This window comes from Arthrobacter sp. Soil_N43, assembly GCF_057655195.1.
Genome location: NZ_JBDGML010000079.1, coordinates 1 through 56,585, shown reverse-complemented (window position 1 = coordinate 56,585; position 56,585 = coordinate 1). Strand labels below are relative to the sequence as shown.

The following is a 56,585-nucleotide window of genomic DNA, read 5'->3' as shown; positions in this document are numbered from 1 at the left end:
CAGCCGCACGGCAGGATCAGTCGCCATGAGCTCGCTGATCTGCTCGCCCAGGTAGGCGGTCACGACGCCGGAGGCCGGCTGCTTCTTCGCCGCAACCTTCCCGACAGGCTGCTGTCCCCCGGTCCCGGCGGTGCCCGCCGGAGCCTCCTCCCCCCGCGCCCTGGCCAGTTTGGATGCATGCGCCGCCGGCCTCGCGCCGGTCTCGGCGAGCGCGGCGGCGGCGGCGGCGAACAGGTCCGGTTCCCCGTGGACGAGCTCGAGTTCCCACTCGCGCCATTCCTGCTTCCGGCTCGCACCGCCCAGGGTTTCGGCCTCCACCCTGTCGTCGGCAAAGTCGGCCAGGTGCACGCCGTCCTGCCCGTACAGGGCGTGGGTGGTGCGCCTGGTCTTCAGCCTGGCGGCCGGCACCGGCTCGGCGCCGCGGAGGTAGACATGCAGGTACGCCAGCAGCTCCCCCGGGACGACGGCGGCCTGTCCGAGCGGTGCATGGATCTCCCGCCGCTGCCGGGGTGCCTGCTCTGCACCGGAGTCTGTACCGGACTCCGCAGCGGATTCTGTGTCAGATTCCGCCGGCAGTTTCAGGTGCCAGCCGGCGTCGACTCCGCCTGTGCGGCGCCGGAGGGTGATCCGGCGGGCGGCCAGGATGAAGTCGTCCGTATCGAAATAGACCGCCTCCAGGTCGGCATCGGACGGCTCCCCCACCCGTTCCACGCCGGGTATCTCATGCAGTGCCGGGAGCGCGGTGTCGGTGTCGACGTCGTACTTCTTCTCGGTTTCAAGGCCCTCGGAAGTCATGGCCGTACGGCATCCTTTCGCATCGGCGGCCCGCTGTCGGCCCCCTGTGTCCGTGTGCCCGAGTCTATTCGTCCTGAGGCGGGCCCGCGAGAGATCTGCCACAAAACCCTAGACATCAAACGTCTAACGTCTAATGTTAAGGAATGACCTCCGTTTCTTCAGCCCCCGCGGCGACCGCTGCCCGCCCGCCCAAGGCGCGCGCCGCCGTCGTCGTCAGCGTTATTGCGCTGGTGCTGATCGGATTGAACCTCCGGGCGGGCATCACCGGCGCGTCGGCGCTGTTCCACGACCTTCAGCTGGTGCTGGGCTACGGCCCCCTGGTGGCGTCGGTCATTCCGTCCATTCCCACGCTGTGTTTCGCGCTGGCGGGGGCGGCGACGTCGTGGCTCACGGGCCGGCTCGGCGTCGAGAAGTCCATCCTGCTGTGCCTCGCGATGCTGGCTGCCGGGCTGCTGGTCCGCGGCATCACTTCCACCGGCATGCTGCTGGCCGGGACGGTGCTGGGGATGTCCGGCCTGGCGGTGTGCAACGTGGCCATGCCGTCATTCATCCGCGAGCATTTCGCCCACCGCACCTCCCTCATGACCGGCCTCTACACCGTGACCATGACCACCGGGGCCACCGTCACGGCCGTGGCCGTCGTGCCCCTGGCCCAGCTGCTCGGCTCGCCATCCGCGGGCCTGGGCGCGATCGGCATTCTCGCCATGACCGCTTTCCTGGGCTTCCTGCCCGTGGCGCTGCACGCACACCGCAACAGTGTCCGAGGGACGTCGGGCCACGTGTCGCCGTGGCCGCTGCTGCGGACCCGCAAGGGGGCGCTGCTCACGGCCATCTTCACGCTGCAGGCGCTGCTGGCGTACGCGCTGCTGAGCTGGTTCCCGTACATGCTCACCACCATGGGCCTCAGCGCCGCGGACAGCGGCCTGATGTTCGGGCTCATGCAGCTGGTTTCGGTGCCGGCCGGCATGGTGCTGATCGCCATCGGCTCCCGGCCCCGCATGCTGCGCCCGGCCTTTTACCTGGTCAGCGTCACCATGGTGGCCGGGGTGGCCGCGCTCCTCTTCCTGCCGGTATCCCTCGCGGCCGTCCCGGCCGTGCTGCTCGGCTTCGGGCTCGGCATCTTTCCGCTGGTCATGGTGATCATCAGCCGCAGCGGCCGGGACACTGCCGAAACCACCGCACTCTCCACCCTGGCCCAGTCCACCGGCTACCTCCTGGCCACCGTGGGTCCGTTCGGCATGGGCCTGCTGCACAGTTCGACCGGAGGCTGGACACTGCCGCTGGCGTTGCTGCTGGCGATTGCCCTGGCGCAGATCGTGGTGGCCCACCACCTCACTGCCAAGACGAAAGGCTAGGACGCCATGACGCTCAGCACCTCGCACCGCCAGCCGCTGGCCGACGAAGTCACCGCCAAGCTCCGCGAAATGGTCCATTCGGGTGAGTGGCCGCTGCAGCAGCGGATCCCCTCCGAGACAGAGCTGATGGCCGGTCTGGGCGTGTCACGCGGAACGCTCCGCGAGGCGATCAAGGCCCTCGCCCACAGCGGCATGCTCGAGGTCCGGCGCGGTGACGGCACGTACGTCCGCGCCACCAGCGAGATTTCCGGCGCCGCCCGCCGCATGTACCAGGACCACACCGAGGAGCACATCCTCGAGGTGCGGGTGGGACTGGACACCCAGGCGGCACGCCTCGCCGCCCGCAACGCAACGGCCGACGACGTCGCCGCCCTGCGCGCGCTGCTCGCCGACCGCGAAGCTGCCTGGAACGCGGCCGACTACGCCGCCTGGGCACGGGCCGACTGGGGCTTCCACGAGCGCGTGGCGCAGGCCTCCGGCAACCCGCTGCTGTACGAGCTCTACGCCAGCTTCGGCGAGGTCTTCCACAACGACCTGCTGAAGCAGCACGGGCGCCCCGGATTCCAGGGCCTGCCGCGCGAGGGTCACGAACGGCTCGTGGACGCCATCGAAGCGCACGATCCAGACGAGGCCGTGGCCAGTGTGAACCGCAACCTCAATTCCTGCGCCGAATGGCTGCGGGAGTAAACCCTATGGTCCTCCCCCGGTTAGGGGGCCCATTTGTGGGGGTGAGAGCCCGTTTCGCAGGGTTTTTCCAAGGTTTTTCCAAGGTCCCGGTTCGATTCTCAATTTAGCGGTTTACCTCGCGGCAGCATCCGCCACCCATATGCAACGGTCCTTTCAGGCAGTTGGAGGTAGGCCATGACGTACAGTGCAGCCGCGGGCCGCAGGTTCCCGCGCAAGGACCATAAATCATCCCGCCGGCTGGTCGGGATCCTCTGCGTCGCCGCCGCGGCGGCCTGGGTGCTCGCCGTCGCCCTGGGGCTGTCCGTCACAGTCGAGGGACCACCCCGGGTCCTGAGCCTGTCCGTCCACATCCTGGCGATGGTGCTGGCGTTCGGCGCCATCCTGCTGGTGGACTGGCATGGTTTCCTGTGGCTGATCGGCAGGCGTGAACTTGCCGAAACGATCCGCCTGGACGGCGCCGCCGGCCCCTTGATCTGGTCGGGCACCGCGGTCCTGCTGTTCAGTGGCGCCCTCCTGAGCCCGGACCTCAGCAACCCCCTGACCGTGGTGAAACTGGCGGCCGTGCTGGTGCTGATGCTGAACGGCATCATGCTGATTCCACTCATGCGGCGGCTCGTGGTCATGCCGCCCACGACGACCTTCGCGGCTCTGCCCATCGGCCAGCGGATCCACATGCTGTTGTGCCTGGGCATCTCGCAGTTGTGCTGGTGGGCGGCCATCGTGATCGGCTTCGTCAACGCGGAGTTCTGAGGCGCCAGGGGCCCGCCGGGCGCGGGTTTCCCCGCCACCCTTTACGTCAGTAGGCTTACTATCTGATTGGGGAGCTAGACGCTGTCCACTGCCCGCAGATTACTAGGAGTTCCCATGGCCCGCGCAGCACAACTGTCCGAGCAAGAATTGCCTCGAGACCACGATCACGCCGGCAAGGACGCAGCCCGGCCGGCCAGCACACCCCCGGCCGAAACGAAAACGTCCCGCGAACTCTGGACCGATAGCCTGGGCCGGGTGGGCACCCGGTCCGCCCAAATACTGCTGATCCTCACCGTCGCCAGCGTGTCAGTGTACGCCCTGCTGCAGATCAGGCTGCTGGTCATCCCGACCATGATTGCCCTGATCCTGGCGGCCGCAATCGGCCCGTTCGTGAACATGCTCCGCCGCAGGGGACTGCCCGGCGCCGCGGCCACGGGCATAGCGTTCGTGGCACTGCTGGCGCTGCTGGCCGGCGTCACCACAGTGATTGTCATGTCGGTCCGCAGCCAGTGGAACGAGCTGGTGCAGCAGGCCGCTTCCGGCCTCGACGAACTTGAAAAGTTCCTCCTCACCGGGCCGTTCCCGCTGGACCGTGAGCAGCTGAACCAGGCCAGGGAAGGCATCATCCAGTTCGCCACCAGCAGCCAGGTCCGGTCCGGCGCGATTTCCGGCCTGTCCGTGGTCACCGAATTCATCGCCGGCGCCACCCTCATGGCGGTGATCCTCTTCTTCTTCCTGAAGGACGGCGCGAAGATCTGGAACTTTTTCCTCCGGCCCTTCAGCGGCCAGCGGGAGGCGAAACTCCGCCGGGCAGGACGCCGCACACTGGAAGTGCTCGGCGGCTATGTCCGCGGAACGGCCATCGTGGCACTGGTGGATACGGTGGCAATCGGCGCCGCACTGCTGATCCTGCAGGTCCCGCTGGCCATCCCGCTGGCCATCATCATCTTCATGGGCGCCTTCATCCCGCTGGTCGGGGCCACGGTGGCCGGCATCCTGGCAGCGCTCGTGGCGCTCGTCGCCAACGGGCCGGTGGTGGCCCTGATCGTCGTTGCCGTGGTCATCGCCGTGAACCAGCTCGAGGGCGACCTGCTGCAGCCGGTGGTCATGGGCAAATCCCTCCAGCTCCACGCCCTCGTCATCCTCATGGCGCTCACCGCCGGCACCATCCTCGCCGGCATCATCGGCGCTGTCCTGTCAGTGCCGATCGCGGCGGTCGTCTGGGCCGTGATCCAGGTGTGGACGGCTGAGGATCCCAACCTGGAACCGATGAACCCCGACCTGCCGCCGGCGAACAGCCAGCCGGTGTAGCGGCCTGCCACCCCGCTCACACGACGCACACGACGACGGCGGCCGGCTCCCCTCGCGGGGGACCCGGCCTCCGTCGTCGTTCGCTTCCTCAGCCAGCCACCGTTGTGGGGCTGATCGCCGGCGTCAGCGGTCGCGGAGACCCTTGAGAACATTCTTGGGCCGCTGCATCTCGCCGTGCTTGGCACCGAGCACGATGACCGAGGCCGCGAATGCGGGGATGGTCCACTGCAGCACCTTGAGCTGCTGCTGCGCGGCCCGCAGTTTGTCCGACGCTCCAGGCCGCGGCTCGGTGGCGCCTTCCGCACCCTCGTCCGCCAGCTTCTCAACCTTCTTTCCCAGGATCCCTGCATACAGCGTGACGGCGGCGCCCGCCAGCGTTGCTGCCGTCTTGTAGAGGGTGTCAGCACCCACGCTGTCCTGCTTGGCGATCCGTTCCCTGTTCTCCCAGGCGATGGCCAGGTCCGCCACGAGGTGGGTGGCGAAGGCCGCCGTCTGAATGGGCGCCCACTTCATCCAGCCCACGCTCGAGAGCCGGGTGCGCTCCGCGGGGTCCTTGGCTTCCGCGGCGGCTCCGTTCAGGCCAATGGCGCCCATCAGCGAACCACCGAACCAGGCCGCCGCCGTCAGGTCGTGAACGGAGCGTGCCAGTAGATTTCCTGCCATGATGTGCTTCCTTACGTAGAGGTCGGATCGGGAATGATGGCTTCCACGCCGCCATCGGGGATTACCCGTGGACGGCAGCCACACCAAAGTCATGGTGTGCACATGGTAAGCACACTTACTAATGTTACGGAAGCCCGTAACAGCACGGCCCCTGCGCGTAAAATCAACGCCATGGAAGCAACGGGAACACTGTTCGGCTGGGCCTTTGGCGACTCCGCCCGCGAGGACGACGAGAAGTACGTGGAGGAGCTCCGGCAGGAAGCGCTGGAAAATGCCCGGCAGGCCGCCGCGTCGAGGGGCTTTGGCGTCGAGCCCGGGTCGGAGGGCTATGCGGTGCTCAGGGCCGGTGACACGCTCGTGGAGCTCGACACCGCGCCGGACACGCTCGTGGTCCGTTGCACCGTGAAGCTGACCGGCGAAGGAGCCGAAAGGGTCCATGCCGAAGGACCCATGAACGGCTAGCGACGCCATGACGGACAAGGCGGGCCCGATAGACGAAGCGGCCGACGCCGCGGAGGCGGCGTCGAACACCAAGGCGCTGGACGTCGTCGCGCGTTCCGGGTTTGCCGTTATGGCGCTGCTCCACATCGTGGTCGGCGCCATCGCCATCGCGCTGGCACTGGGCGCGCCAGGCCAGGCCGAGGCCACCGGGGCAATCGAGCAGCTGGCCGCCAACCCGTGGGGACCCGCCGTCATGTGGGCGGGAATGATCGCATGCTGTGGCCTCGCCCTCTGGCAGTTGAGCGAGGCGACGCTCCGGGCCCGCCATTTGCCGACGAAGGAGAGAATCGGCAAACACATTTCCTCGGGCTTTTTGGCCATCGCCTATGGCAGCGTCGGGTTGAGCTTCGGGGGTTTTGCGGTGGGCCTGCGCGGCGACTCGGGCGAGTCAACCAAGGACATCAGCGCGGCACTCCTGGCCACACCGTTCGGCACGGTGGTACTGAGCGCGCTCGGCCTCACCGTCGTGGGCGTGGGGGTCTACTTCATCGTGAAAGGCGTCCGGCGGGGGTTCAAGGAGGAACTTTTCCATTTTGAGGGCACCCGGAGGGGACGGCTGGTTGACTCCCTGGGCGTGACGGGCCACGTTGCAAAAGGCATCGCGCTGATCCTTGCCGGTTTGCTCTTCGTCGTCGCCGCCGCCAAGCACAGCCCGGAAGAATCCACCGGCCTGGACGGCAGCCTCAAGGCCCTGCGGGACCACCCGTATGGCCCCTATCTGCTGCTGGCGATCGGTGCGGGCTTTATTTGCTACGGCATTTTCGCCTTGGTCAGGTCAAAGTTTGGCCGGATGTGAGCGGCCGTGGAAGCGGCCCAGCACGAGCCGCCGGGTGGAAGTCCAGCCCCGGACGTGAAGCAACGAGGAAGGGCTGATATGACGCACGAAGCACGCGAAGGGGCCGGGCAGGCCGGCCGGGGAAGCCAGCTGGCCGGCCAGGGAAGCGAGCTCGCCGGCCGGGGGTTCGCCGCCGTCTTCAAAGCCATCAAGGCCCTCCGTCCGGACCGGCCGATTCATCCGCGGGGCATCAGCCTCGTCGGAGAGCTGACCAGGCACGGCCTGCAGGACGGCCCGGCCAGTGGGGTGTCCGACGGCAGTCCGGCCGGCGGGGCGCCCGGCGGCATGCCCCACGTACGCAGCGGCATCAGCTGGCTCGACGTTCCGGGCACCGACCAGGTGCGGGCCCGGTTCTCCCGCTCTGTAGGGCTTCCGGATGCCCTCCCCGACATCCTGGGCCTCGCCCTCCGCATTGGCACGGGTCCGGGCACGGCGGACGTCCTGTTCGCGACCACAGGCTGGGGTTTTCCGGCGCGGTTCCTGTTGCTTCCCAGGCTGGACGTCGGCGCCGCCCGGTTCACCACGCTCATGCCGTACAGGGGAGCCGACGGGCCGGTGCTGCTGGGCCTGCGGACGCTTTCGCTGCCGCGCCCGGCCACCGGCCGCGCCGAAACCGGCGGCGACTTCAGGGATGCCCTCACCGAGGGACGGTGGACCCTCGCGCTGTCCTTCGCCACGCCCGCGGGCCGCTGGGTCCACGCCGGCACCCTGACGCTCAGGGCGGACCCGGATCAGGACGACACCCCCGCCCGCTTCGACCCGCTCCAGCACCCGTTGCCGGGTGCCGGCACCTACGCGTGGGCGCGGCGCCTCCGGGAGGATTCGTACCGCACGGCCCGGGTACCCGGCGTCCTCAGACCCAAGGTTCTGACGCCCCGGCTTCTGGCACCGCGCCACTCCGGCCGGCGGCGGGCTGACCAGAACTCCACGCAACATCCCGCCCCGCAACAGCACGAGAGGACACCAATGGCCACTGTCACCCAGGTCTACAACTCCCCCGCAGCAGACGTCTGGAAGGTGATCGCCGATGGCTGGCTCTACTCCGGCTGGGTGGTCGGAGCCTCGAGGATCCGCGCCGTCGACGCGCACTGGCCGGAGGTCGGCTCGCGGCTCCACCATTCCGTGGGCGCGTGGCCGCTGGTGATCGATGACAGCACCAGGGTCACGGCCGTTGAGCCGGGCAAGTCGCTGGAAATGATCGCCCGCGGCTGGCCCATGGGCGAGGCCAAGGTGCTGATCATGCTGGAGGACCTGGGCACCCAGTGCCGGGTCACGATGGCCGAAGACGCGGTCCGCGGCCCCGGCCTGGCGGTTCCCAAAGTGCTGAGGGACCCGCTCATCTCGGTGCGCAACCGCGAAACCCTGAAGCGGCTCGAACTCATGGCCGCCGGGGGCGCAGGCCGCTAACGTCGAAGCGCGAACAGGCAGCTATTGACGTCAAACACGGGGTTTGCGGTCAATAGCTGCCTGTTCGCGCTAGTGGAGGAACTAGACGCTGGCGGCCACTCCGTCGCGGGAGATAGCAACCATGTCTTCGCGCGGCACCACCTTGATGCGCTCGCGCTTGACCTCGACGCCGTGCGATCCGCCGGCCGCGGTTGCTTCGGCGCCCAGGGCGAGTTCGTGCGCGTCCAGGGCGAGCCAGCCTTCCCAGCTGGTGTACTCCACGCCGCGGCTTTCCAGGAGGTCGACGACGGCGCTGGCGGCAGGTGCCTCGGCAACCGGCAGGTTCTCGCGGTCTTCCAGCAGGTAGGTCACGGTCTCGAGGGCGTCACCCTTGGTGTGGCCGATCAGGCCGACAGGGCCGCGCTTGATCCAGCCGGTGGCGTAGATGCCCGGCACGTGCTCGCCGGACGCGTCCAGGACGCGGCCGCCGGCGTTCGGGACGACGCCCTTCTTGTGGTCGAACTCGATCTCCGGCAGGGCGGAACCGAAGTAGCCGATCGCGCGGTAGACGGCCTGCACCGGGTAGTCGATGTATTCGCCGGTGCCGCGGGCGTTGCCCGTGCCGTCCAGTTCGGTGCGTTCAAACTTGATGCCGCTGACGCGCCCGGGGTTCTCGGCGTCGTCGTAAATTTCCACCGGGCTGTGCAGGAAGTGCAGGTGCAGGCGGCGGGAGGCCTTGAGCTCGGAGAGGTCCTCGGGCTGCTCGGCGATCCAGTTGGTGAGCGTGCCGACCATGGTTTTGGTCTGATTGTTGCTCTGGATCTGGCGGTCGGATTCCTCGTCGAACTCGAAGTCCTCCGGGTACAGGATGATGTCCACGTCCTTGGAGTGGGACAGCTCGCGCAGCTCCAGCGGGGTGAACTTGACCTGGGCCGGACCTCGGCGGCCGAAGACGTGGACGTCCGTGACGGGCGATGCCTTCAGGCCGGCGTAGACGTTGTCCGGGATCTCGGAGACCAGGAGGTCGTCGGCGTGCTTGGAGAGGACGCGGGCCACGTCGAGGGCGACGTTGCCATTGCCGATCACGGCGATTTCCTTGGCGTCCAGCGGCCATTCGCGGGACACGTCCGGGTGGCCGTCGTACCAGGAGACGAAGTCGGCGCCGCCGTAGGAGCCCTCGAGTTCGATGCCGGGAATGTTCAGGTCCGCGTCCTTGATGGCGCCCGTGGCGAAGATGATGGCGTCGTAGTGGGTGCGGAGGTCCTCGATGGAGAGGTCCGTGCCGTAGTCAACGTTGCCGAAGAACCGGATGTCGCCGCGGTCCAGGACCTTGTGCAGGGCGTTGACGATGCCCTTGATGCGCGGGTGGTCCGGGGCAACGCCGTAGCGGATCAGGCCGTAGGGCGCCGGGTAGCGGTCAAAGAGGTCGATGCTCACGGTCAGCTCGCCGCTCTTGACGGCCTCGCTCTTGGTGAGGATGTCCGCGGCGTAGACGCCGGCCGGGCCGGAGCCGATGACGGCCACACGCAACGGGCGGGCAGCGGATCCTACGGTGGTGCTGGTTGACACGGCTGTGTTCCTTTTCGTCTGCATCGGTTGCTCCGTAACGGTCCTTGTGAGGCTTCATAAAGGCCGTTACGGAACAGTCGATGGGTTTCAGGGGGTGAGAACGCGGGTGGTGCGGGGCTTGTTCGGGCTGGTGGTGCTGTAGTCAGCGGTCTTGAAGTGCGACGGCGCGAAGGGGCTTACGCGGACAACGTCACCAATGACGATCACGGCAGGATTCGCGACGCCGGTGGCCTCGGCCTGGTCGGCGATGGTTGCGAGGGTGCCAATCGTCACGCGCTGGTTCGGCAGGTAGCCGTTCTCCACAATACCAACCGGGGTGTCCCCGGGCAGGCCGGCTTTGCCGAGGGCGGACGCCGACTCGCGCAGCTGGCCTACCCCCATCAGGAGCACGACGGTGTGGTCGGGGCGGGCCGGCACCTCGGAAAGTTCCTCGTGTCCGGTAACAACGCTGAAGCCCTTGGCGAGGCCGCGGTGCGTCACGGGGATGCCGGCGGCGGCGGGCACGGAGATGGCAGAGGTCACGCCGGAGACCACTTCAACCTCGACGCCGTGCCGGCGGCAGAATTCGGCTTCCTCGCCGCCGCGGCCCAGGACATAAGGGTCGCCGCCCTTGAGGCGCACCACGCGGTGGCCGGCCAGGGCTTCCTCGACGAGGATCCGGTTGATCTCGGCCTGCGGCACCGGGTGGTTCCCGGGGGTCTTGCCCACCTCGATGACGCGGACGTCGGGGGCCAGTTCCTTGAGCAGATCGCGCGGGCCGAGGCGGTCCGCGACCACGACATCGGCCTGGCCGAGGAGCCGGCGGCCGCGCACGGTGATGAGGCCGGTGTCGCCGGGTCCGCCGCCTACGAGGGCCACGGAGCCCCGGTGGGCCCGGCGGCGGCGCAGCGGCAGGTCGCCGGATTCGAGGGCGGTAGCGACGGCGTCACGCAGGGCCATGGCACGGCGCGGGTCTCCCCCGGCGTTGACGGCGATCTTGACGTCGTCAACCACGGCCACGGCAGGGGTCCAGGCGGCGGAGGCTTCGTGGTCGGAGGCGTTCACGCACCAGATGCGCTGCGCTTCGGCGTCGGCCGAAACCTGGGCGTCCACGGCAGAGTCGCCGGTGGCCGTCTGGACGAACCAGACGCCGTCGACGTCGGACGAAGAGTAGGCGCGCGGCTCCCAGGCGAGCAGGCCGGCGTCGGCGAGCTCACGGAGCGCGGCGGAGGCAACGGGGGCGACCACGGTGACGCGGGCACCGGCGTCGAGCAGGCCCTTCGCGCGGCGTGCAGCCACGGGCCCGCCGCCCACCACGAGCACGGGTCGGCCGAGGAGGCGCAGTGCCGTCGGGTAGATGTCCTGAATTGCCATGAATCAACGGTAGGGCCGCGTCACATTCACCAACAACGGCGGCGGAAACACCAGTTCACGCAAGGTAACGCTGCGTCACATTGGGAGCCCGCCGGGGGCCGCAGTTATCGGCCCCGGACAGCAGAAAGCCCGACGGCGATCATCGCCGTCGGGCTTTCTGGTTTGGGTCAAATGGAGGTGCTTAGCGGGTGCTGCCGGCAAGGAGGCCGCGGCGCTGGAGCAGGCGCTTCTCCACCGGCCCGAAGACGAGCAGCTCGATGAGGATGCCCACGGCGAGGATGAGCAGGATCGCGGACATCACGATGGTCATGTCGGCGAGGTCGCGGCCCTGGTTCAGCATGGAGCCGAGTCCGAAGCCGATGGTGCCGCCCACGGCGATGATTTCCGCGGCCATGAGCGACCGCCAGGAGAATGCCCAGCCTTGCTTGAGGCCTCCGAGGTAGCCGGGAAGGGCCGCGGGAAGGATGATCTGGATGGCCATCTCCAGCCGGGAGGCACCCAGCACGGTGCCCACCCTGCGGTACTGCGGCGGGATCTGGTCCACGCCTGAGATCAAACCGTTGATGATGGACGGGATGGCCCCCATGAAGACCACGAAATAGACCGTGGCGTCGGTGAGGCCGAACCAGATGATGGCCGCGGGGACCCAGGCCACGGAGGGCAGGACCTGCAGCCCGGAGATCAGCGGACCGAACGCCCGGCGCAGCGGAGCCACCTGGGCCAGCAGCAGGCCGATCGGCGTCGCGATGACAACACTGATCAGGAAGCCCAAGAGTCCGCGCTGCAGCGATGTCCACACAGCCTCTTGCAGCGAACCGTCAGCCCACAGCGTGCCGAATTGCCCCAGCACGTCCAGCGGTCCCGGCACCTGGTCGCGGCGCTTGAAGCCGAGCGAAACGTAGAACTGCCAGATGAGGACGAGCACTACGACTGCCGCCACCGGAAGCAGGACCCGGCTCCAGTCGATCCTGGCCTTGCGGACGGCGTCCGACTGCAGGGAGTCCAGCCCGGATTCGAGCTCGCGCAGGTCGGCGGAGCCGGTAGAGGAACGCGTCAGGGCGGCGTGGATTTTGGTGGATCCGCCGGTGGGGCTTGTCGAAACCTTGGCCACGCCGGGTTCGGCCGACGGCGGCTCGATGAGCTCGGCTTCCGGGGCGGGGGCGGCATCCGGCGCGGAGTCAGACAGGAACCTACTTGGCATGGCGGCGGATCTCCTCTCGCAGCCGGGCGGTGATGACCCCGGTCAGCTGTCCGGCAAGACCGGCGTCGGTACGGTGTTCTTCGGTGACGTTCCATTCTTCGACCACGCGGCCGGGCCTTGAGGACAGCAGCAGCACGCGCTGGCCGAGACGGACGGCTTCGCGGACGTTGTGCGTCACGAACACGATGGTGCGTCCCGTTTCCTTCCAGATGCGCTCGAGTTCGTCATGGAGCAGGTCACGGGTGATCGCATCGAGGGCCGCGAACGGCTCGTCCATCAGCAGCAGCTGCCGGTCCTGTGCGAGCGAACGGGCCAGGGCCACGCGCTGTCGCATGCCGCCGGAGAGCTCGTGCGGGCGCTTGTCCGCCGCCTCAGCCAAGTGAACGAGGTCGAGCAGCTCGCCGGCCTTGGCACGGCGTTCGGCCTTGCCCACACCGCGCAGCTTCAGCGCAAGCTCGACGTTCTCCCTGGCCGTCAGCCACGGGAAGAGGGCGGAGTCCTGGAACATGAAGGCAGCGCCGTCGCTGGGCACCTCAAGAGCGCCCGACGTTGGGACCTCCAGTCCCGCCATGATGTTCAGCAGGGTTGACTTGCCGCAGCCGGACGCACCGAGGAGGGCGACGAACTCGCCCTTGCCGATGGTGGCGTTGACGTCGTCCAGCACCGGGGCGCCGTCGCCGAAGCGCTTGCCCAGGTTTTCCAGTACGACTGGCATGGTCCCGTCCTTTGTTCGTGGTGCGTGGTGTGCTGCCGCAGCGGAGGCTAGTCCTGGCCAAGCCCTGCTGCGGAAGTCTTTGTCTTGGTCACCGTGTTGAGGGCACGGAGGTCGAAAATGCCGTTGAGGTCGGCCTGCTTGGTGGTTCCGGCGTCTACGCCGTCCTGCAGCAGCTTCTTGTAGGTGCCGGCCAGCGGGTCCACGGTGAAGGTGATGTTCTGCAGCGAGCGGTCGATGACGTTCTGCTGCAGTGCCTTGCCGGAGTCCTTCTTGAGGGCGGCGTTGACCTTGCTGGCCTTCTCGGCCGCCGGGGTGTCGTTGAGCCACTGCACGGACTCCGCGTGGCCCTTGAGCAGGGCCTCCACGGTCTGCGGGTGTTCGGCGGCGAACTTCTTGTTGACGATCAGGATGGTGGTGGGGAATTCGCCGGGCTTGCCCGTCTGGGAGCCGTCCCACAGGTCCTTCTCGTCCACCAGGACCTTCGCGCCGGCCTGGAGCACCAGGCGGGACGCCCACGGCTCGGGTACCCACGCGCCGTCGAGCTTTCCGTCCTGGAACAGCTTCAGCGTCTGCGCGTTCTCTGTCGGGTTGATGGCGACGTCGCCGCCGCCGTCGGGGGTGGTTTTGTAGCCCTGCTCGCCGAGCCAGGCGCGCAGCGCCACATCCTGGGTGCCGCCGAGCTGCGGCGACGCGAGGGTCTTGCCCTTCAGGTCCGCGGCGGTCTTGATTTCCGGCTTGACCACGAGCTGCGCCCCGCCCGAGGCCGCGCCGGCGATGATGCTGATGGACTCGCCCTTGCTCTTGACGAACGAGTTGATGGCCGGGTTGGGACCGATGTACGTGGCGTCGATGGCCCCGGCGTTCAGTGCCTCGACGGCGGCGGGCCCGGCGTTAAAGACCTGCGTGGACAGCTTGGTGCCGTCCAGGTTCTTTTCTATGAAGCCCTGGTTGACGCCCACCAGGGCGGGGGCATGCGTGATGTTCCCGAAGTAGCCCAGCTTCAACTCATCGGCAGGGCCAAGGGAGGCAGGAGACGCTGCCGACGCGTTGGTATCCCGCGACACGGCGGAGGCCACAACAGCCCCCACGCTGATCAGCAGGACCAAGCCAAGGGCCAGGGCAATCTCCAGGGCACGCCTCCGCTTGGGCATCTGGCTGTCGCCGGCCTCAATGCGGGTCATGCCCGGCCTGGAACTAGTCATGAATTCACCATAGGGAGTGTCATTAACCCGGTTCAATGACTCGGAAACCCGGGGTCACGCGCGTTCATCTAACGTCACATTCGGACGCGCTCCAGCCTGCGTTATCTGACCGCCCGCCGCCCAGGCCCTTTAGCAGACCGGACCTATGCGAGGTATGTGTCGGCTGCTGCCAGTGCGTCGTCCAGGATGGCCAGGCCCGTGGCGGCGTCGGAGTCGGTCACATTTAGGGGAGGAGCGACATTGACCCGGTTGCCCATGGTCAGCGGCAGCAAACCCCGGTCCAGGCATGCCTTGGCGAAGGAGGCCATCGGCGCGTTCGCCGGCCCGGTGGCTCCTGCCGGCACGAGCGGCTCTTTGGTCCGCCGGTCGCGGACGAGTTCGACGGTCCAGAGGCCGCCGATGCCGCGGACGTCCCCGACGGACTCGTGCTTCGCGGCAAGCTGCCGGAGTCCTGGCCCGAGGACGTCCGTGCCGAGGCGGGCAGCTGCCGCGACGGTGCCCTCCTCGTGCATGGCGCTGATGGCGCCGACGGCGGCGGCGCAGGCGAGTGGGTGGCCGCTGTACGTCAGGCCCGCGGGGTAGGGGCGTTTGGTGAACATCTCGTAGATCGCGTCGCCGACGAGCACCCCGCCCAGCGGCACGTACCCGGAGTTCACTCCCTTCGCGAACGCCAGCAGGTCGGGTGACACGCCGTCGTGGTCGACGCCCAACCAGGCTCCGGTGCGGCCGAAGCCGACCATCACCTCGTCGGCGATATAGACGATGCCGTGGCGGTCGCACAGGTCGCGCACCCCGCGCAGGTAGCCGGCAGGTGGGACGATGACGCCCGAACTGCCGATCACTGATTCCAGGACCAGGCCGGCGATCGTCGACGGGCCTTCCAGGAGGATCACCTGCTCGAGATGGGCCAGCGCCCGCTCGGACTCTTCCTCCGGGTTCCTTGACCCGAACGCCGACCTGTACAGGAAAGGACCGAAGAAATGGACGGCTCCGGCCGCGCCGGTGTCCGAGGCCCAGCGGCGCGGGTCGCCGGTGAGGTGGATCGATGCTGCCGTGGAGCCATGGTACGAGCGGTACGCGGCGAGCACTTTCGGTCGACCGGTATGAAGGCGTGCCATTCGGACCGCATGCTCGATGGCCTCCGTTCCGCTGGTGGTGAAGAGCACGTGCCCGAGGCCCTGCGGCGCGACCTCCACAATCATCCGTGCCGCTTCGCCCCGGACGTCGGACGCGTGGCTGGGTGCGAGCGTGCACAGACGGTCGGCTTGCTCCTTGATCGCAGCGACGATGCGCGGATGCTGGTGGCCGAGGTTGGTGAACACCAGTTGCGAGCTGAAATCCAGGTAGCGTCGTCCGTCGGCGTCGATGAGGTAACTCCCGGACCCACTGACAAAGGTAGGCACGTCGCGCGGCCCCTGCACCGCCCAGGGGTGGAAGACCAGTTCATCGAGATCCACGGCATCCTCCATTGGTTCAGTCCCCCTTGACGTTGATGATCTGCCGCAGCCGGTGGCGCACTGAGACGAGGTCTGCGGCATCATGCATGACCTGGTCTATCGGCTTGTAGGCCGCAGGAATCTCGTCAATGAAGGCCTCCGTGGCGCGGAACTCGATGCCGTGCATGGCCTGCTTCAGCTCGGCAAGGGAGAACGTCCTGCGCGCCGCATTCCTGGAATATTCCCGGCCCGCACCGTGCGGCGACGAGTTCAGTGACACGGGGTTGCCAAGACCCTCCACAACGTAGGAGGCTGTGCCCATGGACCCGGGAATCAGCCCCGGATCCCCCGCTTCGGCTTTGATGGCCCCCTTCCGCGACACCCAGACGGACTTTCCATAGTGGGTTTCCTGCTGGGTGAAGTTGTGGTGGCAGTTGATCCGCTCCTTCTCGCGGACCGGGCCGCCCACCCAACGGCCGAACTGGGTAATGACGCGGTCCATCATTTCCTCACGGTTCAGCAGGGCAAAGCGCTGGGCCCAGCGGAGCTCCTTGATGTAATGCGTGAATTCCGCCGTGCCCTCGTCCAGGGAGGCCAGGTCCGGGTCCGGCAGGACAGTGCCTTTGGCTGCCGCCAGCCGGCGGGCGACGTTGATGTGGTGCTGCGCGATCTTGTTGCCGATCCCCCGGGACCCTGAGTGCAGGAACAGCCAGACCGCATCCGTCTCATCCACGCATACCTCGATGAAGTGGTTTCCGGATCCGAGCGAGCCCAGTTGCAGGTCCCACTTCGCCACATAATGGCCCGGATCAAACCCGGCCTTGGCGGCCAGTTTCCGCAGTTCGGCGATGCGCGGTTGGGCCGTGGCGAGGACTGTGCGGTTGTTGTGGCCCGCGGACAGCGGAATGACGCGCTCGATGTCCTCGCGCAACCGTTTCCGGTCCTGGGGCAGGTCTTTCAGCGCGTACTGCGTCCTGACGGCAATCATGCCGCAGCCGATGTCCACGCCCACTGCGGCGGGAATGATGGCGCCGAGCGTCGGGATGACGGAGCCGACAGTGGCGCCCTTGCCCAGGTGCGCGTCCGGCATCAGCGCCAGATGCGGGTAGATGAAGGGAAGCCGGGCCGTTGCCAGCGCCTGCTCGCGCGTCTTGTCATCCAGGATGGACGCCCAGTTGATGAGCTTGCTGTTGATGGTCTCCACGTTTCGCCTCCCACACCTGATGATGGTGGGCCGGGCGGAGGGCGGCAAGGGCCCGTAAACAGCGAAGTCGCCGGAAGCGTGCGAAGTCGCCGCAAATTTGCGGCGATCTCGCACGATTCCGGCGACCTCAGTGTTAGATCGAGTAGCGCTCGTCCTCGTGGTCGCCCGGGTGGTCCTTGACCAGGCCCGCGGCGAGGGTGTTGCCGTCCAGCGGGTCGATCACCAGGAACGCGCCCGTGCGGCGGTGGTGCAGGTAGTTCTCGAGCGGCAGCGGGGCAGCGAGCCGGAGCTGCGCGTGGCCGATGTCGTTGAGCTCCAGGCTGGAGGCGCCTTCGAGGTTGAAGGTGGCCAGGTCCAGCTTGCCGCTGACACTGCGGACCAGCGCCTGCACGGTGCGGGTGCCGTGCTTGACCAGGACCTTGGCGCCCTCGCGGAGCGGTTTCGGGGACAGCCAGCAGAGCGCTGCGTACAGGTCGGCCGAGCTTTCGCGGACAGTCCCGGCAGCGGCGATGGTGTCACCGCGGGCGACGTCGAACTCGTCGGCCAGGCGGATGGCCACGGACTGCGGGGCTGCGGCTTCCAGCAGTTCGGCTCCGGCGAAGTCGATGCCCGTCACCGTGGTGGTGCGGGGGTCCTGGCCGGGGGTCAGCACGCTGACCTTGTCCCCCACCTTGACCGAGCCCTCGGTGATCTGCCCGGCGTAGGCGCGGTAATCCCGGTACGCCTCGGTGTCGAGTCCGCCGGCCACGGCGTCGGGGGCGAGGGCTCCCTGCGGCCGGATGACCAGCTGCACCGGGAAGCGGAAGCTTTCCAGGTGGCTTTCGAGTTCGTCGGCGGCGGGCAGTGTCTCGAGCACCTCGAGCAGCGCCGGCCCGGTGTACCAGGGGGTGCGCGCCGAACGCTCCACCACGTTGTCGCCGTCGAGCGCGGAAACCGGAACGACCAGCAGGTCGGTGATCCCATCGGATCCGAGGCCGAGTTCGCGGCCCACCTTCTGCACGTCGGCTTCGATCTCGCGGAACACCGATTCGCTGAAGTCCACGAGGTCGATCTTGTTCACGGCCACGATCACGTGCGCCACGCGGAGGAGCTGCAGCACGGACAGGTGGCGGCGGGTCTGCTCCAGGACTCCCTTGCGGGCGTCGATGAGCACGACGACGGCGTCCGCCGTGGACGCGCCGGTCACCGTGTTCTTGGTGTACTGCACGTGCCCGGGGCAGTCCGCGAGGATGAAGCTGCGGCGGTCCGTGGCGAAGTAGCGGTAGGCGACGTCGATCGTGATGCCCTGCTCGCGCTCGGCACGAAGGCCGTCCGTCAGCAGCGCCAAGTCGATGCCGCCGGCCGAGCCGCCGAACCCGCGGTCCGCGGAGGTGCGGGCAACGGCGTCGAGCTGGTCGGCGAGGATGGCCTTGGAGTCGTGCAGGAGGCGGCCCACCAGGGTGGACTTGCCGTCGTCGACCGATCCGGCGGTGGCGAAACGGAAGAGGGTGGCGTTGGTCAGGGGTGCTTCGTCAAGAAGTGCGGCCGCGCGGGCGGTGTCAATCTCGGTGCTCATTAGAAATAGCCATCCTTCTTGCGGTCTTCCATGGCGGCCTCGGAGATGCGGTCATCCGCACGGGTGGCGCCACGTTCGGTGATGGTGGAGGCGGCAACTTCGATCACGACGTCGCGCACGGTGGCGGCAGCCGATTCAACGGCGCCGGTGCAGGACATGTCGCCGACGGTCCGGTAGCGGACGGTCTTGGTGATGACTTCCTCGTGCGGCAGCGGCTGGGAGACCTCGCCCACCGCGCGCCACATGCCGTCGCGGGCAAAGACCTCTCGGTCGTGGGCGTAGTACAGGCCGGGCAGCTCGATGTTTTCACGCTCGATGTAGCGCCACACGTCCAGCTCGGTCCAGTTGCTGATGGGGAATGCGCGGACGTGCTGGCCCACGGTGTGGCGGCCGTTGTACAGGTTCCACAGCTCGGGCCGCTGGTTGCGCGGGTCCCACTGGCCGAACTCGTCGCGGAGGCTCAGGATGCGCTCCTTGGCGCGGGCCTTGTCCTCGTCGCGGCGGCCGCCGCCGAAGACGGCGTCGAACTTGTTGGACTGGATGGCGTCCAGCAGCGGGACGGTCTGCAGCGGGTTGCGGGTGCCGTCGGCACGCTCGGCCAGCTCGCCGCGGTCGATGAACTCCTGGACGGAGCCGACAACCAGCTTCAGGCCGAGGCGCTCAACCGTGCGGTCGCGGAAGTCGATGACCTCGGGGAAGTTGTGGCCGGTGTCCACGTGCAGTACGGGGAAGGGGACCTTGCCGGGCCAGAACGCCTTCGTGGCGAGGTGCAGCATGACCACGGAGTCCTTGCCGCCGGAGAACAGCAGCGCAGGCTTCTCGAACTCGGCAACGACCTCGCGGATGATGTGGATCGCTTCGGACTCCAGGGTGTCCAGGCTGGAGAGGCGCGTGGAGGCTGCGACGTCGGTCACCTGGGTGGGCTCCTCGGTTAGGAAAGTGCTCATACGTGTAGTCCGCATTCTGTCTTGTTGGTTCCTGCCCAGCGTCCGGCGCGGGGATCATCGCCGGGTGCCACCTTGCGGGTGCAGGGCTGGCATCCGATCGACGGGTAGCCCTGGGAGAGGAGCGGGTTGACGGGAAGGAGGTTGTCATCGGAGTACTGGACCAGCTGGTCGAACGTCCAGGCCGCCACCGGGTTGACCTTGACCAGGCCGTTGGCTTCGTCCCAGGTCACCAGCGGGGTGTTGGTGCGCGTGGGGGCTTCGTCGCGGCGCACGCCGGTGAACCAGAGCTCGTAGCCGGCCAGGGTGCGGCGCAGCGGTGCCACCTTGCGGAGGGCGCAGCACTGGGCGGCGTCGCGGGCAAAGAGGTCCTTGCCCAGCAGCCGGTCCTGCTGCTCCACCGTGTTCTCCGGGAGCACGTCCACCACATTGACGCGGAGGTTCGCGGCCACTTCGTCGCGCGTGGCGTAGGTTTCCGGGAAGTGGTAGCCGGTCTCCAGGAAGAGGACGTCGACGCCGGGAAGCTGGTCAGCGACCAGCGCCGGCAGGACGGCGTCGGCCATGGAGCAGGCGACGGCGACGGCGGGCATCTCGAAGTTGCGCTCCACCCAGGCAATCACGTCACGGGCGGGGGCATCCCAGCCGAGCTCGGCGGCGCCGGCCTCGGCCAGGGCCTTGAGTTCCTCGTGGGAACGGAGCGCGTTGGTCGAGCTTGTCGAGACCGCGGTTTCGACAGGCTCAACCACCGGGGAAGGCTCAACCACCGGGTCGATTCCAAGTGCGTGCTTGCTCACTGCAGTGCCTCCTCATCTGCGGCGTGGGCCCACTCGGCGAAGGTCTGGCCCTCGGCGCGGTCAGCCACGAACCGGCGGACGACCCGCTCCACGTAGTCCGGCAGGTCGGCCACGTAGACCTTCAAGCCGCGGACGGTACGTCCGAGGCCGGCCTCTTCGCGGTCCGAGGAAGCCAGCCCGCCGCCCAGGTGGACCTGGAAACCCGGGGTGGGGTCGCCGTCGGGCGTGGGGAGCATCATGCCCTTGAGCCCGATGTCCGCGGTCTGGATGCGGGCGCAGGAGTTGGGGCAGCCGTTGATGTGCAGGGACAGGGCCTGCGGGAGCTGGCCGCTGTCGGCCAGGTCCGCGAGGCGGCGCTCCAGCTCGGCGACGGCGGTGGCTGCGGTGACCTTCGTTTCCACGATGGCCAGCTTGCAGTACTCGATGCCGGTGCAGGCGATGGTGCCGCGGCGGAACACGGACGGGCGGGCGGAGAGGCCCAGGGCGTCCAGCTCGGCGACCAGCGGTTCGACCTCGTCCTTGGCAACATCCAGCACAACCAGCTTCTGGTGCGGCGTGGTGCGCAGGCGGTAGGAGCCGCGGGCCTCGAGGGTGTCGGCGAGCTTCACCAGCTGAGTGCCGGAAAGGCGGCCGGCCACCGGGGTGGCGCCGATGAAGAACTTGCCGTCCTTCTGCTCGTGCACGCCCACGTGGTCGCCCGGGGTGGACGGCTTGGGGGCGGCAGGGCCGTCGGCCAGCTTGTAGCCGAGGTATTCGTCCTCGAGGATCTGGCGGAACTTCTCCGGGCCCCAGTCAGCCATCAGGAACTTCAGGCGGGCCTTGGTGCGCATGCGGCGGTAACCGTAGTCGCGGAAGATGCTGGTGACGCCGAGCCACACGTCGGCTGCCTGCTCCGGCGTGACGAAGGCGCCGAGGCGCTTGCCCAGCATGGGGTTGGTGGACAGTGCGCCGCCGGCCCAGAGGTCATAGCCGACGCCGAGTTCAGGGTGCTTGACGCCGACGAGCGCGAAGTCGTTGATCTCGTGCACCACGTCCTGGCTGGGGTGGCCGGTGATCGCGGTCTTGTACTTGCGCGGCAGGTTGGACAGCAGCGGGTTGCCGATGAAGCGCTCCCCCAGCTCGGCGATGAGCGGGGTGGGGTCGATGATTTCGTCTTTGGCGATGCCGGCCACCGGGGATCCCAGGATGACGCGCGGGACGTCGCCGCAGGCTTCGGTGGTGGACAGGCCCACACCCTCAAGCCGGGTCCAGATCTCGGGGATGTCCTCCACGCGGATCCAGTGCAGCTGGATGTTCTGGCGGTCCGTGAGGTCGGCGGAATCGCGGGCGAAGTCGACCGAGATGTTGCCGATGACGCGCAGCTGCTCGGTGGTGAGCGCACCGCCGTCGATCCGCACGCGGAGCATGAAGTACTTGTCTTCGAGCTCGTGCGGCTCAAGTGTGGCGGTCTTGCCGCCGTCGATCCCGGGCTTGCGCTGCGTGTAGAGACCCCACCAGCGGAACCTGCCGTGCAGGTCCTGTCCGGGGATGGCGTCGAAGCCTTCCTTGGAATAGATGGACTCGATACGCTCGCGGACGTTGAGTCCGTCGTCTTCCTGCTTCCAGGTTTCGTTGGCGTTCAGCGGCGTGGTTCCGTCCACCTTCCACTGGCCGTGAGGCTTGGCGGCGGGGCGGGAGGCACGGGCTGGGCGCGCGGGCTTGTCCGTGGCCGCTCCGGCTAGAGCTGTATCAGTCATGCATCGACTGTAGGGCCGCCCGGAAACCCGCCACAAAGGCCCCGGAAACGCTAAGTCACCTAGGGAAATATTTCGTCATGAATCGCCGAAGGGCCTTGAACGGACCCGCCGGCTGTGCTTCCGGCGCCGCCTTCGCCGGAACCGGTGCGGCAGGTTCGGCGGCAACGGCAGCCGCACGCGCTGCCACCGCAGCGTCGAAGCGTTCGAGGGCGATCTCGGCGAGCACCGGCGACGGCAGCAGCGGTGCGGTGACCAGGTCCGCTCCGGCCTTGGCGAGCTGGTCGTGGAAGTAGCCGGGTGCGAGGAGGTACGAGGCGATGACGACGCGCCCGCCCATGTCCACCGCCCCCGCGGACTCCCCTGCCCCGGCTCCGCCAGCCGCTTCCTCGCGCAGCATGGCGACGGCTTCGGGAACGGACGGCTTGGCCGACGCGCCGTAGGCAGGCTCGATCCGGTTGGGGCGCAGGGCCCGGAGCTGCTCCGTCAGTTTCTCCACGCTGATCGCCGCGTTTGGGTTGGACGAGCCTGCGGCGGCCAGGACCACGAAGTCATTGTCGGTGACGCCGGCTTCCCGGAGGCGCTGGTCCAGCAGGGCCGCCAGGCGGGGGTCCGGGCCAAGCGGTGCCGCGGCGACGCTCCCGGGGCGGCTCTTGACCGCCCGCGCAATGTCCACCTTCACGTGATAGCCCACGCTGAGCAGCAGCGGGACCACGACCGCTGAGGCGGCAGCCGATCCGCCGTCGGGGTCCCGGGGAAGGCCTGCCATGACGTCCACAAGGTCGGGCTGCTGGACGTCCACATACGCCTCGCGGACATCGAGCCCGGGCCGGAGCTCCGCGATGGCGTCGCGGAGGGCATTGACCTCGGCCGCCCCCTGCGCGTTGGACGTCCCGTGGGCACAAGCGATCATGATCGGGCTATTCATACGGGCTAGCGTAACGTTGGAGCTGCACTGTCCGCCCCCTGAAATTAGCCGGGACGCTTCATGACATTCCCTTTTGACATCGCCCTGGTATGGCTGGACCTGGCCGGCATCTTCTTCTTCGCGGTCTCCGGATCGCTGCTCGCGGCGCGGAAACAGTTCGACTTGATCGGTTCCCTCCTCCTTGCGTCCCTCGTTTCGCTCGGCGGCGGAGTGATCCGCGACATCATCCTCAACAGCGGGCCGCCGGCGGCCTTCACGAATCCGGCTTACCTTGCGCCTCCCCTGCTCGCCACAGTGCTCGTGTACTTCCTGTTCTCCAGCGTCCAGCGCTTCACCTCCCTGCTCCTCCTGTTCGACGCCGCCGGCCTGGCGCTGTTCTGCATCACCGGCACGCTGAAGGCGCTGGCGTTCGGAATGAACCCGGTGGCGGCGGTCGTGCTGGGCGTGACGACGGCGGTGGGCGGAGGCCTGCTGCGCGACATCACCGCCAACGAGGTGCCCCAGCTGTTCGATGCCAGCGACCTCTATGCCCTTCCGGCCTTCACCGGGGCGGTGCTCACCACCGCCCTTTGGGGATCGGGAGCCTTCAACGCCGTGTCTGCGTGCGCTGTCGCCACCGTCGTCTTCGTGTTCCGGGTGGTGGCCTGGCGGCGTTCGTGGCGCATTCCGCTGGCCGTCCGGGGATGGCAGCGGCTGGGGCTGGACACCGGCAATTCGAGGGGCCGGGATTAGCTAGGATAAGAGCCATGACTGACATGTTCCTCGAGAAGTTCCGCGCGCTTGTTCCGAAGTATCTCGAAGACGAATGGCAGGAAGAGGACGGGCTGCCCGAGGAGGACCTCGACAAGGCCCTCGCCGAGCACCAGTTCACCGTTCCCCTGGTGCTGCGCGAGTTCTACCTGGCCCTCGGCGGCTGCGAGGACCTCATGGAGGCCTACCACTACTTCTGGGACCCCGAGGAACTCGAAGTGGACGACGAAGGCTTCCTGATGTTCCTGGAGGACGAGGAAGAAAACTTCACCTGGGGCTTCCGCGTGGGCGATCTCAGTATCCCGGACCCCATCGTGTACCGCCGCAACAACGCCCGCGGCCAGTGGAAGAGCGAAGAGGGGACCTTCTCCGAGTTCGTCTTCGACATGTTCGAGTGGGCTTTTAACGACGAGGACTGAGCTTCTGGCCCTTCCGGCGCCGTCCTGACCCTCTTTGGCCACAGACGGGCCGCGGCTCGCCGATGGGCCCGCGGGTCTTGGTGCCCACGGCTGCAAAGAGGGTCACGACGGCGGCACCTGAGAGTCATTCGGGTGCGAGCCTTCCCAGCGCCCGCAGGCGGAGCACGGCCTGGACCTGCTCCACCATGGCGGCGGGACGGTGCACCACGTCGTCGTAGTAATAGCGCAGTGTGAGATGGCCCCCGAGCATGCCGGCGTTGTTCCTCCGCTGATCCTTCTTGACCTGCCGGGGTTCAAAGTGCGTGGAGCCGTCCAGTTCCACCACGAGGCATTCCTCAACCAGGCAATCTACCTCGCCCACCCCCGGCAACTGGACGTGCATGCGGACCTTCAGGCCAGCACGGACAAAGTACGTATGGGCCAGTATCTCCAGCACGGAATCTGCCCGCGGAATCAGCAGATCCAGCACGGCACGGGCGCGGCCGTTCCTGTTTCCGACGAGTTTGCTCCGCAGGAAGTCGGCGGAAATCTGGCCTCGGCCGGTGGCTGACTGCACCAGGGCCAGCGCTTCTAGCTCCGGCAGGCACCGCAGGGCATGAAGCAGGACATCGGCGAGGCCTGCCACCGGCAAGGCCGGATCGGGGGCATGCGTGCACGGGGCATGGTCAACCACCCCGCTCTTCGGAACACCGTTGCCGCAGCTCAGGTGCACTTCGTGCGGCGGGTGCAGGTCCCACAGGCTGTAGAACCGCGCTGCCGACACGCAGGTGAGCCGGCCGTTGTACCTAAAGGCGGCCAGGACGCCGTCGTCCGCGTTGCGCAGTGCATAGACGCCCCGGATGGGCCGGCGCAGGTGGCCGGCGTCGACCGCAGCCTCAAGCGTGGGCCGGAGGAATCCGGCGCGCAGGAGGTCACTCCTCCGGGCCGCTCCGCCGCGTCGCGCCAGGAAGATCTGAAGGTCCATCACTCCACGGTCCCTGCGCTTGGCTGCGATGGGGAGCAACGGACGCGCCTATGTGGACAAACCCGACCCCGGATCCGTCGTGACCCTCTTTCGCGGCCAACTGCCGACGGCGCGCCACGCCGCCGGCGTGTCCTTCAGGAGCGCCGAGCAAACAAGGTCAGGACGGGCCGTGACACCCCGATTAACAATCGACTTGAAGAATGTGACAAACCTGTCATAGACTTATTCACGGGTCCACTAAAGCCTCCGGTGGATTTGATGCGAACGGAGAAACGGCCCCGGTTCCCAGCAGTGTGGCGCTGCAGGAACCGGGGCCGTTCCGTTTAAGTCTGGAGGCTTGGACGCTAGCTCGCGCGGTCTACCACGGCCCGGGCGAAGCTGGTCAGCGAAGCCTTGACAACACCCTCGGGCAGCGGCGCGAGCGCGGCGATCGCGTCATCGGCCCATGCGCGAGCAACCACCCACGACTCTGCGGTCACGGGGTGCTCGCGCAGCCCGGCCACAGCTTCGGCCAGGGCCTCGTCGGAGGAGAGGTCGCCGTCAATCAGCGTGAGAAGTTCGACGGCGGACTGGTCACCCTGCGTCGCAGCGCTGCGCAGGAGCAGCACCGGCAGGGTGGGGACGCCTTCGCGCAGGTCCGTGCCCGGAGACTTGCCGGACTTCACCTTGACGCCGGTGACATCGATGACGTCGTCAGCCAGCTGGAAGGCCACGCCAACCTTCTCGCCGTACTCCACCAGGACGTCTTCATAGGCTTCGTCGGCGCCTGAGAAGATCGCGCCGAACTGGCCGGAGGCCGCCACGAGGGATCCGGTCTTGTCCGCGATGACCGACAGGTAGTGCTCCACCGGGTCCTCGTCCGGGCGCGGGCCCACGGTCTCGTGCAGCTGGCCCAGGCACAGGCGCTCGAAAGTGCGGGCCTGGATGCCGAGGGCACGGGAGCCCAGCTCGGACACGAGGATGGAGGCGCGGGCGAAGATCAGGTCCCCGGTGAGGACGGCCACGGAGTTGCCCCAGACCTCGTGTGCCGTGGGGGCGCCGCGGCGGAAGGGGGCCGAGTCCATGACGTCGTCGTGGTACAGCGTGGCGAGGTGCGTCAGCTCCACCACCACGGCTGCCTGCACCACGGCGGGCAGTGAGGCGTCGCCAAGGTGGGCGCACAGCAGGGTCAGCAGAGGCCGTATGCGCTTGCCCCCGGCCTCCACGAGGTGACGCGACGTTGCGTCAGCCAGCGGATCCGAGTTGGCGATGGCCTCGCGGAGCTTCTTCTCCACGCGCGCCAGGTTGTTGGTGATGGCCGGGCCGAGGTCAGGGTCCTCCGCAATGGCCGCGAACCCTGCCGGCAGCTGCAGTCCGGTGGCGATGGCGGTGGTGTTGAGGCTGGGTTCGGAGGCCGGCAGGCCATGCCCGGCGTGCGTCCAGCTGTGGTTCGCGGAGTTGGTCACGGGTTAACCCTAACTTTTTGTTGCGGAAACCGCTGATTCGAAGCCGGACGGCAACGTGGCGGACGTGTTGGACGTGGCCGGCACCAGCAATTCCAGTACCCGGATCACGCGGTCCTCGAAGCCCTTGGCGGACGGATCGGTGAGGTTGGCCAGGAGCCGGACCACGAAGCGCATCAGCACAGGGACGGGCATTCCGGTCCGCAGGGCGAGCTTCATGACCGCAGGCTTGCCGATCAGCGCGGCAAACGCCCGGCCCAGCGTGAAGTGCGAGCCCCACTGTTCCCGCACGTAGTCCGCGTACCCCGCAAGGTGCGCATCGGCGTCGTGCGTGGACCACCCGCCCGAGGCGCTGCGCGAGGACGCGTCAACAATGAACTCGGCCGCGAAGCGGGCGGACTCCATGGCGTAGGAGATGCCCTCGCCGTTGAACGGGGACACCATGCCGCCGGCGTCGCCGAGGAGCAGGAGGCCCGGCGCGTAGTGCGGCGTGCGGTTGAAGCCCATGGGCAGGGCGGCGCCGCGGATCTCGCCCACCTGGTTTTCCGGCGTGAAGCCCCATTCGGAGGGCATGCCGGCGGTCCACTCGCGAAGCACCTGCTTGTAGTCCAGTTTGCCGAATTCCTTGGAGGAGTTCAGGATGCCCAGGCCCACGTTGGACGTGCCGTCGCCGACGCCGAACACCCAGCCGTAGCCGGGCAGGAGCTTGCCGTCGCGTCCGGGAAGTTCCAGCCAGCCTTCCATCCAGTCGTCCTCGTGGCGTGGCGAGGTGAAGTAGGTGCGTACGGCCACGCCGAGGGGCCGGTCGTCGCGCTTCTGGATGCCGAGGGACACCGCGGTGCGGGTGGAGTTGCCGTCGGCGGCGAGGACGACGTCGGCGGTGAAGTCGCGCGTCTCCCCCGTCTTGCGCCCGGATTCGTCCAGGACGGCCGCACGGGCGCCGGTCACCCGGCCGTCTTCGCTGTGCAGCGCTTCCGTGACGCTGTGGCGTTCAAGCACGACGGCGCCCGCGGCCTGGGCGTGCCGGGCCAGCTCCTCATCGAAGCCGAGGCGCGTCCGGATCAGGCCATACTGCGGAAAGTCCGAGACCTCGGGCCACGGCAGCTCGATGGAGCGGCCGCCGGCAAGCAGGCGCAGGCCCTTGTTCCGGCGCCAGCCCTCCTCCTCGGGGTGCGGCAGGCCGAGCTTCTGGATCTCCCGCACGGCCCTGGGCGTGAGGCCGTCACCACACACCTTTTCGCGCGGGAAGCTGGTCTTTTCCAGGACCGTGACGTCGACGCCGGCCTTGGCGAGGTAATACGCGGCAGTGGATCCGGCCGGACCCGCGCCAACAATCAGTACTTTCACAGTGTCAGCGGGCGGTTCGCGGGATGTTGCGGCGCAGCTTGGCCACCGGGCCGGTGTGGGCAGCGATCGCGGCGGCCGAGCCGTTGCCGGCGAGCGGCTTGTGGGCACGGTGAACGGCCACGATGCCGCCGCTGAGGTTGCGGTACGTGACCTCTTCCCAGCCGGCTTCCTGCAGCCAGGCGGCGAGGTGGTCCTGGTCCGGCCAGGCGCGGATGGACTCGGCGAGGTACACGTAGGCGTCCGGGTTGGACGAGACCTTGGTGGCGATGGCCGGCAGGGCGCGCATGAGGTACTCGGTGTACATGGTGCGCCAGAGCGGCACCACGGGCTGGGAGAACTCGGCAATGACGAGCTTGCCGCCGGGCTTGGTCACACGGAGCATCTCGGCCAGGGCCTTCTTCGGCTCGTTGACGTTGCGCAGGCCGAAGGAGATGGTGCTGGCGTCGAACGTGTTGTCCGCGAAGGGCAGGTTGGTGGCATCCCCGGCGATGAAATCGATATCCGGGCGGCGCCGCTTGCCCACCTTGAGCATGCCAAGCGAGAAATCACAGGCCACCACATCTATGCCCGCATCGGCATATGGCTCGCTCGAGGTCCCCGTTCCGGCGGCCAGGTCCAGCACGCGCTGGCCGGGCCGGACATCCATGGCCTCCACCACGACCTTGCGCCAGCGGCGGGTCTGTCCCATCGAGAGGACATCGTTGACGACATCGTATTTCGGTGCGACGTCGTCAAACATCGTGGCTACTTCGTCCGGACGCTTTTCCAAGGATGCTCGGTTCACCCTGTCAATCTACCCGAATCTGCTGTTAGGTACTTGAAGGTACTTAGCCGGCCTTTGCCGCGGCCGGCCGAAAAGTACCTGAGATCACTTGAAGTTACTGTGCGGAGTAGTGTTGACCCATCATGACCAGAACGCTCCGCACTCTGACAGTCCCTTTGGATGGAGAATCGACTCCCGGGGGGCTGCCGTCGTATCTGGTCCGGGACGACGTTCTCTGCTGGACGCGGCGGGAGGCCGGACTCGTGGGCTTCGGCGAGGTGGCACGGTTTACAGCCACCGGGCCCGAACGGTTCCTTGAGGCGGACATCTGGTGGCGGCACCTGGTGATCGAGGCCGACATCACCGACCACGTCGAATGCCCCGGCACCGGCCCCGTAGCCTTCGGCTCGTTTGCGTTCTCCAAAGTATCCGCCCACGAATCGCGCCTGATTGTGCCCGAGATCGTGGTCGGCGTGCGGGACGGCCGCACCTGGCTCACCCAGATAACCGCCGACGACGGCGAACTCACCGAAGAGGGTGCCCTCGCCGCGCTGAGGGGCTGGCTGGAAGGGTCCGCCGATGGCGAGGTGCCCGCAGAGCCGGTCTCCGCCGTCGGACTTTCCGGGACCGCCACGCTGGAAACCGGCTCGCTCAGCGAGGCGGACTGGATGGCTGCCGTCGCTGCCGGTGTTGCCGAGATCCGCACGGGCAAGCTGGAAAAGCTCGTCCTGGCACGGGATGTCGTGGCCACCGTGCCGGAGGGTGTCAACGCGGCGGAGGTACTGCGGCAGCTCGCCATCCGGTACCGGGAATGCTGGACCTACGGGGTGGACGGCCTCGTGGGCGCCACCCCGGAAATGCTCATCCAGGTGGAGGGCCGCACCGCCCAGGCGCGTGTCCTCGCGGGGACGCTGGACCGACGCGACGCCGTCGGCGAGGCCGGGCTGCCCTTGGACTACGCCGAGCGGGTGCTGGCCGGCTCCGAAAAGCAGCGGCACGAGCACGAGATCGCCATCCAGTCGCTGACCACTCAGCTGGCGCCGTTCTCGGAGGCCATGAACGCGCACAGCGAGCCGTTCATCCTGGAGCTGCCGAATGTGTGGCATCTGGCGTCGGACGTCAAGGCCGAGCTCACCGAGGTGGAGGGGCACGTGCCCACCTGCCTGGCCCTGATCAACGCCCTGCACCCCACGGCCGCCGTCTGCGGCACTCCTACGCAGGTGGCCGGGGCGTTGATCCGGAAGCTCGAGCACATGGACCGGGGTCCGTACGCCGGGCCCGTCGGCTGGCTGGACGCGGCCGGAAACGGCGAGTGGGGCATTGCGCTGCGCGGCGCCGTCATCGAGTCGCCCACCACCGTCCGCTTATATGCCGGATGCGGAATAGTCGAGGGCTCCCATCCGGAAGCGGAACTGGCCGAGACGTGGGCAAAGTTCCGGCCGATGCTGGAATCGCTGGGCATCAGCAGCTGAGGCGGCTGCCGCGATGCCGCCGCCCTGCCCGTCCCCGCCGTCGATTGTCTGGAATCACAGACATCTCTGGCCCGGAACGCCTTGCAAAATCGCGTGCAATAGTTATCGAATAGTCAAAGTTAGTTTTCTGTGATGCACATCTCTCATTCAGCGTTACACTATAAGCCGTCTAAGTTCCGCATACTCCTGCAACAAAAGGTAAGAAACCATGTTTAAGTCCCTTGCCACGGCCAAACTCAGCGCCAAGGCAGCCGCACTGCTCGCTGTCGGGGCACTCAGCCTCACCGCGTGCGGCGGCGGTAGCGCCACTCCCGCTGCCACAAGCAGCGACGGCGGCGTGCAGCTCATCAATGCCGGCAAACTGACCGTCTGCTCGGACGTCCCCTACGAGCCGTTCGAGTTCCAGAAGGACGGCAAGATCGTCGGCTTCGACATGGACATCGCCGCAGAGGTTGCCAAGGACATGAAGGCCGAGCTCAACGTGGTGGACAGCTCCTTCGAAGCCATCGAGACCGGCACCGCCCTGACCCAGTGCGACGTTTCCATCTCCTCGATTTCAATCACGGAGCCGCGGAAGGCCGTCATGGACTTCTCCGACCCCTACCTGAACGACGACCTGACCCTCGTCGCCTCTGACGCTTCGGGCATCACCAACCTCGACGGCGCCAAGGGCAAGAAGGTGGGCGTGCAGCAGGCCACCACCGGCGCCCAGTACGCGAAGGACAAGGGCCTCGACGCACAGCAGTTCGAGGACACGGGGCTCCTGGTCCAGGCGCTCAAGGCCGGCACCATCGACGCCGCCCTCGGCAACCAGTCCGTCCTGGGCTACGCCATCAAGGACGACGCCAAGTACAAGCGCGTGGAGAACTACGCCACCGGTGAGAAGCTGGGCATCGCGATCAAGAAGGGCAACTCCGCCATGCTTGGTCAGGTCAACACAACGCTGAAGCGCCTGACCGACGACGGAAGCCTCAAGAAGTTCGAGACCACTTGGTTCGGCGAAGCCACCAAGTAGCCAACGCGCCTGAGACCTACGCAGCAGGGGCCCCGTTCAGGATCTGTCCAACAGTCCGTACGGGGCCTCAACTGCGCAAACGAATGTGAGTAGACCATGGCAATGACAATGACCGCACGTCAGCGAGCCAGAGTAAGCCTGTATGTCCAGGCCGGAATCTTTGTTGTGGCCACGGCCGCGCTGATCCTGGCCACCGACTGGAGGGCCGTCGGCAACAGCGTCTTCAACTTCGGCAAGATCGGACCGTTGTTCCCGGATATCTTCATCTCGGGCCTGAAGAACACCCTGATCTATACCTTCCTCGGATTCATCTTGGGCCTGTCCGGCGGCCTGCTGCTGGCCCTCATGAAGCTCTCCAGCTTCCCGCTTTACCGCTGGATCGCCACCGGCTACATCGAATTTTTCCGCGGCATCCCGGCCCTGCTGGTGTTCATCGCCTTCGGCTACGGCGTTCCGCTGGCCTTCGGGGTTTCCTGGAACGTGACCGTCGTGGTGATGGTTTCCCTCGGCATGGTCGCCGCGGCATACATCGCCGAAACCCTCCGCGCCGGCCTGCAGGCAGTACCGCGGGGCCAGATGGAGGCTGCGCGTTCTCTGGGCATGCCCCAGTGGCGGGCCATGGTCACCATCGTGATCCCGCAGGCCTTCAGGATCGTCCTGCCGCCGCTGACCAACGAGGTCATCCTGCTGACCAAGGACTCGTCGCTGATCTACGTGCTGGGCCTGACCGCCTCGCAGTACGACCTCACCAAGTTCGGCCGTGACGGCATCTCCAGCCTGGGCGCGGGCCTGACGCCGCTTCTGGTGGCCGGCGCGTTCTACCTGGTGATCACCATCCCGCTGAGCCTCCTGGCCCGGAAGTTCGAAAGCCGCTCCGCGCGGACCAAGCGATAGGCAGAGAAGCTAATGAACGACGTCGTCACCAACTCCCGCAACCACACCGGTTCCCTCAACGCCGCCGGTGTTTCCATCCAGAATCTGCGCAAGTCCTACGGGACCAACGAGGTCCTCAAGGGCATCAGCCTGAACGTGTCGCCTGGAGAGGTCGTCTGCCTGATCGGCCCGTCCGGCTCCGGCAAATCCACCCTCCTGCGCTGCGTGAATCTCCTGGAACAGCCCAACGAGGGCACCATCCACGTGGGCGGTTTCGACGCCACGGACCCCGATGTGGACATCGACCGGATGCGCCGCAAGGTGGGCATGGTGTTCCAGCAGTTCAATCTCTTCCCGCACCTGAGCGCGCTGCGGAACTGCACCGTGGCGCAGACCAAGGTGCTCAAGCGCTCCCAGTCCGAGGCGGACAAGGTGGCGCACGCCAACCTTGAGCGCGTGGGGCTGGGGCACCTCGCCGACCGCTACCCGGACCAGCTGTCCGGCGGCCAGCAGCAGCGTGTGGCGATCGCCCGGGCGCTGAGCATGGACCCGGAGCTGATGCTGTTCGACGAGCCCACCTCGGCCCTGGACCCGGAGACGGTGGGCGACGTGCTCTCGGTCATGCGGAACCTGGCCAAGGAAGGCATGACCATGCTCGTGGTCACGCACGAGATGGGCTTCGCCCGCGAAGTGGCCGACCGCGTGGTCTTCATGGACGGCGGCGTGGTAGTCGAGGAAGGCGTGGCCGAGCAGGTCATCAGCACCCCGACCCAGGGCCGCACCAAGGAGTTCCTCAAGCGCGTGCTGGACCCGACGCACATCGAGATCTCGGAGTAGCCTCTCGCCTGGCGACGCGACGGCGGGGCACACCGGCCGCCGCCAGCTTCCGTTCCAGCTGTCCCGGCGTCATCAGGTCTGCCCAGACCCAGCGGACCACGGCGCGACCTGTGGCACGGATCCGGTCCTCACGGTACTTCTCGTCGATCACAGCCTGCGACGGACTTCTGCCCTTCAGATATTCCGGCTTCAGGTATTTGTCCACACCGTCGAACTCCCCGACGACACGGACACTGTGCCAGTAATAGTCGGAGTAGCCAACCAATCCCCGGTCATCGCGGATTTCGTGCTGCAGGGCGGGCGCTTCAAATCCTGCTGCGCATATGAGGGCCCGGCTGTAGGACTCCCCGCCGAGGCAGACAGGGCATCGGCGAACTCGACGGCGACGACGATCCTGTGGGTTGCCGCCGTGGTGTAGTTCCCTTCGATTCCTGCCAGCAACTGCTCCTTGGAAAGCGCCGGCAGCCCCCCTTGCCCGGTCCGGTCGCAGCACATGGTCCAGCGGAACGATAGCTTCCCGGAAAGGTGTGAAAGCCGCAAGATCCAGGACAGTGCGCACCCGGCCGGTCACCAAAAGCCCGTCGTGCCTGAACGCCTTCACGCCAGCAGGGTCGGCATAATGCCTGCGCACCCCTGCCCGAGATCGGCCGCCGTCGTTCTGAAACGTCAGTGCATGCACAGCGTGGCGAAGACCGATGGTCGGAATGCCCCAGACGCTGGCCGCCGAATGCCAGGCGAACACCGTTGGTGCAGAGAGCGTTTCCGCCGCTGCCTGGACGCGCAGCCGGTACTGCTCCCATGCTGTGAGCGAGCTCCAGGCTGCCCCATCCACATAGACTCCGTGACGGAGCCGGACAAGCGCGCCCGAGCCGCACTGGCGGGCGAGCATCTTCGGCGTCAATCCCTGCTGAATGCGGTCGCGTGCCAGGATCAGCCGTGGTAAATCCGTCATGGTTCGTAGACTCGCAGGTCACGATGTCTCCCTGACAGGGGCCAGGTGCGCCATGTGGATATCCCGGGCGCGCCCCCTCATGACGCGCCCCGGCGACAGCGACGCGGAAATTGCCCCACGCGCACGGAATTCCAGTAGCGGGAGGAAATTTGCGCAGCGCCAGGTAATTGACGCGGCGCCCGGCCGCAACCCGCGCCCCTACTCCGCCAAGACCCCTGCCACGGCCCCGCTTACCGCCGACCTGATCCGCCGGTGCAGGGCCCGGAGCCCGTGCCGGTCCGTGCGGACCTCAATGATGGTGCGGGCCGCGAAGGGCGCGGCCAGCGCTTCGGCGAGTCCCGCCGTCGTGCTTACCGTGCAATGCCCGACGCCGTACGCTGCGGCGAGTGCCGCGATGTCCACGGAGTGGGGGGTGCCAAAGAGCCGTTCGACGGCGTCTCCGTAGCCGCCTGCCTCAGCCACCGCGCCGTGCTCCAGAAGGTTGAAAATCGCCCCGCCGGAGTCGTTAAGGACGACAATGCGCAGCCGCGGCTGGTCTTCGCCGGCGCCGAGGAGGAGGCCGCCGGCGTCGTGAAGGAAAGTGACGTCGCCCAGCAGCAGTGTGGTTTCCTGGTGGCCGCCGAGTGCGATACCGGTTGCGGTGGAGATGGTGCCGTCGATCCCGGCGAGGCCACGGTTCGCGAACACGGTGGCGGTCGGTTCGGTGGAGGGCTGGCCGGCAAGGTCCACGTCGCGGATGCCGTTGGAGGACCCGAGGACCAGCTGGCCGCGGGAGTGCTTCCAGATGAGGGCTCCCACCGACGGGCCGGTCGCCTCGTCGTGGTCGGAGAGCACGCCGTCGACGGCGTGCTGCGCCGCGGCACCGGCGAGCAGCCAGCCGTCGAGCCACCCGGAGGATCCCCGGCCGGCGAACTCGGCGAGCTCCGTCAGGCTGGCCACGGGGGTTTCGCGTCGGCGGCCGGGCTCGTGCCAAGCCACCGGCACAGGCTCGTAAAGTGCGGTGGCAACGTCCGTCCGGGCCAGCAGCGCCGAGACCGGCCGCGACAGGGTGGGGCGGCCGAACACCACCGCGCGCTCGATCGGCTGCGCAGCGTCAGGGCCGAAGTGCTCCAGGAGCAGCCGGTAGGGGCCCACAGCGTTCGGGCCGAACCGCGAGTTCGACGACGGCTCGGCCAGCAGCGGCAGGCCGTGGGCCCGGGCGAACGCCTCCGCAACGGGACCGGCGTCGTGCCCCGCGAGAACCACGGTCCGCCGCTCCGGCAGGTCCTCCGTCGTGTGGGTCAGGGACATGGTGAGCGGCTCGGTGCCGATGCGGAACGTGCCGTGGCCGCGCTGCTCCGGCAGCCGCTCCCCCGCCTCGGGAACCAGAGGGTCGCGGAACGCCAGGTTGAGCTGCACGGGCCCGGGCGGCGTGTCCTCGAAGGCGCCGGTGGCGGCCGCGAGCGCCGTTTCAACGGCCCGCTGCGGGCTGTCACCGGCAGGGACGTCGACGGCGAAGCGCACGTGCTCGCCGAACAGGTCCAGCTGGACGGTGGTCTGGTTCGCGCCGGTTCCGCGAAGCTCCTCGGGACGGTCGGCGGATAGCACCACCAGCGGGACTGCGGCATGGTTGGCTTCCATGACGGCCGGAAGGAGATTCCCGACGGCGGTCCCCGAGGTGGTCAGGACGGCCGCCGGAGCGCCTGTCGCCAGGGCCAGGCCCAGGGCCGTGAAGCCGGCAGAGCGCTCGTCGATCCGGACCAGCAGCTCCACCCGGCCGGCCGCCGAGGCCTCAGCGAGTGCGTACGCCATCGGGGCTGACCGCGATCCGGGCGACACCACCACATACCGGACGCCGCCAGCTAACAGCCCGGAAACGGCGATGCGAGCGGCCGCCATCGAGGTCAGCATGCGCTCCGGATCAGCCCGCGCATGAACGGGCACGGAGCCTGAAAAGGCGTGGATAGAAGGGGCGGAAGGCTCGGTCTGGTCCTCGGAGGTCACCGAACAAGTCTGCCACCAACCGCGACGCTCCCTCACTTCCCGCCGCCCCCACCACGACGCTCCCTCACTTCCTGTCGGGACAGGAAGTGAGGGAGCGTCAAACACAACCCCGCAGGACGTGAGGGAGCGTCAAACACAAACCCGCAGGAAGTGAGGGAGCGTCGGGCAGAAAGTTGCAGGAAGTGAGGGAGGGCTGGCGGGAGGGCTGGCGGTGGGTGGGGTGGGGGCTTAAGCGTCGGTGCGGAAGACCTGGATCACCGACGGGCGTGGCGCACGGGCCTGGCCGCGCTTCACCGGGGCACCGGGGCGCACGTAGTCCGGGAAGTAGGAGTTCGGCGCCTCGAAGGTGCCCTCCTCGCCCGGGTGCTGGACGGAGACGAACACGGTGCGCTCGTCGTCGTGGATGATCGGCCCGCAGGTCTCGGCGTCCCGGGGAACCGCGAGGAACTGCTCCACGCGGCCGCGCTCGGCTCCTTCGAGGGTGACCTTGAACAGGCCGTCGGCCCGGCCGATGCCCGAGGGTGCCCCGTCGGTGGAGATCCAGAGGTTGCCCACGGAGTCGAACGCCAGGTTGTCCGGGCAGGAGATCGGCGAGACCTGGTCCGCCGGGAAGCCGGAGAAGTAGGTGACGTCTCCCTGCGCAGGATCGCCGCAGACCATGAGGAGGTTCCACGTGAACTTCGTTGAGGTCTGGTCGCCGGTCTCGGTGATTTCCACGATGTGGCCGTCGCGGTTTTCGTTGCGGGGGTTGACCTCCGTGGCGCCTTCCTTGCCCACCTTGCCGCGGTCCGAGTTGTTGGTGCAGGCAACGTACACCTTGCCGGTGTGCAGGCTCGGCTCCACGTCCTCGCAGCGGTCCATCTTGGTGGGGCCGACCTTGTCCGCGGCCAGGCGCGTGTAGACCAGGACCTCTTCCACGGACATCCCGGCGACCTTGGACTTGCCGTTGACAACGAGCGGCAGCCATTCGCCCTTGCCGTCGAAGGATCCGTCGGCAGGCACCTTGCCGGACCCGTCGATCTCGGCCGCCGGTGAGTCGCCCGTGAACTTAGCCACGTAGAGATCACCCTCGGACAGCAGGGTCATGTTGTGCTTACGGTCGCCCTCGCGGTACTTGGCCTTCGAGACGAACTTGTAGAGGTAGTCGAACCGCTCGTCGTCGCCGGAGTACGCCACGACGTGCCCGGACTGAGCCACGATGACGTTGGCGCCCTCGTGCTTGAAGCGTCCCAGGGAGGAGTGCTTTTTCGGCGTGGAGGTGGGGTCGAACGGGTCGACCTCCACGATCCAGCCGAAGCGGTTGGCCTCGTTCTCGTAGCCGGGGTTGTTGGTGTTGAAGCGCGGATCGTCCAGTTCCCACTGGCGGGCAGTGGCCTTGTTAGTCAGGCCGTAACGCGTGTCCGCGGCGGAGGTTCCGGGTGCCACGAAGTAGCCGTTGAAGTTCTCTTCACCGGACAGGATGGTGCCCCACGGCGTGGTGCCGCCGGCGCAGTTGCCCAGCGTGCCGTTGATCCAGCGGCCGGCAGGGTCCGCGGTGGTCTTGACCAGCGCGGAACCGGCAGCAGGCCCGGTGAGCTCGTAGCGGGTGCTGTTCAGGTAGCGGCGGTTCAGCTTCGCGCCCTGGACGTACTTCCAAGGCGAGCTCTTGTTGGTGCGCTCCAGTTCCACCACGGAGAGTCCATGGGCTGCCTGGCTGACCGCCCGGACATCGGCGGCTGGCATGGACGGCGGGAACATGATGGCGTCGTTCGTGTACTCGTGGTTGGCGAAGAGCACGGCGCGGCGGCCCTTGCTGCCCGGGATTTCCAGGATGTCGGTGTAGTCATTGTTGTAGCCGAACTGGCGCTCCTGGGCCGCGGCAGTCTGCTTGGCGAGGTCGAACGCGGGGGCGTCCTTGAAGATGGGGTCGCCCCACCGGATGATCGGCTGCCAGGTAAAGCCCGCGGGCACGGTGACGGCGTCGACGTCGGCCGTGACTGAGGGGATGGCGGTGAACTGCAGCTTGGAGGCGCCTGTGTGGCCGTAACCGTTCTTGGCGGCAGCGGAAAGCCCTGTGCCGCCGTCGGCTACTGCAGTTTCGGAGGATGCCAGGGAACCGCCGAGGACGACGGCGAGGGCACCGGCGGCGCCGAAGCCCAGCGCGGCGCGGCGGGACAGCGTGGTGGATGCGATGTCGCGGAAGTAGCTGTTGGAGCTGGTGTTGCAGACCTCGCCCGAGCAGGCGTTGTCGCACTTGAGCGCGCAGGTGACGGGGCTGCGCTTGCCTTTGGTGTGGCCGAGCATGGGCAGCAGGGCAAATTTGCGCCCGGTGATTTCAGACATGGAGGGACCTTCCAAGGGGTGTGATGCGGTCCCGCCCACCCTGTCAGCGACACCTGAAGACGAGAGGTCACTACGGTTAAGATCCAGTGAACTTACAGACCTGTAAGTTCACCCAAGCTCCGCGTAAACCCGGAGCAGCCGGGACAGCCACCATTCCTTCCTGTCGGCCGGGGCGGCATACTGCTCCAGCAGCCCCTCATCGGCGACGGCATCGCGCAGCCGGATGGCGCCGTCGTCGGGCACCAGCGGATCAGCAGTGACGTCCCCGGCGAGCAGCGACACGGTTCCCAGCCCGCAGGCGTAGGGCAGTTCCGGCAGGGCTGCCGCCAGAGCCAGCCCTGCGCGGATCCCCACGGAGGTGTCCAGCGCGGAACTCACGACGGCGGGCATCCCGGCCTCCGCCACGATGCCCAGCGTCCGCCGGACTCCGCCCAGCGGCGCCACCTTCACGACGATCAGGTCCGCGGCGCCGGCACGGGCCACCTTGAGCGGATCGTCCTCCTTGCGGACGCTTTCGTCGGCCGCAATCAGCACGGGGACGCCCGCCCGGCGCAGCTGCCGGCGCACCTCCGCCAGGCCGTCGATGTCCGGCACCGGCTGCTCGGCATATTCGAGCCCTGCACCGGCCAGCCGGGTGAGCGCTTCCACCGCCTCCGGGACCTGCCATCCTCCGTTGGCGTCCACGCGGATGGCGGCGTCCGGCAGCTCGTCGCGGACGGCTGCGACCCGGGCGGCGTCGTCGTCGAGGGACTGCCCGTGTTCCGCCACCTTGATCTTGACCGCATCCACGCGGCCGAAGCGGGCCAGGACTTCCGGAACGCGCGCCGCGGGGACTGCCGGCACCGTGGCGTTGACGGGGATGCTGGTACGGAGCGGCTCAGGGAATCCCTGCCAGCCGGCCTCGATGGCGGAGGCGAGCCAGCGGGAGGCCTCCGCGTCTCCGTATTCCGGGAACGGGCCGAATTCACCCCAGCCCGCCGGGCCCTTGAGCAGCAGCACTTCACGTTCGAGGATGCCGCGGAACTTCACCCGCATGGGCAGCACCACCACACGGGCGGCGGCGAGCAGCTCCTCGACCGAGGGCAGAAACTGGGAAGCCACGGGAGGGGGTTCGGCAGGCATGACTTCACTGTACCGGCGGCCACGCACCCCAGCCCGGCAGCGATTCAGCTATGTGGACAACCCACCCAAAGGGGACAACCCGCCCAGACGGTCAGTCAGGACGCGTGGCGTGCCCCAGGATATGCGCCACCGGCGGCGTCAGGGCCTGCGGCGCGAACGCGAAGCGCTCGTTGTCCGTCACCTGGAATCCCGCGGCCCGCACAGCTTCGAGTGTGTCCCGGTTAGGGTGGCATCCGCCCGCCATCCGCTGCCAGACCGGCGTCAAGACATCCTCTGCTGCGGCAAGCAGCCGGCGGTCCGAACGGACATGCTCGTAATACGCCAGCGTCCCGCCGGGGCGGAGGACGCGGAAGATTTCCGCGAGCGCCGGGCCCTGGTCGGCGACGCTGCAGAGCACCAGGCTGCAGACCACCGCATCTGCGCTGGCGTCGGGGACCGGGATCCGCTCGGCCGATCCCGCCACCACCACGACCGGGACAGGAGCCGACGCGGCCTGGACCTCGGCCAGGCTGCGCAGATAGTCGTCCGGCTCAACGGCCAGAACATCGGTGACAGCCGCGGGATACAGCGCGAACGACGATCCCTCCCCTGCACCGACTTCGATGACACTGCCCTGCAGACCCACCAGCAGGCGCCGGCGATGTTCAGCGCCGCCGCGGCGGTTCATTCCGGCGACAGCCCGTGCGTACGCGCGGGCGAACCGCGGGTGCTGCAGTGCGGCGGGTCCTTCCGGACTCTGCGGTGACATCACGGATGTTCTCCCTCTAAACGACGCCGGCCCCTACGTCGTTGGAGGGGCCGGCGGTATTGGGGGCGGTGCCGTGGAGCACCGCCGCTGTTGTCGTAGGCGGAGTCAGGGCGGCGGACCGCCCGGACTTGTCCCCCGTCTGCTAGGGTACCGTCCGCTAGGGTACCGGCTGCGGCACTCCGGGAGCACCGCTGCGGGCAACCTCGTCCGTCTGGTCAGCCTCGGTCCCGACCCCGAACCGTGCGATCACCGTTGTCCCCTTCCCGGGCACCGACAGCACCTGCACCGATCCTCCGGCTTCCCCGATGGTGTCCCTCATGATCCGCAGGCCGAAGTGCCCTTCCGGGGATCCGAGGCTTTGGTCAAAGCCGCATCCGTCATCGGTGATCCGTATTTCAGAGCGTTTTCCCACCTGCCGGAGCCGCAATTCCGCCTTGCTCGCCTTTGAATGCTTGGCGGTATTGGCCAGCGCCTCCCGCGCCACCCGGTAGAACAGGGCGGCACGGTCGCGGTCCAGGTCGCACGTGGGTGGCAGGTCCAGCGTGAGGCTGATCCCCCGTTCCTCGAGGGGATCGCCCAGCCGCGCCAAGGCCCCGGATAGGCCCAGCCTATTGAGGTCCGGCGGGTAGAGTTCGCTGGTCATGGCGCGCAGGTTCCGCACGTTGTCCTGCAGGATCCGCCGGGCTTCCGAGAACAGCCGGCGCTCGCCTGCAGGACGGTGCAGTTCCTCGGATTCCAGCAGGTATGACAGCCCCGAGAGGTCCTGGATCACTTCGTCGTGCAGGTCGCGGGCGATCCGCTGGCGTTCCAGCTCCGAGGCTTCGATGGCGCGGTGCAGCAGGCGGGTCCGGCCCGCTTCATAGGCCTGGATCCTGCGGGCCAGCCGCACTGCCGGCAGGAGCTGCGCCAACTGCAGGACACCCAGCGCCAGGAGGAACGGCGGAACCATGTCCAGCAGGACCGCAGCCTGTTCCTGGCGGACGGCGTCGTCGTCGTAATAGGCCTCGAAGGCGAGCCGCTCACCATTGGGCGCCGTCACGGGAACGTAGACTTCCACCAGCTCGCCCGAGTTGACGCCCTGGGCCTGCACCTCGTCCGTCTGTATTTCCAGCGTGGCTTTGACCGGCTTGCCGGCCAGGACCTCCAAGGCTTCATGCGGCAAATCGAACTTCTGGCCGATGAGCTTCTCGTCGTCCGAGTAGACCATGCGACCGTCCGAGTCCCAGAGCCTGATCTCGAACACGGACCGCTCCCCCACCCACGGGCGCAGCCGCTCGTCCAGCTTCGCGACGCCTGCCGGATCCCCGGACAGCACCGCCTGGTCCAGAAGCGGTGCCACCACGTTTTGGGCCAGGTTCTCGGTGGCCAGCTGCGAGTTCTCCAAAGCATGGTGCTCCGCCTCGGACCAGATCCAGAAGGCCACCGGGGTGGTGACCACCACGAGCGCTGCGAGCCCCATGATCAGGAACTGCCGCACCGCCTGGAAGACCTCGGAGCGCTCGGCCTGCCGCAATTCAAAAGGGTTGAACAGAGCAGGCTTCCGAAACGATGGCCTAGCCATCGGACGGCTGCTCGAGCATGCCGCGCCGTGAAGCTTCCATGACCGATTCGAGCTGCGAGTGGGTGCCGAGCTTGGCGAAGATCGCCTTCACATAGCCGCGGCAGGTGTTGAGCGAGATGTCCAGTTTGCTGGCCACCTCCTTGGAGCCGTGGCCGCCTGCCATCAGCCGGAGGACGTCCAGCTCCCGCGGCGTCAGCACCGGTCCGCCGGGCTCGACTTCCCGGACAACAGGCGCCGGCTTCGGGGTGCTCATGCCCAGCTGCGCCACCAGGGACGGGTGGACCACCATGTTCCCGGCCCGTGCGTACCGGAGCGTGTCCAGCAGCGTGGACAGCGAACCGCCCTTCGGGAGGAAGGCGCAGATGCCCATCGAGGCGGCGGTGCGCAGGGCGTCCGGGGTCGGATCTCCGGTGAGCATCACGATCCGGGTCTGCGGGGCGTCCGCCAGGATCCGGGCAGCGGCGGTGAGGCCGTCGCCGTCGGGCAGGTGGTAGTCCATGATGACGACGTCGGGCTTGAGAGCCATGCTCTGTTCCACGCCGCTCTTGGCCGTGGTGGCCGAGGCGACGCTGCGGAGGTCCGGCTCGCGGTCCAGGGCGGCGGTGAGCAGCTCCGTAAAGGTGCTGTGGTCGTCGATGGTCAGGATGCTGATTTCGCGCATGCTTTGTGAACTAACGGGAGGAAGCGGTGAGTCGGCGTCGGACAGGTCGGCCGCTTCGTCGTCGCTCGCGGCCGTGGCCTGCAGAAGCCTGGCGTGCGCGTCGCGGAGCGCCCGGCCCGGAAGGCAGCCGATCTCCTGGTCCATGACCCGGCGGCACCGGCCGTACGCACGAAGCGCCTCCATGTACTGTCCGGATTCTTCGAGCCCGAGCACCAGTGCGGTCCAGGCACGCTCGTTGATGGGATCGTCCAGCAGCAGCTCGCTGGCCAGGGCCACGGCGCGTTCCGGCTGTCCTACGGTGACGGCGGCCTCGGCGGCGCGGGCCTTGATGCCGGCCACGCGGGCCGCGTGGAGTGCCCGCTCCTCTTCGGCCCAGCCGGCGAGGAGTTCGTCGCCGAGCAGCGGCACGGACGCGATCTCCAGCGCCTTCTCGAGCATTTTGTAGGATTCGTCCGGGCTGGCGTGCCCTGCCTGCTTGAGGAGTTCGTCGAACCGGTCAAGGTCGAGGTCAACCATGCTGCGTTCCATCATGTAGCCGCCGGTGACCGTCCGGAGGGCGCCGCCCTTGCCGGAACCGGGCTGCAGGTGGCGGCGCAGCACGCTGACGTAGCTTTCGAGGGTGGAGAGCGCCTCGGCCGGAGGCTGCCCGTTCCACAGGACGTCGATCAGGTGGTTCTTGGAAACCGGTGTGCCCAGCTTGAGCAACAGGATCTCCAGCACCTGACGTGGTTTCGGGCCGCCCAGCTCATGCGATCCGATGACCACGCTGCCGCGGCGGACCTTGAGCGGACCCAGGATGCTGATGGACAGCCGCGTCGCGGTTCCGCCTGCACCCTCCTTGGCTGTCGGAGGGAACTCGTCGTCGTGTGCTCCACGCAACCAGCGAGTGGCCTCTGCAACTGTCTGAACCATCTGTGCACCTACTATCCCCATGTGAACTGCATTCCCCATGAATGGCTTGACCCTCATATTTGTCACTCGTGCAAGTACGGGCACGAGTAGCGAGTACTCGATTTTTCGGGGACGGACTACTTGGATGCGTCTTCGCCCGGGGCGGCCCACCCGGCTGCCAGGCCGGCCGGTCCGGCCGGGCCACCCCTCCAACCGTGGGGAGAAGCCGCCTGAGGCCGGCGGCAATCACCAAGTTTTTCCCAAGAACGCGGGCTTAAGTTGGTATTGCCGCAGTTCCCAGCGGCTTCATGCGATCCTCGCCACCCGGAGGACCGCCGGATAGGCATGGAATGAGTAGACCGATGACGCGGACCGTGGCAGCACAGGGTCCAACCAAGTACTCCGAGTACGCCGCCGTGAGTAGCGTGATCGTCGCGCCCGGGAACGAAAAAATTTCTGCCGCCGCCGGCGATATGCGCGGCGCATTACGCGAACACTTCCGGCTCCGGCAGCTGCAACGGGTAAGACAATGAAGTCCGCCAGTGTCCTGCGGGCGGAGCTGCGGAGCGAAATCCACTCCGTCCGGTTCCGGGTGCTGGCCACGCTCCTGGTTTTCATGGCGGTGGGCCTCGTGGTCTCCGGAGCGGTCACCTATGCGGCGCAGCTGAGGAGCCTGGATGACCGTGTCAATGAGGAACTCCAGCAACCGAGGAAGAATCTGAACACGCTGGTCCAGCCGGCGCCGGGCAACCCCGGGTTCTCGTCGCTGGATGAATTGTTCACACTGTTCCTGCGCTCGGAGACGCCCGGCGGGCACGAGTCGCTGATGACAATGATCCGGGACGGCAATACGATCCTGCCCGGCGGTGACCAGGCCACCAACCTGCGCACCCTGTCGGTGAGGGACCAGATCTGGGCCTGGAGCCGGCCCGACCGGACCGTGGTGCAGGACACTGTGATCGATGGCCGGGAAGTGCGCCTCTCCATCACGCCGGTGAAACTGCAGGGCAAGCCGGGAGAGGGGCTCCTGGTGGTCGCCAATGAGATCGGCCGGCAGCGCGACCAGATCGTCAGTTCCATGTGGACCTATGCCCTGGCGGCCCTGGCGACTCTCGCCGTCGCGGGCTTTATGGGTTACGTCTTTACCGGCCGGCTGCTCAGTCCGATCAGACGCCTGCGGGAAGCCACGCAGAACACCACCTTCGAAGACCTGACCAAGCGTGTGGAGGTCACGGCCAGCACGGACGACGTTGCCCAGCTGGCCATGAACTTCAACCACATGCTGGAGCGGCTCGAGTCCGGTTTCGAGAACCAGCGCCGCTTCGTGCACGACGCCGGCCACGAACTCCGCACGCCCATGACCGTCATCCGGGGGTACCTGGAGCTGCTGCGCGCGGGCGATCCCGAGGATGTGGACCAGACCCGCATCCTGCTCCTGGACGAGCTGGACAGGATGCAGGTGCTGGTGGAGGACCTGCTGATCCTTGCCCGCTCCGGCCGGCCCGACTTCGTGTCCCCGGAGTGGATCGAGGCCGACATTTTCCTGGAGAACATCCTGAACCGCATCAGGGTCTTCGGTCCGCGCCGCTGGGAGCTGGACGCCAAGCCCGGCGGGCTGGTCCGTGCCGACCGGCACCGGCTCATGCAGGCGCTGGAACAGCTCGCGGTCAACGCTGTCCGGCACACGTCCGAGACGGACCGGATTTCCGTCGGGGCCGCCTGGGTGAAGAACGACGACGGCGGCGCACCGTCCGGTGCGCGGCCGCACCCGTCGACTGACTTGGAAATCTGGGTTTCTGACACCGGCACCGGCATCCCGCCCGAGGACCACGAGCGCATCTTCGAACGGTTCGTGAAGGGCCGCAACGCCACGGGATCGTCCGAGGGCTCCGGGCTGGGGCTCTCGATCGTGAAGGCCATTGCCGAGGCGCACGGCGGAAGCGTCCGGCTGGAATCGGCGGTGGGCAAGGGAAGCCGGTTCGTGTTGACCATCCCGTCAGGAGGTGGGGACAGCGCCGAGGCAGAATCACCCGGCGCGGCCAAAAGAGCGGCCGCCCCGCACGCAAAGTCCCGGCTGACCCGGCCGTCCTCGGGCACGGCCGTCCTCTCCCATCACGGAGGCAGCCCGTGACCCGGATCCTCATCGCCGATGACGAGCCCCGCATTGCGGCCTTCCTCGTCAAGGGCCTCACCGCGGCGGGATACACCACCACGCAGGTCGGCGACGGCGTGAAGGCGCTGGACTATGCCACGTCCGGCGAGTACGACCTCCTGATCCTCGACATCGGCATGCCCCGCATGGACGGGCTGGCCGTCCTGCAGAACCTCCGTGCCATGCAGTCCACCATTCCGGTGATCGTCCTCACCGCCGCGGACAGCCTGGAGAGTACGGTTTCCGCGCTCGAGGGCGGCGCGGATGACTACATGACCAAACCCTTCAGGTTTGAGGAGCTGCTGTCCCGCGTGAAGCTGCGGCTCCGGGGCACATCGCCGGTCACGGCCGCGCCCACCCTCGTCTGCGGCGACCTGACACTGGACATCAACCTGCGGACGGCGGAAATCGGCGGACGCGTCATTGAACTCTCGGCCCGGGAGTTCGTCATGGCACGGACCCTCATGGAGAACGCCGGCCGCGTGCTCAGCCGGGAGCAACTGCTGAGCCGGGTGTGGGGCTACCACTTTGAAGGGTCCTCCAACGTGGTGGACGTGTACGTGAGGTACCTGCGGCACAAGCTCGGCCAGAACCGGATCCAGACTGTCCGCGGTGTGGGCTACCGTCTCGTGTGCCTGCCCGACGACGCGTCCCGGGCCGCCGGCGCTGCTACGGACAGCCCCCGCAACGGCGACCCGAACGGCCAGGAGCCCGCCCCGGTCTGACGGGCCTCATCAAAAAGCGCCCCAAATGCCCCGCGGCGCGTGGATGAGAGGATTCTCATCCACGTCTCATTCTTGCCTCACCTTCGCGCCTCACAGTGGAAACACCAACGAGGGAAGGCGGGCCGGTGAAAAAGCTGTCGGTGCTGAGCGTTCCCCTGATCGGCCTTGCCGGTCTTGCGGTCTGGACGCAGGCGCTTGCCGGCGCGCCCGCGGACCAGCCCGCCGGCGTCGTGGTGGTCGATCCCGTCCGGCAGGGCACCGAACCCAAGGCAAGCGACGCGTCGTCGTCCGCAGAACTGGCTCCCCGCAGCATGCCCCGGACCACCGCCGAGGCGACGTCCCCTTCGCTTAAGACCGCGCCCCTCAATTCCGCGGCATCCTCCACGTCGCCGCCCGACGCCGTCGGTTCTGCCACGGTCCCGAAGCTGGTTGAGATGGCCCGGACCCAGGCCACCGACCTGCCCGCCGAGCTCGGTTCGAGCGGCGATGACCCGGGCGTTGTCCAGCGCGTCGAGCCGACACAGGTGACGTCTCCGGCCGTGGCACCGACAGGAAATTCCACATCTCAAGTGAAGCCCGACGACAAGGGCGGGCTGGATGGCAGCGGGGGTAACGGCGATGAGTGATCGCCAGCATGACAGCAAGGCCCAGATTTCCCCGAAGAAGGAGTCCGTGATGCACAGGAACTACCGCGACCTGCATGAACCCATTCCACCGGAACGCCGCGGTTACACGATCGGCGTGCCGAACACCCAGCCCTCCACCATCACCATTGACGATTCCGAACTGCACCAGCAGGTCCTGGACATCATCCAGAACGTGCTGACCACCGCCGATCCGCGCTCAGACGTTCGGCGCCGGCTGCTCCGGCACCTCGCGGAGAACCCCGGGCATCCCGAGCAGGCGCTGCTGGATCACCTGAAGGAACGGAACAAGCGCAACGGCGCTCCGCAGCCGGCAGGCAACCACGCAGCCCGGCCCGTCGCGGGCCATTAGGGCCGGCAACTAGTAGAAGCGAGTCCGTTAGAACCGGACCTTAGAAGCAGCCCCTAGAAGAGGAGCAGCACGAACCCGCCCGCCGTGCAGAGAATGCCGAGTCCGGTGAGGATCCAGCCGAGGATCAGGACGGTGTTCTCGTGCTTGGGCGGCTCCAGGCCCCAGCGGGAGGGGTGGCAGAGGTCGTAGTGGAGCTTCACTTCGTTGCCTGCCACCAGTCCCCTGGCCACCTCGGCGTCCACGAGTGTCTGCCGGGTCACGTTTTCCTGGTCAGTCCAGCGGAATCCTGTGAAGCCCCCGGCGGTGTAGACCTCCCCCGTTGTGCTCGTCCACTGGCACCGCCGCCTGCTGATGACCAGGCCCCACACGAGCAGCGGCACACCCGGAATGAACCCCACCCAGGTCATCAGTTCCAGGATGGGGCCCAGAACATCCGCGAGTCCGGCCATGCTCAAACTCTATCCGCCGGAGGGCCCCCGCACGGCCAATCAACAGGTGGCTCCCAGCAAACTGTGACACCCTTAAGACGATGATTTCTCAGCTCAGGGCCCCCCGACGCCAGCAGCCAGCAGGCCGGTTGCGCCTCGCGAGAGGCACCGGCTTCCTCTTTTTCGTGGCCACCCTGGCCTGCATGGCCGGGCTCGCGGCCACGTATTACTACTTTGTCCGTACCACCACCGGCCAGTTCATCGACGAGTCCGCCCTCGTGGAGGCCGTGGACATCCACGGACCCGCGGGCAAGGTCACTACCCGGTTCCTGGACTGGCTGCCCACCATCTCACTGGTGATGGCCGCCGTCGTCGTCCTTTTCGTCACGGTGATACACCGCCGCTGGCGGGCCGCGGGCATTGCGCTGGCCGCGTGCGTGGCGGCGAACATCGCCACGCAGGTACTCAAGCAGCTCTTGCCGGTGCGGCCGGACCGGGGCGTGGAGACGCTGGAGCTGAACTCGCTGCCGTCGGGGCACACCACGCTGGCGGCGTCCGCGGCCGCGGCGGTGTTCCTCATGGCGTCGCCGCGCTGGCGGCCGCTCGCCGGGTTCGTCGGCGGCAGTTTCGCGATCGCATCGGGAATGTCCACGCTGGTGAACCAGTGGCACCGGCCCGCGGATGTGGTGGCCGCCTTCCTCCTGGTGGGCTGCTTCATGATTCCCGCCGGCTGGCTCATCATCCGCACGGACTCCCATGAGTGGAATGTGTGGGACGGCTTCAACGGCCACTGGGCGTCCGCGCGGCTGTGGCTCGGGCTGCCGGTGGTGATCGGCCTGGCCTCCGCCGCGGTCGCCGTGTATTCGCTGGTCAAGATCGCGCCCGTGGCCGGCCAGGAGGGCAGCACCACCAACTACTTCTGGGCGGGGATTTCGCTGATCGTGATCGCCGGATATCTGGCCACCGTGGCCACGACGTCGCTGTTCGCGTACGCCGCACGACGCCGGGACACACCCCGGGGGTAGCGGCTCCTCCTTTACAACCCCGGCAGCGAAGCCCACAATAAGTCGCACCACAGCCTCCACTGGGCCAGCAGCGGGCTGTCCATGAGAACCTGCACCGGCACTGATGCACAGCGGAGGGGTCACCATGAACGACAAGGATGCAACCACGGCGGACGCCAGCGCGGACCGGGCACTCAAGGAGAAGCACCGGGCCATGTGGGCACAGGGAGACTACCCGGCCCTCGCCGCCGAGCTCATCCCCAACCTCGGCGCCATCCTCGTAGAGGCGTGCGGCATCAAACCGCGGCAGCGCGTGCTGGACATCGGCACGGGTGCCGGCAATGCCGCCATTCCCGCGGCCATGATGGGGGCCGAGGTGGTGGCCAGCGACCTCACCCCGGAGATGTTCGACGCCGGCCGTCACCAGGCAGCCGACCGAGGCGTTGAATTGGAGTGGATGGAGGCGGACGCCGAGGCGCTTCCCTTCCCGGACGGCGAGTTCGATGTGGTGATGTCCTGCCTGGGTGTCATGTTTGCCCCGCACCACGAGGCGAGCGCCGGCGAACTGCTCAGGGTCTGCCGGCCCGGCGGCACCATTGGCCTGCTGAGCTGGACCCCTGAGGGTTTCATCGGACAGATGTTCGCCACCATGAAACCGTTCGCTCCCCCGCCACCGCCCGGCAGCCAGCCCCCGCCGCTGTGGGGCACCGAGGACCATGTGCGCAAACTCCTGGGCGGCAGCGTCACGGACATCCAGGCCCGGAAGCAGACGGTCACCATCACGAGTTTCCACCAGCCACACGACTTCCTGCACTACTTCAAGTCCCACTACGGCCCCACGATCTCGGTCTACAAGTCCCTGGGCGGCGACGAGGAGAAAGTGAAAGCCCTGGACGAGGCCCTGACGGAGCTCGCCGCGACCTACAGCGATGCCCACGGCGACGCACCGTCCCAGATGGACTGGGAGTACCTGCTGCTCACCGCCCGAAAGGTGCGGCCCGGCGAAAACACCGAAACCCAGGGTGGGGGCGGGCAGTGATGGATTCCCCTGCCTCCCGGAGGGCGCTCGGGATCGCGTCGATCCCGTCCTTCCAGCGGATCAGCGCGTTCCTCAACGACTCAGCCTATTCCCGGCGGCACCTCCTGCCCGGTGTCTGTGACTTCACGCTTGGCAACCCGCACCAGATGCCCCAGACCGCGTATGTGGACGCGTTGCGGGACGCGGTCAACCCGCGCGATGACCAGTGGTTTGCCTACAAGTCCAACGGAACGCATGCGCGGGAGGCCGCCGCGGAGTCGCTGCAGTGGCTGCTGGACGTGCCGTTCGAAGCCGAGGACCTCTACCTGACCACCGGCGGATTCGCGGCGATCGCCCTGGCGCTGAAGGCGGTGGCCGATCCCGGCGACGAAGTCATTTACAGCCTGCCGCCGTGGTTCCTGTACGAGCCGCTCGCCGTCGAAGCCGGCCTTGTCCCTGTGAAGGTCCGGATCAACGCGGAAACGTTTGACCTTGACCTGGAGGCCATCGAGGCTGCGATCACGCCGCGCACCCGGGTGGTGATCGTCAATTCGCCGAACAACCCCACCGGCCGGATCTACCCGCCGGAGCTCCTGCAGCGCCTGGCCGACCTGCTGGAGGAGGCCTCCGCCCGCATCGGCCGGCGGATCTATCTCGTGTCGGACGAGCCCTACAACCGTATTGTGTTCGACGGCGCCCGGTTCCACAGCCCGGCCGAGTTCTACCCCTACACCCTGCTGGCCTACTCGTACGGCAAAACGCATCTGGCACCGGGTGAGCGGATCGGGTACCTGGCCCTGCCCTCCACCATGCCCGACCGGAAGGAGCTGGCACCGGCCATCGGCGCACTGCAGGTGGCGATGGGCTGGATCTATCCCAACGGCACGCTGCAGCATGCGCTGCCCCGGCTGGAGCAGTTCACCATCGACGTCGGCCAGCTCCAGCGCAAGCGGGACCGGCTCGTCCAGGAGCTGGGCGGGATGGGCTACCGGCTGAACCCGCCCGAGGGCACCTTCTACCTGTTCGTCCGCTCCCCCATCGCCGACGACGAGGCCTTCACCGAGGCGCTCAGCCAGGAGGACGTGTTCGTGCTGCCGGGGGTCCTGTTTGAAACGCCTGGTTTCTTTCGCATCTCCCTCACCGCCAGTGAAGAGATGGTGGAACGCAGCCTGCCCCACTTCCACGCCGCCATCGAACGGGCCGAGCAGGACCGCCCGGAGGACGCGGAGTACCACCTGCCCACCGGGCTGATCCCGGTCATCCCGCCCAGCAAAGCACACACGCTTCCGTCAAACGGATAGCAGTCCATGGTCCCCGCTGGGTGTGGCCGCCCGCGGATCCGGGCGGGCCGCGGCCACCAGCTGTTTGCTGTGCCCGTGCGACGGGTTCGCAAAGAAGTCGGTGGTGCGTGCCAGCTCCACCAGGGCGCCCTGGTACAGCACGGCCACCCTGTGGCTCATGTATCGGATGACGTTCATATCGTGGGAGATCAGGATCAGGGAAAGCCGGCGGTCGCCGTGCAGGCGCAGCAGCAGATCCAGCACCTTGCGCTGCGTGACCGCGTCCAGCGCCGAGGTGGCCTCGTCGCAGATCAACACCGCCGGATCAAGGAGGAGCGCCCGGGCAATCGTGAGCCTCTGCAGCTGGCCTCCCGAGCACTGGCCCGGATAGCGGTCCAGCAGGTCGGGGTCCAGTTCAACATCCCGCACGGCCGTGTGGATGCGCTCCCGCCGCTCGTCCGCCGGGCAGTTCCGGCGGCGCAGCAGCGGCGCCTCGAGGCTGGCGCGCAGTGTCATGCGCGGGTCGAAGGCATCGTGCGGCTCCTGGAAGACGAGCTGCACCGCCGTCCCGTCCTCACCGGTGCCGCGCTCCCCCGCGGGAAGGGTCCGGGTGATGCTGCCGCGGTCCGGGGTCTCCACCCCGACGAGCAGCCGGGCGAGGGTACTCTTCCCGGAGCCGGACTGGCCCAGGACGCCAAGAATCTCGCCCTCCCGCAGGCTGAGCGACACTCCCTCCAGGGCCGGCCGGGCGCCACGCCCGGTGGAGCGGAAGCGCTTGGTGACATCGTCCAGCGCCAGAATTGTGCGCGATGCGGGGGCCCCGGCGTCGGATGCCGGGGGCCTGCGGACCGGGATGCGGACCGTAGTCCGGAGAGGGGTGCGTGCCACCGGGGTATGCCCCGCAACGCGGACCGGAATCCGCAGCGGGGTTCCCGCCGTCGGGGTTCCCGCCGTCGGAGTCCGCAGCAGGGACTGCGCCGGAATGCGGACCGGGGTCCCCGCCGCGGGGGCCTTTGCCGACGTGACTTGTGCCGCCGTGAGGGCCGACGCCGCCAGGAGGTCTTTGGTGAACGCTGTCCGGGGTGTGTCAAGGACGGTCCTGGCCGGTCCTGATTCCTGGACGCGGCCACCGTCCATCACCACTACACGGTCGGCGAACGCGGAGACGGTGGCCAGGTCGTGGGTGATGTAGAGGACGCCCAGTCCGTGCTGGCGCCTCTGGTTGTCGATCAGCCCCAGGATCTGCCGCTCCAGCACCTTGTCCAGGGCAGAGGTTGGCTCGTCCGCGAGCAGCAGCTCCGGCTGGCCGGCCATCGCCAGGGCCAGCATGGCGCGCTGGGCCATGCCGCCCGACAGCTGGTGGGGATAGGCCCGGGCACACCGCGCGGGATCGTCGAACCCGGCGTCGGCAAGGAGCTCCAGCGCCTGTTGCCTGGCCTGGCGTCCGCGCAGCCCGCGGTGCAGCTTCAGCGGTTCGGCGAGGTGGCTGCCAATGGTCATCCGGGGGTTGAACATCCGCTTGGGCTGCTGGTACAGCATGCCCATCCGGCCGCCGCGGATCCGGTTGAGCGCCCTGTCGTCGGACTGCAGGAGGTCCGTGCCGCCCAGCCGGATGGACCCGGCCTGCACGTGGATCTGGGGCGGCAGCAGCCCCAGGACCGACAGTGCGGTCATCGTCTTGCCGCTTCCCGAGGCGCCTACCAGGGCGACAAACTCGCCGGGCGCCACGGACAGGGCGACGCCGGAGAGCACCGGGCGGGAAGACGGTCCCCGGACGCTGAGGTGCAGGTCCTCGATGATCAGGCCCTCAGACATGGCTGGCCGCCGGGGTGGGCACCGTGGTGGCGAGCAGCAGCCGGCTGCTGGACATGCGGGCCAGATGCTGGCCGAGGAGGGTGACGCACAGCGCCACGGTGAAGATCACCAGGCCGGGCGCCAGAATGGTCATCGGCGACCTCACGGCATACGGCTGGGCGGCGGCAAGCATGGACCCCCAGTCGGACTGCGGCGGCTGCACACCGAGGCCCAGGTAGGACAGGGCGCCCACGCTGATCAGGAACTGCCCGAACCGGAGCGTGGCCTGTCCGAACAGCGGCCCGGCCAGGTGGGGCAGGATGTGCCGCCGGACTGTGAACCACGGCGAGCAGCCCAGCACGCGGGCCGCCTCGATGAAGCCGCGGGCCGAGACGTCGTACGCGAGTGCCCTGGCCAGCCGGGCGAAGGGTGTCCAGCCGGTGACGGTCAGGGCCAGCAGCAGGGACGGGTAGCCGGCACCCAGTGCGGCCACCAGGAACAGCGCCACCACCATCTCGGGCATGGCCAGGAGGATGTCGTTGGTGCGGGTGAAGAACTCGTCCAGCCAGCCCCGCCGCCGGGCGCTGAGCACGCCGATGGCCGTGCCGATGGCCGCGGTGAGCACGGTGGCCAGGGCGGCGATCGTCAGCGAGAAGCGGCCGCCGTCGAGCAGCCGGCTCAGTGTGTCGCGGCCCAGGTGATCGGTGCCCAGCAAGTGCGCTCCGCTGGGGGCGGCCAGCCGGGAGGCGAGGTCCTGTTCGGCCGGCGGGTAGGGTGCGATCAGGCCGGACAGTGCCACGGACAGCACAATGAGGGCCAGCACCGAGGCCGCGACCCAGAGGTGGGCGGGGAGCTTACGCATGGCGCATCCTGACCTGGGGGTTGAGGAGCCCGTGGACCAGGTCCGCGGCTGTGGTCAGCAGGACGGCAAGCCCGACGACCACCACCACCGCTCCCTGCGCGAGCGGAATGTCGCTGTTCAGGACGCCGTCGAACAGCAGCCGTCCCATGCCGGGGATGGCGAAGATGACCTCGACGATGACCGATCCGCCCAGCAGGCCAGCGAACCACACCGCCACCAGCGTGGTCAGCGGCAGCAGCCCGTTGGGGATCACGTGCTTCCGCACGGTGTGGAAGTGGCTGAGTCCCCTGCCCCGGGCGGCCACGACGTGGTCGGCGCCCAGCGCGTCCAGCATGCCCTCCCGGACGGCGGACGTGAAATGACTCGCCGGGCGCAAGGCGAGGACGGCCACGGGCAGCACCGCCGACGTCGGGCCTTCCCAGCCGGCCGACGGCAGCACGGACAGCTCAAGCGCGAATACCAGCACGAGCATCGGCGCGAGCCAGTATTCCGGCATGGCGATGAACGCCTGGGAGACCGCCGTGATGGCCTTGTCCGCGGCACGGCCCTCGTTCAGGGCGGCCGTGATGCCGAGGACCACGGAAATCAGGGCCGCGACGGCCAGGGTCAGGACCACCAGGCTGAGCGTGACCCAGAGTGCGGGCAGCACCTGGTCCACCACGGGGGTGCGGCTGGTGTAGGACAGGCCCATGTCGCCGGTGGCGAACCGTCCCAGCCAGCGGAGGTACTGCGTCCACAGGGGATCCTGGAGCCCCAGCTGGAGGCTCAGGGCTTCGACGGCTGAGCCATCGATCGCGTCACCGGCCACCCGCGAGCGGATGATTTTCCGCACCGGGTCGCCCGGCGTGACGTACGGAATGAGGAACACCACGAAAGACGCCAAAAGAACGGCGACCACCAGGGCCGCCGTCCTTCTGGCGAGGAACAGCATCATGCGGGGAAGGCCATGGTCAGGATCCGGACTTGGCCGTATCCGCGCGGAGCACGTACCGGGCCAGCGGGTCCTGGACGTGGCCCTGCAGATCGGTGCGGACGGCGTCGATGGCCTGTTCGTTGACGAGCCAGACGTTCACCGCCTGGTCCTGCAGGATCTGGCCGGCTTCGGCGTACAGCTTGTACCGCTCCCCGGAGTCGGCCGTCTTGGCCGCCTGGGCCACCTTCTTGTCGTAGTCAGCGTTGCAGAAATGGCTGAGGTTGTACGAGCCGTCGCAGGTGTAGTCCGCGGTGAGGAAGCCGATGGGGTCGGCGATGTCGATCAGGCGGTTGCGCTGGCTCAGCACCATGTCGTAGTTGCCGGACAGCAGGTCCGGTTCCACGGCGGCATATTCCTTGGTCTGGATCTTCACGGGAACGCCCACGGCCTTCAGGTTGTCCTGGATGACGGTGGCCACGTCCGCGAACTCCGCGCGTTCGACGATCGCGACGACCTCCAGCGGCCGGTCGGCGGTGTACCCCGCGGAGGCGAGCAGCTTCTTGGCGGCCTCGACGTCCTGCTTCGGCGCCTCGGCACCCTCGATGGCCCACGGCTCCGAAGGCGCGAAGGGCCCGGTGGCGGCGACGGCCGCACCTTCATAGACGCTGGCCGCAAGGGCATCCAGGTCGAGTGCCGAGCGGACCGCCTTGCGGAAGTCGACGTCGTCGAACGGGGCCCTGCCGTTGTTCATGTACAGCGTGGCGGTCCTCGGCGAATCGGCCTTGAGGACCTTGACTTTGGAATCCGCCTCGAGGGCGGCCAGGCCGGAGACGGGGATGGACAGGGAGACGTCCGCCTCGCCTGTCTGGACCTGGGCGGTGCGGGTGGCGCCGTCGGTGATGAAGCGGATTTCGGCGCCGGCCAGCTTGACCTGCCCGCCCCAGTAGTCCTCGTTGCGGTCCAGCGTCAGGGACTGCTTGGGCTTCTCGGACACCGGCTTGAAGGGGCCGGTGCAGTGGCCGAACGGGTCGACGGTTTCGCCCTTGAAGGCGGCCGGCGACAGCACCCCGGTGTTGACGCTCGCCAGGCGGTAGGGAACCAGCGGGCTCTCGGTGGGGGTGGTCACGCGGACGGTGTGCTCGTCGAGGGCCTTGACGCCGCTGACCACCTTGCGGCTGAAGGCGCGGGCCGGGACCTCGGCGTCGAGGACGTTCTGCAGTGAACCGACCACGGCGGCGGCGTCCAGCGCGGTCCCGTCCTGGAACTTGACGCCCTCGCGGATCTTGAAGTCCCACTCGAGGGCGGACGCCTGCTTCCACTCCGTGGCCAGGGAGGGCACCACCTTCCCCTGCGACTCGTCATAGCGGGTCAGGGTCTCCAGGCATCCGGACAGGGACAGGATGTAGGCGGCGTCGCTCTCCAGGGCCCAGTCGGCCACCGGCGCCCGGAAGTTGTCGACGACGATGCGCTGGTCAAGGTCGGCCGCCTGGCTGGATTTTCCTGCCGCGCCGCTGAAGCCGCAGCCGGACAGGGACAGCAGCGCCACGAGTCCCAGGGACACGGACGATGGGAGCGAAAAGCGCAACGGAACCACCTAGAGTGCGAGTCTGCGGAGGGGGCAGACGACGATGAACAGCCGAAGAAGGCCAGTCTGAGTGTAGGCTAACCTAACTATTCCGTTCAAAACGGCCGCACCCGGCCCGCGTCACATACGCAGCCGTCAGTAGTTCCGGCGGTGCTTCAGCTTGGGAAGGACGACGGCGAACACGGCTGCCGCTGCGAACCCCAGTACGCCGGTGGCCAGCACCCCGGCGCCGAGGGAGGACACGGCCGTCACGGCGGAGAGCAGCACGGGCCCGCCCGTTGACCCGGCGTCGGCGATGAACCGCCACAGGCCCAGGAACTGCCCGCGGCCCTGGTCGGGAGAGAAGTCGGCGCCCAGGGTCATCACGAGCCCCGAGCTGATGCCGTTGCCGAAGCCGATCAGCAGCGCGGCCAGCAGCAGCCCGGTGAACCCGCCGGTCAGCGGAATCAGCAGCAGCGCCGTGCCCATGATCAGCGTGGAGGGCACCGCCACCCACAGCCGTCCCCGCCGGTCCATCACCTTGCCGGCCGGGTAGAACACCAGCATGTCGATCGCCCCGGACAGCCCGTACAGCAGCGATGCGTGCGAGGCGTCCAGGCCCACGTGGTCCGCCCACAGCGGGATCACCACCTGCCGCGAGGAGCGCAGGGCGGACAGCAAAAGGATTCCGGCGCCGGCCGTCAGGAACACCCCGGCATGCGAGACGGCCACCCCGCGCAGCGTCGGGGCCGGGCCGGCAGGACCGGAGGAGCCGCCCGGAGCCTGCAGGTCCGGGATGGTCACCGCGAG

Annotated in this window: 51 protein-coding genes (1 of these 51 running past the window's edge); 20 read left to right on the top strand and 31 right to left on the bottom strand. The window is 67.9% G+C overall.

What is annotated here, in order from left to right; all coding sequences use genetic code 11:
• Positions 1–795, bottom strand: partial view of a CYTH and CHAD domain-containing protein gene (locus AC3A3W_RS09090; RefSeq protein WP_487442098.1) — the beginning only. It extends 795 nt beyond the left edge of the window; the window shows 795 of its 1,590 coding nt (coding positions 1–795); it begins with the start codon at positions 793–795; its stop codon lies off the left edge, out of view.
• Positions 796–938: 143 nt separating this feature from the next.
• On the opposite strand from AC3A3W_RS09090, the gene AC3A3W_RS09085 reads away from it, so the two are divergent.
• From AC3A3W_RS09085 to AC3A3W_RS09070, 4 genes are all read left to right on the top strand, one after another.
• Complete coding sequence (locus AC3A3W_RS09085) at positions 939–2,150, top strand: MFS transporter (RefSeq protein ID WP_487442096.1); 1,212 nt, start codon at positions 939–941, stop codon at positions 2,148–2,150.
• A gap of 6 nt (positions 2,151–2,156) precedes the next feature.
• The gene (locus AC3A3W_RS09080; RefSeq protein ID WP_487442094.1) at positions 2,157–2,837 is read left to right on the top strand and encodes a FadR/GntR family transcriptional regulator; all 681 of its coding nucleotides are present in this window, start codon (positions 2,157–2,159) and stop codon (positions 2,835–2,837) included.
• A gap of 174 nt (positions 2,838–3,011) precedes the next feature.
• Positions 3,012–3,587, top strand: a complete 576-nt coding sequence (locus AC3A3W_RS09075) for a hypothetical protein (protein ID WP_487442093.1) — start codon at positions 3,012–3,014, stop codon at positions 3,585–3,587.
• A gap of 114 nt (positions 3,588–3,701) precedes the next feature.
• Positions 3,702–4,898, top strand: a complete 1,197-nt coding sequence (locus AC3A3W_RS09070; RefSeq protein WP_487442092.1) for an AI-2E family transporter — start codon at positions 3,702–3,704, stop codon at positions 4,896–4,898.
• A gap of 123 nt (positions 4,899–5,021) precedes the next feature.
• Here AC3A3W_RS09070 and AC3A3W_RS09065 read toward each other — a convergent pair whose 3' ends face one another.
• Positions 5,022–5,561, bottom strand: coding sequence for a hypothetical protein (locus AC3A3W_RS09065; protein WP_487442090.1), 540 nt, complete (start codon positions 5,559–5,561; stop codon positions 5,022–5,024).
• Between the two features lie 171 nt (positions 5,562–5,732).
• On the opposite strand from AC3A3W_RS09065, the gene AC3A3W_RS09060 reads away from it, so the two are divergent.
• The 3 genes from AC3A3W_RS09060 (at position 5,733) to AC3A3W_RS09050 (ending at position 8,304) form a co-directional block, all read left to right on the top strand.
• The gene (locus tag AC3A3W_RS09060; RefSeq protein ID WP_487442088.1) at positions 5,733–6,023 is read left to right on the top strand and encodes a hypothetical protein; all 291 of its coding nucleotides are present in this window, start codon (positions 5,733–5,735) and stop codon (positions 6,021–6,023) included.
• Positions 6,024–6,030: 7 nt separating this feature from the next.
• The gene (locus tag AC3A3W_RS09055) at positions 6,031–6,858 is read left to right on the top strand and encodes a DUF1206 domain-containing protein (protein ID WP_487442087.1); all 828 of its coding nucleotides are present in this window, start codon (positions 6,031–6,033) and stop codon (positions 6,856–6,858) included.
• A gap of 78 nt (positions 6,859–6,936) precedes the next feature.
• Entirely contained in the window at positions 6,937–8,304 is a 1,368-nt protein-coding gene (locus AC3A3W_RS09050; protein ID WP_487442085.1) for an SRPBCC family protein, read from the top strand.
• Between the two features lie 81 nt (positions 8,305–8,385).
• On the opposite strand, the gene AC3A3W_RS09045 is transcribed toward AC3A3W_RS09050, so the two are convergent.
• The 12 genes from AC3A3W_RS09045 to AC3A3W_RS08990 all read right to left on the bottom strand — a co-directional run bounded on the left by AC3A3W_RS09045 (position 8,386) and on the right by AC3A3W_RS08990 (position 22,917).
• On the bottom strand, positions 8,386–9,852 hold the full coding sequence (locus tag AC3A3W_RS09045) for an FAD-dependent oxidoreductase (protein WP_487442084.1): 1,467 nt from the start codon (positions 9,850–9,852) through the stop codon (positions 8,386–8,388).
• A gap of 87 nt (positions 9,853–9,939) precedes the next feature.
• Positions 9,940–11,205: a uroporphyrinogen-III C-methyltransferase gene (gene cobA / locus AC3A3W_RS09040; protein WP_487442082.1), complete on the bottom strand. Its 1,266-nt coding sequence runs from the start codon at positions 11,203–11,205 to the stop codon at positions 9,940–9,942.
• 181 nt (positions 11,206–11,386) lie between these two features.
• Positions 11,387–12,406, bottom strand: coding sequence for an ABC transporter permease (locus tag AC3A3W_RS09035; protein WP_487442081.1), 1,020 nt, complete (start codon positions 12,404–12,406; stop codon positions 11,387–11,389).
• A complete protein-coding gene (locus AC3A3W_RS09030) occupies positions 12,396–13,121 on the bottom strand; it encodes an ABC transporter ATP-binding protein (RefSeq protein WP_205654626.1) in 726 nt (241 codons plus the stop codon). The genes AC3A3W_RS09035 and AC3A3W_RS09030 overlap by 11 nt, the downstream gene beginning before the upstream one ends.
• 47 nt (positions 13,122–13,168) lie before the next feature.
• Complete coding sequence (locus AC3A3W_RS09025) at positions 13,169–14,323, bottom strand: ABC transporter substrate-binding protein (protein WP_487442079.1); 1,155 nt, start codon at positions 14,321–14,323, stop codon at positions 13,169–13,171.
• Between the two features lie 143 nt (positions 14,324–14,466).
• Complete coding sequence (locus AC3A3W_RS09020) at positions 14,467–15,780, bottom strand: aminotransferase class III-fold pyridoxal phosphate-dependent enzyme (protein ID WP_487442078.1); 1,314 nt, start codon at positions 15,778–15,780, stop codon at positions 14,467–14,469.
• A 16-nt stretch (positions 15,781–15,796) separates the two neighbouring features.
• Positions 15,797–16,963: an RtcB family protein gene (locus tag AC3A3W_RS09015; RefSeq protein ID WP_487442076.1), complete on the bottom strand. Its 1,167-nt coding sequence runs from the start codon at positions 16,961–16,963 to the stop codon at positions 15,797–15,799.
• A gap of 133 nt (positions 16,964–17,096) precedes the next feature.
• On the bottom strand, positions 17,097–18,518 hold the full coding sequence (locus tag AC3A3W_RS09010) for a sulfate adenylyltransferase subunit 1 (protein ID WP_487442073.1): 1,422 nt from the start codon (positions 18,516–18,518) through the stop codon (positions 17,097–17,099).
• Positions 18,518–19,465, bottom strand: a complete 948-nt coding sequence (gene cysD / locus AC3A3W_RS09005; RefSeq protein ID WP_487442071.1) for a sulfate adenylyltransferase subunit CysD — start codon at positions 19,463–19,465, stop codon at positions 18,518–18,520. The genes AC3A3W_RS09010 and cysD overlap by 1 nt, the downstream gene beginning before the upstream one ends.
• Positions 19,462–20,208 (bottom strand): phosphoadenylyl-sulfate reductase, encoded by a 747-nt coding sequence (locus AC3A3W_RS09000; protein WP_487442131.1) that lies wholly within the window; start codon positions 20,206–20,208, stop codon positions 19,462–19,464. The genes cysD and AC3A3W_RS09000 overlap by 4 nt, the downstream gene beginning before the upstream one ends.
• Positions 20,209–20,252: 44 nt before the next feature.
• The gene (locus AC3A3W_RS08995; RefSeq protein WP_487442069.1) at positions 20,253–21,992 is read right to left on the bottom strand and encodes a nitrite/sulfite reductase; all 1,740 of its coding nucleotides are present in this window, start codon (positions 21,990–21,992) and stop codon (positions 20,253–20,255) included.
• 55 nt (positions 21,993–22,047) lie between these two features.
• Entirely contained in the window at positions 22,048–22,917 is an 870-nt protein-coding gene (locus AC3A3W_RS08990) for a sirohydrochlorin chelatase (protein ID WP_487442067.1), read from the bottom strand.
• Positions 22,918–22,977: 60 nt separating this feature from the next.
• Here AC3A3W_RS08990 and AC3A3W_RS08985 point away from each other — a divergent pair, with 60 nt between their 5' ends.
• Together AC3A3W_RS08985 and AC3A3W_RS08980 are read left to right on the top strand one after the other, a co-directional pair.
• On the top strand, positions 22,978–23,649 hold the full coding sequence (locus tag AC3A3W_RS08985; protein ID WP_487442065.1) for a trimeric intracellular cation channel family protein: 672 nt from the start codon (positions 22,978–22,980) through the stop codon (positions 23,647–23,649).
• A gap of 14 nt (positions 23,650–23,663) precedes the next feature.
• A complete protein-coding gene (locus AC3A3W_RS08980) occupies positions 23,664–24,086 on the top strand; it encodes a hypothetical protein (protein WP_205654619.1) in 423 nt (140 codons plus the stop codon).
• Between the two features lie 124 nt (positions 24,087–24,210).
• Here AC3A3W_RS08980 and AC3A3W_RS08975 read toward each other — a convergent pair whose 3' ends face one another.
• The 4 genes from AC3A3W_RS08975 to AC3A3W_RS08960 form a co-directional block, all read right to left on the bottom strand.
• Positions 24,211–25,050, bottom strand: a complete 840-nt coding sequence (locus tag AC3A3W_RS08975) for a type IV toxin-antitoxin system AbiEi family antitoxin domain-containing protein (protein ID WP_487442063.1) — start codon at positions 25,048–25,050, stop codon at positions 24,211–24,213.
• A 344-nt stretch (positions 25,051–25,394) separates the two neighbouring features.
• Complete coding sequence (locus AC3A3W_RS08970) at positions 25,395–26,495, bottom strand: polyprenyl synthetase family protein (protein WP_487442062.1); 1,101 nt, start codon at positions 26,493–26,495, stop codon at positions 25,395–25,397.
• Positions 26,496–26,504: 9 nt separating this feature from the next.
• Positions 26,505–27,839: a geranylgeranyl reductase family protein gene (locus AC3A3W_RS08965; protein ID WP_487442060.1), complete on the bottom strand. Its 1,335-nt coding sequence runs from the start codon at positions 27,837–27,839 to the stop codon at positions 26,505–26,507.
• A gap of 4 nt (positions 27,840–27,843) precedes the next feature.
• Entirely contained in the window at positions 27,844–28,623 is a 780-nt protein-coding gene (locus tag AC3A3W_RS08960; protein ID WP_487442058.1) for a demethylmenaquinone methyltransferase, read from the bottom strand.
• Between the two features lie 122 nt (positions 28,624–28,745).
• Between AC3A3W_RS08960 and AC3A3W_RS08955 the strand changes: the two genes are divergently transcribed.
• The 4 genes from AC3A3W_RS08955 to AC3A3W_RS08940 all read left to right on the top strand — a co-directional run bounded on the left by AC3A3W_RS08955 (position 28,746) and on the right by AC3A3W_RS08940 (position 32,799).
• Positions 28,746–30,074, top strand: a complete 1,329-nt coding sequence (locus tag AC3A3W_RS08955; RefSeq protein ID WP_487442056.1) for an isochorismate synthase — start codon at positions 28,746–28,748, stop codon at positions 30,072–30,074.
• A 208-nt stretch (positions 30,075–30,282) separates the two neighbouring features.
• Positions 30,283–31,089 (top strand): ABC transporter substrate-binding protein, encoded by an 807-nt coding sequence (locus tag AC3A3W_RS08950; RefSeq protein WP_487442054.1) that lies wholly within the window; start codon positions 30,283–30,285, stop codon positions 31,087–31,089.
• Between the two features lie 102 nt (positions 31,090–31,191).
• Positions 31,192–31,983 (top strand): amino acid ABC transporter permease, encoded by a 792-nt coding sequence (locus AC3A3W_RS08945; RefSeq protein WP_487442053.1) that lies wholly within the window; start codon positions 31,192–31,194, stop codon positions 31,981–31,983.
• A gap of 12 nt (positions 31,984–31,995) precedes the next feature.
• Positions 31,996–32,799, top strand: coding sequence for an amino acid ABC transporter ATP-binding protein (locus tag AC3A3W_RS08940; protein ID WP_487442051.1), 804 nt, complete (start codon positions 31,996–31,998; stop codon positions 32,797–32,799).
• On the opposite strand, the gene AC3A3W_RS08935 is transcribed toward AC3A3W_RS08940, so the two are convergent.
• The 7 genes from AC3A3W_RS08935 to AC3A3W_RS08905 all read right to left on the bottom strand — a co-directional run bounded on the left by AC3A3W_RS08935 (position 32,756) and on the right by AC3A3W_RS08905 (position 43,060).
• Positions 32,756–33,751 carry a hypothetical protein gene (locus tag AC3A3W_RS08935; RefSeq protein ID WP_487442049.1) on the bottom strand — a complete coding sequence of 332 codons (996 nt, stop codon included), beginning with the start codon at positions 33,749–33,751 and terminating at the stop codon, positions 32,756–32,758. The two genes, AC3A3W_RS08940 and AC3A3W_RS08935, sit on opposite strands and share 44 nt — an antisense overlap.
• A gap of 198 nt (positions 33,752–33,949) precedes the next feature.
• Complete coding sequence (gene menD, locus AC3A3W_RS08930; RefSeq protein WP_487442129.1) at positions 33,950–35,641, bottom strand: 2-succinyl-5-enolpyruvyl-6-hydroxy-3-cyclohexene-1-carboxylic-acid synthase; 1,692 nt, start codon at positions 35,639–35,641, stop codon at positions 33,950–33,952.
• A 321-nt stretch (positions 35,642–35,962) separates the two neighbouring features.
• Complete coding sequence (locus tag AC3A3W_RS08925) at positions 35,963–38,056, bottom strand: PhoX family protein (RefSeq protein ID WP_487442047.1); 2,094 nt, start codon at positions 38,054–38,056, stop codon at positions 35,963–35,965.
• A gap of 108 nt (positions 38,057–38,164) precedes the next feature.
• A complete protein-coding gene (locus AC3A3W_RS08920; RefSeq protein WP_487442045.1) occupies positions 38,165–39,178 on the bottom strand; it encodes an o-succinylbenzoate synthase in 1,014 nt (337 codons plus the stop codon).
• 91 nt (positions 39,179–39,269) lie between these two features.
• The gene (locus AC3A3W_RS08915) at positions 39,270–39,926 is read right to left on the bottom strand and encodes a class I SAM-dependent methyltransferase (protein WP_487442044.1); all 657 of its coding nucleotides are present in this window, start codon (positions 39,924–39,926) and stop codon (positions 39,270–39,272) included.
• Positions 39,927–40,083: 157 nt separating this feature from the next.
• On the bottom strand, positions 40,084–41,439 hold the full coding sequence (locus tag AC3A3W_RS08910) for a sensor histidine kinase (RefSeq protein ID WP_487442042.1): 1,356 nt from the start codon (positions 41,437–41,439) through the stop codon (positions 40,084–40,086).
• 40 nt (positions 41,440–41,479) lie between these two features.
• Positions 41,480–43,060, bottom strand: a complete 1,581-nt coding sequence (locus tag AC3A3W_RS08905; RefSeq protein ID WP_487442040.1) for a response regulator — start codon at positions 43,058–43,060, stop codon at positions 41,480–41,482.
• A gap of 508 nt (positions 43,061–43,568) precedes the next feature.
• On the opposite strand from AC3A3W_RS08905, the gene AC3A3W_RS08900 reads away from it, so the two are divergent.
• The 4 genes from AC3A3W_RS08900 to AC3A3W_RS08885 all read left to right on the top strand — a co-directional run bounded on the left by AC3A3W_RS08900 (position 43,569) and on the right by AC3A3W_RS08885 (position 46,912).
• The gene (locus AC3A3W_RS08900) at positions 43,569–45,170 is read left to right on the top strand and encodes a sensor histidine kinase (protein WP_487442038.1); all 1,602 of its coding nucleotides are present in this window, start codon (positions 43,569–43,571) and stop codon (positions 45,168–45,170) included.
• Positions 45,167–45,916: a response regulator transcription factor gene (locus AC3A3W_RS08895; RefSeq protein ID WP_487442036.1), complete on the top strand. Its 750-nt coding sequence runs from the start codon at positions 45,167–45,169 to the stop codon at positions 45,914–45,916. The genes AC3A3W_RS08900 and AC3A3W_RS08895 overlap by 4 nt, the downstream gene beginning before the upstream one ends.
• Positions 45,917–46,041: 125 nt before the next feature.
• The gene (locus AC3A3W_RS08890; protein WP_487442034.1) at positions 46,042–46,542 is read left to right on the top strand and encodes a hypothetical protein; all 501 of its coding nucleotides are present in this window, start codon (positions 46,042–46,044) and stop codon (positions 46,540–46,542) included.
• On the top strand, positions 46,535–46,912 hold the full coding sequence (locus AC3A3W_RS08885) for a hypothetical protein (protein ID WP_487442032.1): 378 nt from the start codon (positions 46,535–46,537) through the stop codon (positions 46,910–46,912). Before AC3A3W_RS08890 ends, AC3A3W_RS08885 begins: the two co-directional genes overlap by 8 nt.
• Positions 46,913–46,965: 53 nt before the next feature.
• Here the strand turns inward: AC3A3W_RS08885 and AC3A3W_RS08880 are convergent, their stop codons facing one another.
• Complete coding sequence (locus tag AC3A3W_RS08880) at positions 46,966–47,361, bottom strand: hypothetical protein (protein WP_487442030.1); 396 nt, start codon at positions 47,359–47,361, stop codon at positions 46,966–46,968.
• Between the two features lie 80 nt (positions 47,362–47,441).
• On the opposite strand from AC3A3W_RS08880, the gene AC3A3W_RS08875 reads away from it, so the two are divergent.
• The 3 genes from AC3A3W_RS08875 to AC3A3W_RS08865 all read left to right on the top strand — a co-directional run bounded on the left by AC3A3W_RS08875 (position 47,442) and on the right by AC3A3W_RS08865 (position 50,663).
• Complete coding sequence (locus tag AC3A3W_RS08875; protein ID WP_487442028.1) at positions 47,442–48,365, top strand: phosphatase PAP2 family protein; 924 nt, start codon at positions 47,442–47,444, stop codon at positions 48,363–48,365.
• A 124-nt stretch (positions 48,366–48,489) separates the two neighbouring features.
• On the top strand, positions 48,490–49,383 hold the full coding sequence (locus AC3A3W_RS08870) for a class I SAM-dependent methyltransferase (RefSeq protein WP_487442026.1): 894 nt from the start codon (positions 48,490–48,492) through the stop codon (positions 49,381–49,383).
• Positions 49,383–50,663 carry an aminotransferase class I/II-fold pyridoxal phosphate-dependent enzyme gene (locus AC3A3W_RS08865; RefSeq protein WP_487442024.1) on the top strand — a complete coding sequence of 427 codons (1,281 nt, stop codon included), beginning with the start codon at positions 49,383–49,385 and terminating at the stop codon, positions 50,661–50,663. Before AC3A3W_RS08870 ends, AC3A3W_RS08865 begins: the two co-directional genes overlap by 1 nt.
• Here the strand turns inward: AC3A3W_RS08865 and AC3A3W_RS08860 are convergent.
• The 5 genes from AC3A3W_RS08860 to AC3A3W_RS08840 all read right to left on the bottom strand — a co-directional run.
• Positions 50,652–52,457 carry an ATP-binding cassette domain-containing protein gene (locus AC3A3W_RS08860; protein WP_487442022.1) on the bottom strand — a complete coding sequence of 602 codons (1,806 nt, stop codon included), beginning with the start codon at positions 52,455–52,457 and terminating at the stop codon, positions 50,652–50,654. The genes AC3A3W_RS08865 and AC3A3W_RS08860 overlap by 12 nt on opposite strands.
• On the bottom strand, positions 52,450–53,298 hold the full coding sequence (locus AC3A3W_RS08855) for an ABC transporter permease (protein ID WP_487442020.1): 849 nt from the start codon (positions 53,296–53,298) through the stop codon (positions 52,450–52,452). Before AC3A3W_RS08855 ends, AC3A3W_RS08860 begins: the two co-directional genes overlap by 8 nt.
• A complete protein-coding gene (locus tag AC3A3W_RS08850; RefSeq protein WP_487442018.1) occupies positions 53,291–54,232 on the bottom strand; it encodes an ABC transporter permease in 942 nt (313 codons plus the stop codon). Before AC3A3W_RS08850 ends, AC3A3W_RS08855 begins: the two co-directional genes overlap by 8 nt.
• A gap of 16 nt (positions 54,233–54,248) precedes the next feature.
• Positions 54,249–55,796, bottom strand: coding sequence for an ABC transporter substrate-binding protein (locus tag AC3A3W_RS08845; RefSeq protein WP_487442016.1), 1,548 nt, complete (start codon positions 55,794–55,796; stop codon positions 54,249–54,251).
• A gap of 135 nt (positions 55,797–55,931) precedes the next feature.
• The coding region (locus tag AC3A3W_RS08840) for an MFS transporter (RefSeq protein WP_487442015.1) at positions 55,932–56,585 on the bottom strand (654 nt) is incomplete at its 5' end.

Bases quoted from the DNA above. Each gene is read 5' to 3' on its own strand.
- AC3A3W_RS09085 (WP_487442096.1), top strand. From the start codon at position 939: ATGACCTCCGTTTCTTCAGCCCCCGCGGCGACCGCTGCCCGCCCGCCC.
- AC3A3W_RS09080 (WP_487442094.1), top strand. From the start codon at position 2,157: ATGACGCTCAGCACCTCGCACCGCCAGCCGCTGGCCGACGAAGTCACC.
- AC3A3W_RS09075 (WP_487442093.1), top strand. From the start codon at position 3,012: ATGACGTACAGTGCAGCCGCGGGCCGCAGGTTCCCGCGCAAGGACCAT.
- AC3A3W_RS09070 (WP_487442092.1), top strand. From the start codon at position 3,702: ATGGCCCGCGCAGCACAACTGTCCGAGCAAGAATTGCCTCGAGACCAC.
- AC3A3W_RS09065 (WP_487442090.1), bottom strand. From the start codon at position 5,561: ATGGCAGGAAATCTACTGGCACGCTCCGTTCACGACCTGACGGCGGCG.
- AC3A3W_RS09060 (WP_487442088.1), top strand. From the start codon at position 5,733: ATGGAAGCAACGGGAACACTGTTCGGCTGGGCCTTTGGCGACTCCGCC.
- AC3A3W_RS09055 (WP_487442087.1), top strand. From the start codon at position 6,031: ATGACGGACAAGGCGGGCCCGATAGACGAAGCGGCCGACGCCGCGGAG.
- AC3A3W_RS09050 (WP_487442085.1), top strand. From the start codon at position 6,937: ATGACGCACGAAGCACGCGAAGGGGCCGGGCAGGCCGGCCGGGGAAGC.
- cobA (WP_487442082.1), bottom strand. From the start codon at position 11,205: ATGGCAATTCAGGACATCTACCCGACGGCACTGCGCCTCCTCGGCCGA.
- AC3A3W_RS09035 (WP_487442081.1), bottom strand. From the start codon at position 12,406: ATGCCAAGTAGGTTCCTGTCTGACTCCGCGCCGGATGCCGCCCCCGCC.
- AC3A3W_RS09030 (WP_205654626.1), bottom strand. From the start codon at position 13,121: ATGCCAGTCGTACTGGAAAACCTGGGCAAGCGCTTCGGCGACGGCGCC.
- AC3A3W_RS09025 (WP_487442079.1), bottom strand. From the start codon at position 14,323: ATGACTAGTTCCAGGCCGGGCATGACCCGCATTGAGGCCGGCGACAGC.
- AC3A3W_RS09010 (WP_487442073.1), bottom strand. From the start codon at position 18,518: ATGAGCACCGAGATTGACACCGCCCGCGCGGCCGCACTTCTTGACGAA.
- cysD (WP_487442071.1), bottom strand. From the start codon at position 19,465: ATGAGCACTTTCCTAACCGAGGAGCCCACCCAGGTGACCGACGTCGCA.
- AC3A3W_RS08995 (WP_487442069.1), bottom strand. From the start codon at position 21,992: ATGACTGATACAGCTCTAGCCGGAGCGGCCACGGACAAGCCCGCGCGC.
- AC3A3W_RS08990 (WP_487442067.1), bottom strand. From the start codon at position 22,917: ATGAATAGCCCGATCATGATCGCTTGTGCCCACGGGACGTCCAACGCG.
- AC3A3W_RS08985 (WP_487442065.1), top strand. From the start codon at position 22,978: ATGACATTCCCTTTTGACATCGCCCTGGTATGGCTGGACCTGGCCGGC.
- AC3A3W_RS08980 (WP_205654619.1), top strand. From the start codon at position 23,664: ATGACTGACATGTTCCTCGAGAAGTTCCGCGCGCTTGTTCCGAAGTAT.
- AC3A3W_RS08975 (WP_487442063.1), bottom strand. From the start codon at position 25,050: ATGGACCTTCAGATCTTCCTGGCGCGACGCGGCGGAGCGGCCCGGAGG.
- AC3A3W_RS08955 (WP_487442056.1), top strand. From the start codon at position 28,746: ATGACCAGAACGCTCCGCACTCTGACAGTCCCTTTGGATGGAGAATCG.
- AC3A3W_RS08950 (WP_487442054.1), top strand. From the start codon at position 30,283: ATGTTTAAGTCCCTTGCCACGGCCAAACTCAGCGCCAAGGCAGCCGCA.
- AC3A3W_RS08945 (WP_487442053.1), top strand. From the start codon at position 31,192: ATGACAATGACCGCACGTCAGCGAGCCAGAGTAAGCCTGTATGTCCAG.
- AC3A3W_RS08940 (WP_487442051.1), top strand. From the start codon at position 31,996: ATGAACGACGTCGTCACCAACTCCCGCAACCACACCGGTTCCCTCAAC.
- AC3A3W_RS08935 (WP_487442049.1), bottom strand. From the start codon at position 33,751: ATGACGGATTTACCACGGCTGATCCTGGCACGCGACCGCATTCAGCAG.
- menD (WP_487442129.1), bottom strand. From the start codon at position 35,641: ATGCTGACCTCGATGGCGGCCGCTCGCATCGCCGTTTCCGGGCTGTTA.
- AC3A3W_RS08925 (WP_487442047.1), bottom strand. From the start codon at position 38,056: ATGTCTGAAATCACCGGGCGCAAATTTGCCCTGCTGCCCATGCTCGGC.
- AC3A3W_RS08920 (WP_487442045.1), bottom strand. From the start codon at position 39,178: ATGCCTGCCGAACCCCCTCCCGTGGCTTCCCAGTTTCTGCCCTCGGTC.
- AC3A3W_RS08915 (WP_487442044.1), bottom strand. From the start codon at position 39,926: ATGTCACCGCAGAGTCCGGAAGGACCCGCCGCACTGCAGCACCCGCGG.
- AC3A3W_RS08905 (WP_487442040.1), bottom strand. From the start codon at position 43,060: ATGGTTCAGACAGTTGCAGAGGCCACTCGCTGGTTGCGTGGAGCACAC.
- AC3A3W_RS08900 (WP_487442038.1), top strand. From the start codon at position 43,569: ATGAAGTCCGCCAGTGTCCTGCGGGCGGAGCTGCGGAGCGAAATCCAC.
- AC3A3W_RS08885 (WP_487442032.1), top strand. From the start codon at position 46,535: ATGAGTGATCGCCAGCATGACAGCAAGGCCCAGATTTCCCCGAAGAAG.
- AC3A3W_RS08880 (WP_487442030.1), bottom strand. From the start codon at position 47,361: ATGGCCGGACTCGCGGATGTTCTGGGCCCCATCCTGGAACTGATGACC.
- AC3A3W_RS08875 (WP_487442028.1), top strand. From the start codon at position 47,442: ATGATTTCTCAGCTCAGGGCCCCCCGACGCCAGCAGCCAGCAGGCCGG.
- AC3A3W_RS08870 (WP_487442026.1), top strand. From the start codon at position 48,490: ATGAACGACAAGGATGCAACCACGGCGGACGCCAGCGCGGACCGGGCA.
- AC3A3W_RS08865 (WP_487442024.1), top strand. From the start codon at position 49,383: ATGGATTCCCCTGCCTCCCGGAGGGCGCTCGGGATCGCGTCGATCCCG.
- AC3A3W_RS08860 (WP_487442022.1), bottom strand. From the start codon at position 52,457: ATGTCTGAGGGCCTGATCATCGAGGACCTGCACCTCAGCGTCCGGGGA.
- AC3A3W_RS08855 (WP_487442020.1), bottom strand. From the start codon at position 53,298: ATGCGTAAGCTCCCCGCCCACCTCTGGGTCGCGGCCTCGGTGCTGGCC.
- AC3A3W_RS08850 (WP_487442018.1), bottom strand. From the start codon at position 54,232: ATGATGCTGTTCCTCGCCAGAAGGACGGCGGCCCTGGTGGTCGCCGTT.